Source organism: Roseomonas sp. KE2513 (genome assembly GCF_016107305.1).
Taxonomy (GTDB): Bacteria; Pseudomonadota; Alphaproteobacteria; order Acetobacterales; family Acetobacteraceae; genus Roseomonas.
In genome coordinates this window covers 1-57,193 of record NZ_RCVR01000003.1, presented here as the reverse complement: position 1 = coordinate 57,193, position 57,193 = coordinate 1, and the positions used below count along the sequence as shown (strand labels likewise).

Below are 57,193 nucleotides of genomic sequence, written 5' to 3'. Positions count from 1 at the left end.
CCCCCCGCCTATCTCGGCACCCCCCGCGTGCTGATGGAGGCCGAGATCGGCTTCGGCGACGGCCTCCTCCTCCTCGGCCCGGCCCTCGCCATTCCCGGCAGGCCGGGTCCCCTCGCGCCCGGCCGCCACGTCCTCGAACTCCACGGCGGGCCCGGCCGCGCCCTCTCCGTCAGCGGCGCCAACCCCATCCCGGCCGGCACCCAGCCCTTCGGCGAGCGCGCCCCCATGCCCGGCCGCCGCTTCGAAACCCGCCGCAACATGGAGCGCGGCCCCAGCGCTTGGTTCCCCAACGCCCACCAGGCCGGCGGGCGACCGGGCCATCGATAAGGGACCGCCGGGGCAGGGCAGCTCTGCTGGCCGCAGGAAGAGGAAGAAGGAATTCTTCCTCTCCCCCGACCCCTCACCATCATCTTTTTCTATCTGTTCGCCACATGGGGCAGCCAGTGCGCCTTGGGCCAGTGAGCCGAGGCGACGCCTCCAGGATGGCTCCGCGACAGCCAGACAGGGGTCAGGTGCCAGCAGCTCTTGGCGGGGTCGAGCGGCTGTCTCGGGCTGGAGAGGGCGGCGCCCTCTCCAACGCCCCAGCAACCACCCCTGGTATCAGAGGTTCCCTTTCCCCGACCGCTCCCGCCACTGCGGTCGTCGGGCCGGGTCGGCCCGCAACCAGAGATGGGCATCCCGTATGAAGCGCTGGCCAGGCCCGCCGCGCATCCGCCATGCCACGAGTAGCACTGTGGTCATGCTCACCAGCCACGAAGGAAAGTCGATCCTCATGCTTGGTTCCGTCCCCAGGTCGCCGTTCTCTGGCGGCGTTGGATTACAATACGATACCGAACCATTATTTTAAATAGCGATGATGTGAGCTTTTTTGAACGTGAGCTCGCCCTGGCACCCACTGGCCCCGGGGCGCATCGGATCGGACCCCATGGCCACCTGGTTCACCGCCGACACCCACTTCGGCCACGGCTCCCTGCGCGCCCTCCTGCGCCGCCCCTTCCTGACCACCGCCGCCATGGACGCGGCCCTCGCCGAGGCCTGGAACAGCGCCGTCTCACCGGATGACGAGATCTGGCACCTCGGAGACTTCGCCGTGGGCCACAAGGATCCCGCCGCCCTCCTCGCGGCCCTCAACGGCACGAAGCACCTCGTCGCCGGCAACAACGACCCTCCGGAAATCCGTGCCCTCCCCGGTTGGGCCAGCGTGCGCGACCTCGTGGAACTGGACCTGGACGGCCAGCGCCTCGTCCTCTGCCACTATCCGCTCCGCAGCTGGAACGGGCAGGGCCGCGGCGCCCTGAACCTCCACGGCCACAGCCACGGCCGCCTCAAGCCGCTCACCCGCCAGTTCGACGTCGGTGTGGACCCCCGCGGCTACCGCCCCGTCCGCATCACGGACCTTCGTCCGCCCCGCACCGCCGCATGAACGGCAAGCCTCCCGGCCCCGGCCGCCTCCCCGCCCTGCGGATCATGCTGCCCTTGCTCCGCCCCCACGCCGCCCGCGTCGCCGGCGCCGTGCTCGCCATGGGCACCGCCGCCGGCCTCCTCCTCGTCCTCGGCCAGGGCCTCCGCCACATCGTGGACGACGGCTTCGCCGGAAGGGATGGCGTCTCCAGCCTCGACGGCCACGCGCTCACGGTCCTCGCCCTCGTCGCCCTCCTCGCCGCCAGCACCGCCGCCCGGTTCTATCTCGTCTCCTGGCTCGGGGAGCGCGTGGGCGCCGCGCTCCGCCGCCAGCTCTTCGCCCACGCCCTTCGCCTGCCCCCCTCGCACTACGAGCAGCACCGCACCGGCGACGTGCTCACCCTTCTCACCGCCGATACCGAGATCCTCCGCAACCTCGTCGGCTCCGCCGTTTCCCAATGGCTCCGCGCCCTCGTCACCACCCTCGGCGCGTTGACGATGCTCTTCGTTACCAGCACCCCGCTCGCCCTCCTGGTGATCGCCGTCACCCCGCTGATCGTCATCCCCCTCGTCGTCTTCGGCCGCAAGGAACGCCGCCTCAGCCGTGCCGCCCAGGAGCGCGTGGCGGACCTCGGCGCCCAGGCCGAGGAAACCCTCAACGCCATGGCCACCGTCCAGGCCCATGTGCACGAGCCCGCCGACCTCACCCGCTTCACCGGGCGGGCCGAGGAAAGCGTCACCGCCTCCCTCGCCCGCGTCCGCGTCCGCGCCCGCCTGATCTTCAGCATCATCCTGCTCGGCTTCGGCGCCATCACCCTCAGCCTCTGGGTCGGCGGGCGGGAGGTCCTGGCCGGCCACCTCACCGGCGGCCAGCTCTCCGCTTTCATCTTCTACGCCGTCCTCGTCGCCACCTCCGTCACCTCGCTCTCCGAACTCTGGAGCGAGGTGCAGCGCGCCGGCGGCGCCGCCGAGCGCGTCCACGACTTCCTCGAAACCACCCCCGCCATCCGCCCGCCCGCGAACCCCCGCCCGCTCCCGGCCGCCAGCCCCATCGGCCGCCTCGCCTTCGAGGCCGTCCGCCTCCACTACCCCAGCCGCCCCGACCGCCCGGCGCTGGACGGCGTCACCCTCTCGGTCGAACCTGGCGAGACCGTCGCCCTCGTCGGCCCCTCCGGCGCCGGCAAGACCACCCTCTTCCAACTCGCCCTCCGCTTCCGCGATCCCGACAGCGGCCGCGTCACCCTCGACGGCATCGACCTGCGCGAGGCCGACCCCGCCGCCCTTCGCGCCCGCATCGGCCTCGTCCCGCAAGACCCCGTCATCTTCGGCGCCGACGTCCGCGACAACATCCGCTACGGCCGCCCCGACGCTACCGAGGCCGAGATCCGCGCCGCCGCCGAGGCCGCCGACGCCGCCGGCTTCATCGAGGCCATGCCCGCCGGCTACGGCACCTTCCTCGGCGAGAAAGGCGTCCGCCTCTCCGGCGGCCAGCGACAGCGCATCGCCATCGCCCGCGCCCTCCTCCGCGACCCGCCCCTCCTCCTCCTCGACGAAGCCACCAGCGCGCTGGACGCCGAGAGCGAGGCCGCCGTCCAGGCCGCCCTCGCCCGCCTCTCCCGCGGCCGCGCCGTCCTCGTCATCGCCCACCGCCTCGCCACCGTCCGCCGTGCGGACCGCATCGTCGTCATGGAAGCCGGCCGCATCGTCGCGGAGGGCACCCACGACCGCCTGGTGAGCGAGGACGGCCTCTACGCCCGCTTGGCGCGCCTTCAGTTCGCGGCAGGGTAAGGGCTGGCGCTGGTGACTCCAGGGGAGAGAAGGAATTCTCTCCCCCGGACCCCCACTCATCTTTTTCTATTCCTGTGAAATGCTTTGCGGCCGGTGCGCCTCGGGTCGTCGACCCGAGGCGACTGCACGTCCAAGAAGGGCGCTTAGAAAGAACCGGCTCCGATCACCGCATCCGCGCCAGCCAGATGGGGATCCAAGGGCCTCAGGCCCTTGGCGGGAGAGGTCCGGAGAGGGCGGAGCCCTCTCCGGGCGCCACCAGCGCAACCCCTCACGGCCCCGGCCCACTCCCCTCCACCGGCCCCGGCCAGACCAGCGGCGGCAGCCGCGCCACCGGGATCCGCGCCACCGAGAGCGCCCGTGCTTCCAGGGTCAGCGGCACCTCCAGCACCGGCGGCTCCCCCTCCGCCAGCGGCCGGGCCAGCAGCCCCACCACCCGCCGCGCGAGGGTCGCGTTCCGCGCCGTCACCACGCCCCCCTGCACCAACGCGTCCAGCACCGCCTCCGCCCCAGCCAGCTTCAGCGTGCCCGCGCCCATCGGCTGCAGGGCCTCGTCCAGCGCCAGCGTCGCCGCCACCTGCGCGGTGGCGGGCCCGTATTCCAGCTCCAGCCGGCGCAGCTCCACTGTCCCCCCGGCGTCCCGCCAGGTCGCCGCCCGGTTCGTCGGGTTGCGCCCGCCCGGCAGCGGCCCTGTCACCTCCGCGTCGATCCGCACGGCGCGGATCGCGCTCCCCAGCGGCGTCGCGACGGGCAGCGAGACGTTCTCCACCACCCCTTCCAGGGTAACGGCCGCCTCCCCCTCGATCGCGCTCATCCGGCTGTCGAAGCCGAGCGCGGCGGAGCCCACCTCCATCCCCCCGGCGGGCGTGCCGATCCGCAGCCGCAGCGCCTCGAACTCGCCGCCCCTGGGCACCACGTTTGCCTGAAGCGGCATCCGCGCCGTCAGCCGGTCCGCCGCGAAAGGGATCTCCGCCGCCCCCAGCCGCAGCCGCTGCGGCCCGCCGGCCGAGACCCGCAACTCCCCCCAGCGGTGCATCGCCACCCGCAGCACCACCGCCCGTGCCGACCAGTCGATTCCGCCGGGCACGGTCGCCCCGCCGCCCGAGAGCCGGAACTCCGGCAACCGCAGCGTCGCTGAGAGCGGCCATCCCCCCCGCACCGGCGCCGCGTGCTCGATCCGCCACCCCTGCGCCCGCCGCGCGGCCGCCCAGGCGTCGTAGCCCGCCTGCAGCCGCGCCCCCATGAGGTTCCAGAGAAGCGTATGCGCCAGCGCCAGCAGCAGGATCGACAGCAGCGCGATCCCCGCCACCCGCGCCCGGGTCAGCCGGAACCGCCGGGCGACCCGGGGCCCCTCTCCGGGAGAGACCCCCGCGGTACCCGGCGCCGCGGCCGGGGAAGGGGCGGGAGGGGCAGTCTCTGGCTCGCTCACCCCCCGCATATGCCCCCGCCCACCCCCGCTTGCCCAGCCCGTTCACCGGACTGGACACCCCACCGTCCACTCCATTCTTCACCCCACTGGCCGCCCCAGCCACGCACCCACCAAGCCATCACCCGCTGCACACTCGCCAGCGATCCCCTATGCTGCGCCTCACCGCCATGATCCCATCGCCCGACGCGCCCATCATCCCACCCGACCCCGCCCCGCTGCTCGAGACCGACGGCTCCCTCTACGTCTTCGGCTACGGTTCCCTCATCTGGAAGCCGGGCTTCGAGTTCCTCTCCTCCCACCCGGCGCGGCTGCACGGCTTCCACCGCCGCTTCTGCATCCTCTCCCACCGATACCGCGGCACGCCGGAGGCCCCCGGCCTCGTCCTCGGCCTCGACCGCGGCGGCTCCTGCCGCGGCGTAGCCTTTCGCGTCGCCCTCGAAGCGGCCGCCGCCACCCTCGCCTATCTCGAGGAACGGGAGATGACCGGCGGCGTCTACCAGCGCCGCCTCCTCCCCATCCGCCTGCTCGACCGCCACGAGACCCGCCGCGCCGTCACCTTCGTCGCCGACCGCGGCGCCACCGCCTATTGCGGCGCCCTCGACCCCCTCGCCGCCGCCGTCGCCATCAACCGCGGCCATGGCATCATGGGCCCGAACCGCGACTACCTCCTCAACACCGTCTCCCATCTCCGTGCCCTGGGCGTCCGCGACGCCGGCCTCGACCGGATCGCCGCCCTCCTCTCGCCGGACCGGTCCGGAGAGGACGCTTCCCTCACCGAACCTGCCGAGTGAACGCATAGCGTTCACCCCCCGAGCGCCCCGGGTCCTCGGAACCCCGTCCCTCCCTTGCGGCACCTTCCTCGAACAGGCGGTTGCCTCGGGGTCTCGACCCGGGGTGCGCCCTCCGCCGAATGATTTCAGCCTGAAGGAAAAGATGATGGAGAGGGGCCTGGGTAAGGGCAGATTTCCTTCTGCCTCTCCCCAGGGGATGGCGGCACCAGCCCTCCTCAACCTTGATCCCCTCGTGATTCCAGCCGCTTGCGCCGCCCTGTTCAGGCGCGCGCCTCACCCGGTGCGGCGCGCGGGTGACAGCAAAGCGCGCGCGCGGTTTTCCCACGACTTGTCCACAGGGAAGGGGATTGACCGCCCCTTAATCCCCAGACCGTCCACTTTTTGTTCCGGAATCAGCAGGGATTCCCAGTATTTTGTAGGTAAATCTTTGATTAGTAATAGTATTTACTTATCCACAGACCTTCGGAAAGCCCCGTAACAGCTGACTCCACAAGAGCTTGCCGCCCGGTCTTGCGCCATGGTCGAAACCCGGCCGTCCGCTTATTCCACCAACTTGTCCACAGTCCCCACCAGCTCCGCCGAGGCCGCCGAAACCGCGGCTTCCGCCTGCGTCATCAGCTCCGCGCGCGGCAGGCCCGGCGGGATCGGCGGCAGCACCGCGACGGTCAGCACCCCCGGACGCTTGGTGAAGGCCCGCTTCCCCCAAAAGCGCCCGGAATCGGTCGCCACCGGCACCACCGGCAGCCCCGTCGCCGCCGCCATGGCCGCGAAGCCGGGCTGCCAGGGCTGCACCTCCCCGGGCGCGGACCGCGTGCCCTCGGGGAAGATCACCACCTGGTACCCCGCCTCCGCCGCCGAGCGCGTCGCCCGCACCAGCCGCTTGAGCGAGGAGGCCCCCCCCTCCCGGTCCACGGGAATGGAGTGCACGTGCCGCGCCATCGCCCCCCAGCCGGGGATCCGCAGCAGCTCCTCCTTCATCACATAGGCCGGCCGCGGCAGGAGCGCGTGCCAGACCACCGTGTCGAAAGCCGACTGGTGCTGCGCCGCGACGAGCGCCGCCCCGCCGGTGGGCAGGTTCTCCCGCCCCGTCACCCGCAGCCTGATACCGCAGACCACCCGCAGCAGCCAGAGCGACCCCCGCGCCCAGCCGCGGAGGTAGCGGTGCATAACGTCGGGATGGAAGGCGAGCAGCGGCAGCCCGAACACCACCGTCAGCGCGGTGAAGCCGAAGAACAGCGGGTTGAAGATGGCGGAGCGGATGGCATTCACGGCAGGACACGCCTCGGACGTTCGGCAAGGACGGAAAGGCCGAGCCCCGCCCCCAGCAACTTCAGGTATTCGCGCAGCATCGGCACCGGCCGCGCGACGAAGGGCGGAACCGGATGCGGCCGGAAGGCCGCCTCCGGCATGGCGCGGCGCAGCTCCAGCAGGGCGCGCGGCATGTGGAACCCCGCCGTCACCACCGTGATCTCCCGCATCCCGGCAGCCCTCGCCCAGGCCGCCACCTCCCGCGCATTGCCGCGCGTGCTCGTCGCCTCCCGCCCCAGCGCGGTGCGGTCCGCGACATCGGCGGCCTCCAGCCCGGCCCGCCGCGCCAGGTCCGCCAGCCCCGATTCCGGCCCGACGCCCGAGACGAGCAGCCGCCCGTCCTGCCGCAGGAGCAGCAGTCCCAGCCCCGTCTCCACCCGCTCCGGCCCCCCCGTCAGCACCGCGATCCCGGGGGAGGGCGCCTCCATCCCCGGCGCCCGCATCCAGGCCCGCTCCAGGAACACCGCGAAGCCGCCCGCAAGGCCGAGCAACAGCATCAGCACGGCACCCAGTCCCAGCGCCACAGGCCGCCGCCACCCCCGGCTCCAGCGCCGGCGCCAGCCGCCACCCAATCCGCCGCCGAGCCCGCCACCCAGCGGACCACCCGCCGGATTGCCGATCGGGCCGTTCACCGGGCCGTCCAGCCGGTCCTCCATCCCCGGGCCGCCCTCCGCCGGCCGCAGCATCGCCGCCTCCTGCATCGCCGCGGACCTCACGGCATGTTCCTCAGCCAGCGCCGCACCGTCGCCTGCGCCGTCCCCCAGCCGATCGCCCCTGCCGCCGGTGGCAGCGCCGCCAGCATCCCCCAGGGCACCGCCCCGAAGGCCCCGCCCACCACCTCCTCGCCCGAGAGCGGCAGCGCCAGTCCCGAGAGCGCCGCCAGCGCCGGCACCGCGACCGCCGCGCCCCCCAGCGCCCCCAGCCCCGCCAGCATCGCCACGCGCCGCGCGAAGCGCCCGGCGATCCCGCCATCGGTGGCGCCGAGGTCGTGCAGCACCCCGATCGCTTCCCGCCGCGCCGCCAGCCCCGCCCGCGTCGCGACCGCGACCACCGCCATCGCCACCCCCGCCACCAGCACGAGCACCGCCAGCGCCACCCCTTGCACGGAGCGCGCCATGGCCGAGAGCCGCGCCACCCACATCCCGTGCGCCTCCAGCTCCGCCCCCGGCACCGCCTCCGCCAGCCGCGCCCCCAGCCGCCCCACGCCTTCGGCGGAGCCGCTGGCCAACCGCACCTCGATCACCCCCGGCAGCGCGAGGGAGGGCGCATCCCCCAGCCAGGGGCGCAGCAGCGCCGCCACCCGCTCCGGGCTCACCGTCTCCGCCGAGGCCACGGCGCGGTCCCCCCGCAGCAGCGCCAGCGCCGCCGCCATCCGCTCCCGCCCGGGGTTCGGCACCTGCACCGTCACGGCCGAGGCCGCCCCCGCCTGCCAGCGATCCGCCAGCCGGTCTGCCCCCTGGGCGCCGGCCAGCGCCAGCGCCGCCAGCAGCGCCATCGCCGCCACCAGCCCCGGCAGCAACCGGTCCGAGAGCGCGCGCCGCAGCCCCAGCGGGTCGCGCGAGATGCGCCGGCGCCGCTCAGCCAAGATCCGCCTCCGGCGGGCGCGAGCCCGGCCAGATGCTCCGCACGCGCGCGGAGAACCGCCCGCCCGCGGAAACCGCCGCGCTCGGCGGGGGCCGCCCATCCGCCCGCAGCCGCCCGGCATCCACCGCCATCTCGTCGGGCCCGGTTCCTCCGGGCTCCACCTCGCCTGGCTCAACCGCTTCCGGCCCAACCGCCTCGAGGCCCATCTCTCCAGGACCCGCCTCCGCACCCGCCGGCCCCGCCCCGAAGACCTCCGCGGCCGCCGCAGGCACCCGATGGGGCACCTCCTCCGCCGCCTCCCGGCCCACAACCCCGGAAGGCCCCTCCGGCAAGGCCTCTGCCCAGACCTCCCCCCGCGGATGCGGCCAGGGATCGAGCGAGAGGATCCGCCCCTCGTCCAGCGCCATCACCTGCCCCGGATGCTGCGCGATCAGGTCCCGCGAATGCGTCGCCACCACGACCGTGGAGCCCAGCCGGTTCATCTCCGCCAGCAGCAGCATCAGCCGCCGCGCCTGCCCGGCATCGAGGTTCCCCGTCGGCTCGTCCGCCAGCAGCAGCGCCGGCCGCGTCACCACCGCCCGCGCGATCGCCACCCGCTGCTGCTCCCCGCCCGAGAGCTGGCGCGGCAGCGAATCCTCCCGCCCCTCCAGCCCCACCCAGCGCAGCATCTCCGTCACGTCCGGCCGCAGCCCCGCCTCGGGCCGCCCCGCCAGGCGCAGCGGCAGCGCCACGTTGTCGAAGGCGGTCAGGTAGGGCAGCAGCCGGAACTCCTGGAACACCGCCCCGATCCGCCGCCGCAGCTTCGGCAGGTCCCCCCGCCGCGCCGAGAGCAGCGACACCCCCAGCACCTCCACCTCCCCCCGCGTCGGCCGCAGGGAGAGCTGCATCATCCGCAACAGCGAGGTCTTCCCCGCCCCGGAAGGCCCCGTCAGCCAGGTGAAGGAGCCCTGCGGCAGCGTGAAGGAGAGGTCGCGCAGCGTCTCCCGCTCGCCCGCCGCGCCACGGCGTACGGGATCGGGATAGCGGAGCCCGACCTGGGAAAAGCGCACCATGGCCGCGATGTGCCACGACAGGCGCCGGAACGGTAGCCGCCCCTCCGCGCGGCGTTGCGTTAACCGCGCCGCGGCAACATCCTGCGCCATGCGCGTCGCCTGCCCGGAATGTTCCGCGACCTACGAGCTACCCCCGCCCCTCGCCGCCCGCATCGGCGAGGGCCGCCCCCTGCGCTGCGCCCGCTGCGGCCACACCTGGGCGCCCAGCCCCGAGCCCGACCCCGCCGAACCCGGCCCAGAGCCGGTTCCCGCCGCGACGACGGCCCCGGCCGATCCCGTTCCCCGACCCTCGCCCGCCCCGCCGCCGCCCGAGGCCCCGCCGCCCCTCCCGCCCGGCTTTCCCCCCGACTTCCCCACCAGCTTCCCGGCTGACTTCCCTTGGCCCCTCCCCACCGGCGACGGCCCCGCGCCCCCGGCCGGACCCCCGCGCGCGGCCCTCGCCGCCGCCTGGGCCGCCTCCCTCCTCCTCCTTGCCGCCGCCGCCTGGGCCGCCCTGGCCTGGCGCGCCGAGATCACCGAGGCCTGGCCCCCCGCCGCCCGCGCCTACATCGCCCTCGGCCTCGGCGGCTGAACCCCGGCGCTGGACAGCCCGCCCCCCGCGTGCTCCCTCCGCCCGCATGACCCCCGACAACCCCGGCGGAACCCAGGACGGCGCCCTCGTGCTCCTCTCCGGCGGCCAGGATTCCGCCACCTGCCTCGCCTGGGCGCTCGACCGCTTCCCCCATGTCGAAACCCTCGGCTTCGACTACGGCCAGCGCCACCTCGTCGAGCTCAGCCTTCGCCCGACCCTCCGCGACGGCATCCGCGCCCTCGATCCCGCCTGGGCCGCCCGCCTCGGCGAGGACCACACCCTCTCCCTCGACGCCCTCGGCGCCCTCTCCGACACCGCCCTGACGCGCGAGACCGAGATCGCGATGAGGGCCGACGGCCTGCCCAACACCTTCGTTCCCGGCCGCAACCTCCTCTTCCTCACCCTCGCCGCCGCGCTCGCCTACCGCCGCGGCCTCCGCCACATCGTCGGCGGCATGTGCGAGACCGACTTCTCCGGCTACCCCGACTGCCGCGACGACACGATCAAGGCCCTCCAGGTCGCCATCAACCTCGGCATGAACCGCCGCTTCGTCCTCCACACCCCCCTCATGTGGATCGACAAGGCCGAGACCTGGCGCCTCGCCCAGCGCCTCGGCGGCGACGCCCTCGTCCGCCTCATCGTCGAGCACACCCACACCTGCTACCGCGGCGAGCGCGGCGCGATGCACCCCTGGGGCCACGGCTGCGGCACCTGCCCGGCCTGCGAACTCCGCGCGGCAGGGTGGGAAGGGTTCGTGAAGGCATAGCCGGCCCTCTCCCCCGGACCGGCCGAGGGCAGCGCCCTCGCCCATGCATTTTCCTGGTGTCCGAAGGTGATGCCCCAGGCGGGGAGGGCAGCGCCATTTTCGGAAACAGGCCGTAACCACGGCGGCTCCCCCCCGTTCTAGGCTACTCTTCTCCGGGTAGCCCTCTCGCAGACCGACCACGGTCCAGGCCGCCTCAACGACGAGACACCCCTGGCCGCGATGGGACGATGGAACGGGACAGCGACACCGAGCGCCTTCAGCTCGCCCTTGCCGCCGGCGCCATCATCGGCACCTGGTTCTGGGACCTCCCCAGCGACCGCTTCACAATCGACGAGGGATTTGCCCGTGCCTTCGGCATCGATCCCTCCCTCGGCCGGGCGGGGCTGAGCCTCCGGCAGGTCATCGACACCGTCCACCCCGACGACAAGCCCGGCCTCATCACCGCCATCGACGAAGCGATCGGTCGCGGCGGCCCCTATGCCCACCAGTACCGCGTCCGCCAGGCGGACGGCGAATACCACTGGATCGAGGCCAACGGCCGCGTGGACAAGGCGCCCGACGGCACCCCGCTCCGCTTCCCCGGCGTCCTCCTCGACATCGAGCAGCGCCGCGCCACCGAGGCCGAGCGCGACCGCGCCACCATCCTGCTGCGCAACTTCATCGAGGCCGTCCCCGGCGTCGTCTACGCCAAGGACCGCGAGGGCCGCATGCTCCTCGCCAACCGCGGCACCACCGAGCTGATCGGCAAGCCCCCCGAAGCCTATCTCGGCCGGACCGACGCCGAGTTCCTCGACGACAAGCCGCAGGCCGAGGCGGTCATGGCCAACGACCGCCGGGTCATGGACACCGGAAGCATGACCCAGTTCGAGGAGGAGGTCCGCCTCCCCGACGGCACCCACGCCGTCTGGCTCTCCACCAAGGCCCCGCTGCGCGACGACAGGGACGAGGTCATCGGCCTCATCGGCACCTCCATCGACATCAGCGCCCGCAAGGCCGCCGAGGGAGAGCAGCGGGCCCTCAACGCCCTTCTCGAACGCCGCGTCGCCGAGGCCATGGCCGAGCGCGCGAAGGCCGAGGAAACTCTCCGCCAGTCCCAGAAGATGGAGGCGGTCGGCCAGCTCACCGGCGGCCTCGCGCACGACTTCAACAACCTCCTCACGGGCGTCATGGGCTCGCTCGAACTCGTCAACGCCCGCATCGCCCAGGGCCGCATCAACGACGTCCAGCGCTACGCCGCCTCCGCCCTCGCGGCCGCCCAGCGCGCGGCCGCCCTCACCCACCGCCTCCTCGCCTTCTCCCGGCGACAGACGCTCGACCCCCGGCCCACCAACGTGAACCGCCTCGTCGCCGGCATGGAGGACCTCATCCGCCGCACCATCGGCCCGGCCATCCAGCTCGAGGTCATCGGCGCCGGCGGCATCTGGTCCACCCTCGTGGACCCGCCCCAGCTCGAGAACGCGCTCCTCAACCTCTGCATCAATGCCCGCGACGCCATGCCCGAGGGCGGCCGCCTGACCATCGAGACCGCCAACCGCTGGCTCGACGACAAGGCCGGCCTCGGCCGAGACCTGCCCCGCGGCCAGTATGTCAGCCTCTGCATCTCGGACACCGGCACCGGCATGTCGCCCGAGGTCATCGCCCGCGCCTTCGACCCCTTCTTCACGACCAAGCCCATCGGCAAGGGCACCGGCCTCGGCCTCTCCATGGTCTACGGCTTCGTCCGCCAGTCCGGCGGCACCGCCCGCATCTACGCCGAGGAAGGGGAGGGAACCATGGTCTGCCTCTACCTCCCTCGCCACTGGGAAGGAGAAGCGGCCGAAGACCCTCCCGAGCCCGCCGAGATCCCCCGCGGCACCAAGGGCGAAACCGTCCTCGTCGTGGACGACGAACCCACCGTCCGCATGCTCGTCATCGAAATCCTCGAGGACCTCGGCTACGCCGCCATCGAGGCCTCCGACGGCCGCTCCGGCCTCAGGATCCTGCAGTCGAGCATGCGCATCGACCTGCTCATCTCCGATGTCGGCCTCCCCGGCGGCATGAACGGCCGCCAGATGGCCGATGCCGCCCGCATCGGCCGCCCCGAGCTGAAGGTCCTCTTCATCACCGGCTTCGCCGAGAACGCGGTCGTCGGCCACGGCCAGCTAGACCACGGCATGCACGTCATGACCAAGCCCTTCGCCATGCAGGCCCTCGCCAGCCGCATCCGGGAGATCATCGGGGGAAGCCCCCCGCCCGCGTGAACCCCCGCCGGCGCCGGAGACGCCTCAGCGATGCCGCGTCCACGGCAGCGTCCGGCAGCAGGGCGTCCCCTCCACCGCCCCGCGCTCCGCCAGCCGCCCTGTCAGCTCCCCGAAATCCATGCCGTAGGGCAGGAGGCAGGTCGGCGCGATGAGCATCACCCGGTGCAGGTCCCCGATCCGCCCCAGCAGCCACCCGAGGTGGAGGCTCAAATCGATCCCCGAGCCCACCTTGCACCAGCCGAACCGCACCTGCTCCAGCATCATCAGCAAGGCCCATGAACCCGGCCGCTCCATGGCGGCGTCCGGATCGTGCAGCACCTCCTCCTCCGCCACCGTCGTGCCGGACCGCGCATCCGCCTGGATCACCCGCTGCCCCCTCACCCTCTCCCGCACGAGATCGAACTGCGGCTGTGCAAGGCTCACCGTCACCACCGCATCCGCCCGAACCTGCTCCGCCGCGCAGCGGCCGCGACCGCCCCCACCGTCACGAATCCCGCGAGCAGCGGCAGCAGCTTCTGCGTGAACAGCGGCGGCCCCGCCTTCGCCAAGCCCCAGGACACCGCGAGCAACCCGACCGGCCCGCCCTGGTCGTACAAGGGCAGTGGCCCGAACAGCCCCGAAAAGTCCCGGACGTGCTGGATGGAGACGCACAGCACCACGGAGAGCAGAAGCGACCAGCCCCCGTCCCGCCCTAGCCAATCAATCCTTGAATCTGCTGAGTAATGCCGGCGCACGCAAAATCGAAACGGAACGGTCCACCCACAGTATCTTTGATCGCCATAAGCGAATTCATCGGCTGCACCAGGAAAGAGCGCCCTGGATTCTCTCAACCACAACCTGCTTTCACGAAGCAGTGGCGGCGCTCACCTGGGATAATCTTGAGCCCTTCGGCCGCCAGAGAGGGCTCCGCCTTCTCCGGCCTCACCCGCCAGGAGCCTGGCTGTCGCGGAACCTTCCTGAAGGGACAATCGCCTTGGGGCGGCTATCCGAGGCGCAAAGGCCGAAAAAGCGCCCAAGCCTGAAAAGAAGATGATGGGGAAGGCCCCGGGAGAGGAAGAATTCCTTCTTCCTCTCCCGGGGCCGCCGGCGCCCGCCGCAAAGAAAAAGGGCCGCCCCAACCCGGGACGGCCCTTCCTTATCTAGATCCCGAAGCCAGGGATCACTCGTCCGTGGAGAGGTTCCGCCGGCGGATCGCGGCGCCCAGGATGTCGCCCAGCGAGGCCCCGCTGTCGGACGTCCCGAACTCCTTCACCGCCTCGCGCTCCTCCTCGATCTCCTTGCCCTTGATGGTCAGGGCCAGGCGGCGGGCGGCGCGGTCGATACCGGTCACCTTCGCATCGACCTTCTCGCCGATCGCGAACTTCTCGGGGCGCTGGTCGTTGCGGTCGCGGGCCAGCTCGGCGCGGCGGATGAAGCCCGTCAGGACCTCGTCGACCTTCACCTCGATGCCGTTGGCCTCGACCTTCGTCACGATGCAGGTGACGATCTCGCCCTTGCGCACCTTGTCCAGCACCTCGGCGGCAGGATCCGCCTCGAGCTGCTTGATGCCGAGCGAGATGCGCTCCTTCTCGACGTCGATATCAAGGACCTTGGCCTTGACCATGTCGCCCTTGTTGTAGTTCGCCATCGCCTGCTCGGGGCTGAGGTCCCACGACAGGTCGGACATGTGGACCATGCCGTCGATCTCCGGGGCCAGGCCGACGAAGAGCCCGAACTCGGTGATGTTGCGGATCTCGCCCTCGACGATCGTCCCGGGGGCATGGCTCTCCATGAACACCTCCCACGGGTTGCCCTGCGCCTGCTTGAGGCCGAGCGAGATGCGGCGCTTGGGCTCGTCCACGTCGAGGATGACCACCTCGACTTCCTGGGACGTCGCGACGATCTTGCCCGGATGGACGTTCTTCTTCGTCCAGGACATCTCGGACACGTGCACGAGGCCCTCGACGCCCGGCTCCAGCTCCACGAAGGCGCCGTAGTCGGTGATGTTCGTCACGCGGCCCGAGAACTTGCCCTGCACCGGGTACTTGGCGGCCACGCCCTCCCACGGGTCGGACATCAGCTGCTTCATGCCGAGCGAGATGCGCTGCGTCTCGGAGTTGAAGCGGATGACCTGCACCTTCACCGGCTGCCCGATCGTGAGCGCCTCGGAGGGATGGTTGATGCGGCGCCAGGCGATGTCCGTGACGTGCAGCAGCCCGTCCACGCCGCCCAGGTCCACGAAGGCGCCGTAGTCGGTGATGTTCTTCACCACGCCGTCGAGGATCATGCCCTCCTTCAGGCCCTGGATCAGCTCGGAGCGCTGCTCGGCGCGCGTCTCCTCGAGAACCGCGCGGCGCGACACCACGATGTTCCCGCGGGCGCGGTCCATCTTCAGGATCTGGAACGGCTGGGGCGAGCCCATCAGCGGCCCGACATCGCGCACGGGGCGGATATCGACCTGGCTGCCCGGAAGGAACGCGACCGCGCCGCCGAGATCGACGGTGAAGCCACCCTTCACGCGCCCGAAGATAACGCCGTTCACGCGCACCTGCGCCTGGAACTGCTTCTCGAGGTTCGTCCAGGCCTCCTCGCGCCGCGCCTTCTCGCGCGAGAGCACGATGGAGCCGTCGCGGTCCTCATAGCGCTCGACGAAGAGCTCGATCAGGTCGCCCGGCTTGACCTCGGGCTTCTGGCCCTGGGCCGCGAACTCGCGCAGGGGAACGCGCCCCTCGCTCTTCAGCCCGACATCGACGACCGCGACGTCGTCATCGATGCGGATCACCTTCCCCGTGACGACGGAGCCGGCAAAACCGGTATCGGCGCCCAGCGTCTCGTCGAGAAGGGAGGCAAAATCCTCGCCGCCGGCCATGGGCCGATCGAGGGTGGTGGCAGATGCCATGTAGCGTTGTGTTCCTGGAAGGCGGGGCATGACGCGCCGCCTGGGTCCTGCGCCCCACCCCTCTGCCGCCGCTCGCGGCCGGCTGGATGGCACGTCTTGCCCGGTCGGGCCTGTTCGGGAAACACCCGGGTATGGGTGCGCGACCGGGGGCATCGCCACCAGTCACCGGCCCCATTAAGCGATCCAGCCCCCCGCTTGCAAGGGAAAGCCGCCCTGGAGAGGGCTCCGCCCTCTCCAAACCTCACCCGCCAAGGGCCTGAGGCCCCTGGACCCCATCTGTCCGCCCTTCCTGAAGGGGCAGTCGCCTCGGGTCCACGACCCGAGGCGCACCGGCCGCAAAACAGCCCCACCAGAGAGAAAAAGATGAGTGGGGGTCCGGGGGAGAGAATTCATTCTCTCCCCCGGAGTCACCCGCGCCGCCCCCTCAAACCGAGAGCCGTGCCTGCACCAGCGTCCAGGCCGCCTGGAACGCCGCCTCCGCGTCCAACTCCGTCGTATCCAGCAGCAGCGCGTCCTCCGCTGGCCGCATCGGCGCCACGTCGCGCGCCGCGTCGCGGGCGTCCCGCAGCGCCATCTCCGCCGCCACCTCTTCCAGCGGCACCGTCTCGCCCCGCCCGGCGCGTTCCAGCCACCGCCGCCGCGCCCGCGCCTCGGGGGAGGCCGTGACGAAGAGCTTCACCCGCGCGTCCGGGCAGACCACCGTGCCGATGTCGCGCCCGTCCATCACGCCGCCCTTGCGCGCCGCGAAGTCCCGCTGAAAGTCGAGCAGCGCCGCCCGCACCGCCGGCTGGGCCGCCACCTGGCTCGCCCCCTGGTCCACGTCGGGCCCGCGCAGGTCGCCGCGCTCGAGGTCGGAGGGGTCAAGCCCCCGCGCCGCCGCCTCAGCCGCCGCCGAGTCGGTCGGCAACCCGCCGCCGAGCAGCACCCGCCGCGCCACCGCGCGGTAGAGCAGGCCGGTATCGAGATAGGGCAGCCCCATCTCCCGCGCGAGCCGACGCGCCAGCGTCCCCTTGCCCGCCGCCGCCGGCCCGTCCACCGCGACCACCACGGGATCCACCAGCCCCTCCGGCGCCCCAGCCTCGCTCAAGCCGCACCTCCCTCGAAGGGCGCGATCGCGTCGCCGCCCGCGAGCCCGTTCATCATCCCGACGAAGCCGGGGAAAGAGGTGTCGATGAACCCCGTGTCGTCGACCGAAACCGGCCGCGCCGCCGCCAGCCCCATCACCAGCGCCGACATCGCGATCCGATGGTCCATATGCGTCGCGACGGAACCACCCCCCGGTTCTCCCCCCGGCGCGGGCGCCCCATCGCGCGCGATCACCAGGTCATCCCCCTCCACCGAGGCCGGAACGCCCGAGGCCGCCAGCAGCGCCACCGTCGCCGCCAGCCGGTCGCTCTCCTTCACCCGCAGCTCGCCCAAGCCCCGCAGCCGCGTCGTCCCGCGCGCGAAGGCCGCCGCCACCGCCAGAACCGGATACTCGTCGATCATCGAGGGCGCCCGGCTCCCCGGCACGTCCACCGCCCGCAAGGCGGAATACCGGGCGGTCACGTCCCCCACCCTCTCCCCACCCTCGACCCGCTCGTTCGAGACGGTGAGATCCGCCCCCATTTCCAGCAATGTCGCGAAAAGCCCCGTCCGCAGCGGATTGAGCCCTACCCCCTCCACCGTCACCTCGGAACCCGGCACCAGCAGCGCCGCGACAAGCGGGAACGCCGCCGAGGAGGGGTCCGCCGGCACTGCCACCGGCGCCGCCCGCAGCTCCGGCTGACCCTCCAGCTCGATCACCCGCCGATGCCCCTCGGCCTCCACGCGCACCACCGCCCCGAAGTGCCGCAGCATGTTCTCGGTGTGGTCCCGCGTCGCCTCCGGCTCCACCACCCGCGTGATCCCCCGCGCGCAGAGCCCGGCCAGCAGCACCGCCGACTTCACCTGGGCAGAGGGCACCGGCAGCGTGTAGTCCAACGGCATCGGCTCGGCCGCCCCCTCCACCGCCAGCGGCAGACGCCCGCCCGCGCGCCCCGTGAAGCGCGCCCCGCAGGCCGAGAGCGGCTCCGTCACCCGCCGCATCGGCCGCCCGCGCAGCGAGGCATCGCCCGTCAGCACCGCGAAGACCGGATGCCCTGCCAGCAACCCGCAGATCAGCCGCGCCGCCGTCCCCGAATTGCCCATGTCCAGCACGTCCGCCGGCTCCACCAGCCCGCCGACCCCGCGCCCCGCCACCCGCCAGTGCCCCGGCGCCACCCGCTCCACCTCCGCGCCCAGCGCGCGCATGGCGGCGGCGGTGCGGAGAACGTCCTCCCCCTCCAGCAACCCCGTGATCTCGGTGGAGCCCACCGCCAGCGCCCCGACCATGAGCGCGCGATGGGAAATGGACTTATCGCCCGGTACGGAAACCCGCCCCGCCAACCCCTGCCCCGGCGCCGAGGCCCGCATCGGCGTCGCGCCGGCGGCCGCGCCATGGCCGGCGGAGGGGGAAGGGGGCCTGGGGTCGATCATGTGATCGGGCATGCGCAGCCCTCGCATCCGGAATGGGCCGCCGCGTTTGACACGCCAGGGCCCCCATGGCAATGCGCGCCGCCCTTCACCGAAACCCGGCGCCCCGCCCTCGCGGCGGGCCCATTCGAGGCGTCCCGATGGCCAAAGCCGAACTCGGCCTCAAGCGGACCTGCGTTGCCTGCGGCGCCCGCTTCTACGACCTGGGCCGCAGCCCCGCCGTCTGCCCCAAATGCGGCACCGAGCAGCCCGCCGAGCAGCCCCGCGCCAAGCGCGTCGCCGCCCCCCTGCCGGAGGAGAAGCCGCGCAAGCGCGCCGCCGTGGAGGGCGCCGACGCCGACGACGTCGAGGTCGAGGACACGGAGGCCGATGACGTGGCCGACGCCGAGGACCTCGACGAGGACGAGGACATCGCCGAGGAGATCGGCGTCGAGAGCGACGGCGACGAAGAGACCTGACGCACGCTCCGGGGGGCCACCGCGCCCCCCGGACCCCGCGGCCCTATCCCCCGCGCATCCGGTGCCAGGCCGCAAGCACCGCGTCATAGGGCAACGCCGGCACCTCCCGCAGCCGCCAGCGCAGGTCGCTGAACCCCGGGCCCGACACCGCCGCCCGACCCCCCGCCACCCGCAGGCCGAGCAGCCGCAGCAACAGCGCGCAGCGCCGCAGGTGATAGCCGGACGAAACGGCGTAAACCGGCCCTCGCCTCCCCCGCAGCATCGCCGCCACCGCCCGCGCGGAGGACAGCGTGTCCGTCCCCGTCGGCTCCTCCAGGATCCGCTCCGCCGCGATCCCCCAGTCCCGCAACAACTTCGCCATGACAGCGGATTCCGCCGGCCCGTGCCGCCCCTGGCCGCCCGTCGGCACGAAGACCGCCCCCTCCAGCCTCTCCCCCAACTCCACCGCCGCCGCCACGCGCCGCTGCATCGTCTGGCTCGGCCGCGCATCCGGCCGCACCGCCGCCCCGAAGATCACAATGACAGGCTGCTCATTCATGCAGCGCTCAACCGGCGAAGCGGCGCGAGGTGTCCTCCCGTCCTGGCCTTTTTTGCCCTGCGCCCCCAGAGAGGGCTCCACCCTCTCCGGACCTCACCCGCCAAGGGCCTGAGGCCCCTGTACCCCCATCCGGCTGTCGCGGCACCTTCCTGCTCGTTCCAGTCGCCTCGGGTCGTTGACCCGAGGCGCACCGGCCGCAGAGCATTCTCAAGTCAAAGAAAAAGATGATGGAGAGGGGTCTGGGGAAGGGAAGAATTCCTTCTTCCTCTCCCCAGCACCACCGGCACCGCCCTTGACCCACCGTGTTGATACCAACACATCCTCACGCATGACCCAGCCCGTCCCCTTCGAGACCACCGCCGAGGTCCGGGACGGCTGCCTCTGCCTGCACGCCCAGCGCGCCGCCCGCGCCCTCGCCCGCCGCTTCGACGAGGCGCTGCGCCCCCACGCCATCACCAACCAGCAGTTCTCGCTGCTCATGTCGCTGAACCGCCCCGAGCCGCCCACCATGGCCCCGGTTGCCCAACTCCTCGCCATGGACCGCACCACCCTCACCGCCGCCCTCAAGCCGCTGGAGCGCCGCGGCCTCGTCAGCGTCGAGCCCGACGCCAGCGACCGCCGCAACCGCCGCCTGCGCCTCACCGAGGCGGGCCACGCCCTCCTGCTCGACGCCCTCCCGGCCTGGAGAAGGACCCACGCCGAACTCGAGGCCGCCCAGCCCGGGCTCGACATGCCCGGGCTCCGCGCCTCCCTTCGCGCGATCTCCTGACGCCCACCCCGGCGAACCCGGGGAAGCGGCACCCGCCTCGGTTACCGCCCCGGCGCCGCCAGCGTCACCCGGTTCGTCGGCTCCATCGCCCGCCACAGCGCCGCCATGTCGCGGGCCACCTGCGCGGCCGGCGCGCCCCCCGCCTCCACCGCCCGCGCGATCTCGGCCATCGTCGCCCGCCCATCCACCCGCGAGAGAACCGCCGCGGCCAGGGGCGGCACGGGAAGCACCACCCGCAGCCCGTCGAAGGTGATCGCCAGGCTCCCGCCCCGCGCCCCCTTCGCCCAGCTCGCCCCATCGCCCCCGCGCAGCACCGGCACCGCCAGGGGATCCTCCCAATCCGCCCGCACCGCCGCGTCCTCCCCGCGCGCGAGATAGGCGATGTGGATCCCCATGTTCCCCGCCAGCGCCTCCGCCAGCGCCGCCCGCTCCACCATCCCCATCCCGGCCGTCCGCGCCCGCAGCCGTGGGTCCGGCAGCAGGTAGTCCGGGTCGTAGCGCACCGGCTCCACCAGGGTCGAAATCCGCAGCCCCGCCGCCTCCACCAGCGCCGCCAGGGCCGGCACCGTGAAGGCCACGTCCCGCGGGTTCAGCAACAGGTCGTAGAGCCCGGGATCCCCGCCCCCCTGCGGCAGCGGCAGATGATCCGTAATCCAGGGGTTCTTCCGCAGCCAGGCCGTCTCCGGCAGGTGCCGCATCACCCGCTTCGCCACATCGACCCGCGCCACCGGCGGCTCCTCCACCGGTGCCAGCATCCGCAGCGCGTCCTGCAACATGTAGACCCCGGTCCGCCCGTGGGGCGCATAGACCATGATCCCCATGCCACCCCCCGGCGCCAGCACGCGCGAAAGCCCCCGCAACCCCGCCAGCGGGTCCGGCAGGTGGTGCAGCACCCCGCAGCAATCGACGTAGTCGAACACCCCCATGTCAGGCAGGTCGAGGATCGACCCCTCGACAAACCGGATGTTGGAAAGCCCCCGCGCCGCCGCGCGCGCCTCCGCGACCTTCCGCGCCGCGCCCGAGCGATCCAGCCAGACCACCTCCCCCGGCCGCCCCGCCCAGGCCATCTGCTGCGCCAGCATGATGGCCCCGTCCCCGGTCCCACCCCCGGCCACCAGCGCCCGCATCGGCAACCCCGCCGGCCGCCTGGCCCCGAACACCCAGTGGTCCACCTCCGCCAGATTGGACGGACTCCCCACGATCAACCGCTTCGCCTCGTCCCGCGCATCCCGCGCCGGATAGGGAAGCGCCTCGTACTGAGCGGCTAGCTGGGCATCGGTCTCGTCGGGCATGGCCACGGGAATAGGGCGCCGCGCGCGACCTGCCAAATGCCGGCGCCCTTTGCCCCGGGGAGAGGAAGAAGGAATTCTTCCCTTCCCCGAACCCCTCACCATCATCTTTGTCTTCGATTTTAGGATGCATTGCGGCCGTGCGCGTCGGGTCCATGACCCGAGGCGACTGCACGGGCAGGAATGGCGCCAAAAGAGCACCAGCCCTCGATCACCGCATCCGCGACAGCCCGATGGGGTTGCAAGGGCCTCAGGCCCTTGGCGGGAGAGGTCTGGAGAGGGCAGCGCCCTCTCCAGAGGCCACCATCGCCAACCCTCCCGACGAAGACGACCACGCATGCAGTCCCAGCGGTTGAACAGCGCCCACCAAGGGGACTATCTCCGCCCCCATGATCCGTCCCTTCCTCGCCCTCTCGGCCCTGTTCCTCGCCCTACCGGCCGTCGCCCAGACGCGCAACGCCGCGCCCGCCGCGGCGCCGGCCGAGAAGCCAGCGCAAGGGGCTGCACAGGCGGCCGCCGGCCCGCAGCGCCTCGGCACCTTCGGGGAATGGACCGCCGCCACCCACACCGAGGGCAGCAGCAAGATCTGCTACGCCTTCACCCGCCCGGACGGCAACGCGAACGCCCTTCTCACCGTCACCCACCGCCCCCAGGGCCGCGACCAGGTCGCGCTCCGCCTCGGCCGCGCCTTCCCGCGCAACGCCGAGGTCACGGTCGATGTCGGCGACAAGGACCTCAACTTCTACACCTCCGGTGACAACGCTTTCGCCCGCGACGGCCGCGCGACCGTGAGCGCCTTCCGCGGCGGCCGCGACGCCGTGGCGAAGAGCCCCGCCGCCAACAACCGCAGCACGACCGACACCTTCTCCCTCCAGGGCTTCACCGCCGCCTACGACGCGATCTCGCGCGAGTGCCCGGCCGAAGCCCCCGCCAGGCGCCGCCGTTGAACCACATCGCCACCCCCACCGCCGCTCTCCCCGTCGCCGATCTGACGGAGGCCGAGCGCGCGCGCATCCTCGCCAAGGCCGCGATCTTCGCCCCGCCCGCGCAGGCGGACGCGGAGGGCCGCCGCGACCTCGTCGGCCTCACGCGGGAGGAACTCGCGGCCGAGATGACGGCGATCGGCGAGAAGCCCTTCCGCGCGAAGCAGCTCTGGCACTGGATCTACCACCAGGGCACCCGCGATTTCGCGGCCATGACGAGCATCGCCAAGCCCCTCCAGGCAAAGCTCGCCGAACGCTTCACCATCGGCCGCCCCGAGATCACGACGGAGCAAACCAGCACCGACGCCACCCGCAAGTGGCTCTTCCGCATGCGCGACGGCCAGCAGGTCGAAACCGTCTATATCCCCGACGACGATCGCGGCGCCGTGTGTATCTCCACCCAGGTCGGCTGCACCCTCTCCTGCCGCTTCTGCCACACCGGCACCCAGCGCCTCGTCCGTAATCTCTCCGCCGGCGAGATCGTCGGTCAGTTCATGGCCGCCCGTGACAGCTACGGCGAATGGCCGACCCCCCAGTCCGAAGCCCCGCGCCTGCTCTCCAACATCGTCGTCATGGGCATGGGCGAACCCCTCTACAACTACGAGGCGGTGGCCAAGGCGCTCCGCATCGCCATGGACAACGAGGGCATCGCCCTCTCCCGCCGCCGCATCACCCTCAGCACATCCGGCGTCGTCCCGATGATGGACCGCGCGGGCGCCGAGCTCGGCGTCAACCTCGCCGTCTCCCTCCACGCGGTGACGAACGAACTCCGCGACGAGATCGTGCCGCTGAACCGCAAATACCCGATCGAGGAACTCATCGCCGCCTGCCGTCGCTACCCCGGCGCCAGCAACGCCCGCCGCATCACCTTCGAGTACGTCATGCTCGACGGTGTCAACGACAGCGACGCCGAGGCCCGCGAGCTCATCCGCCTCCTCGAAGGCCTGCCCGCCAAGATCAATCTCATCCCCTTCAACCCCTGGCCCGGCTCCCCCTACGCCACCAGCAAGCGCGCCCGCATCGAGCGCTTCGCCAACATCCTGAATGAGGCCGGCCTCTCATCCCCCGTCCGCCGCCCCCGCGGCCGCGACATCGCCGCCGCCTGCGGCCAGCTCAAGACCGAAAGCGAGCGCGCCCGGAAGACACCTAGCATGGTCTGAACGATTCCGTTCCAATTGTCGAACCATTTAACAGTTTTGAGACGAGCCTGGGGAATTTCAGCGTAAGCCATTGATTATGCTTGCGGCACATCTGTTGCAATAAAGACCTCCACACCGCGCTGCGGACCTTGTTCCGCAGCCGGTGTCCGCCGCAACAGCCGGAAAAAACCCGGCAGGAGGATCCTTTGAAGACACCCGCACGCTTCCTGACCATCGCCGCCACGCTCGCCGCCATGGCCCTCGGTACCCAGGCCCAGGCCGCCATCACCTATGCCGGCAACTTCAGCGGCAACGACTGCCAGGGTGGCGGCTTCGCGAACTGCTACGCCACCACCGCCGGTGTCACCGACGACGCCAGCAGCGGCGGCTCGCCCACCATCTACAAGAGCGACTTCGGTGGCGGTGCAGACTTCGGCCGCTTCGGCAGCATCACCGGCAACGAGTTCAGCATCAGCTACACCTCGGTCGGCAACACGCTGTCCTTCACCTACACCCCCGGCGCGAACGACCCGGAGATCCACTACATCACCATCAAGCAGGCGAACGGCTACGCGCTGTTCTACGACCTGAGCAGCCCGATCACGAGCGGCACCTTCGCCCTCTCGACCTACTTCCCGAACAACCCGGGCTACTCGCACATCACCTTCTACGACACCGGCTCCACGCCCACGCCGCCCGTGACGCCGGTGCCCGAGCCCGCCTCCCTCGCCCTCTTTGGCGCGGGCCTCCTCGGCCTCGGTGCGATCCGCCGCCGCAACAAGGCCTGAACGGCCCCGATTGGGGAGAGGGAGAAGACATTCCCCTCTCCCCAGACCCGTCGAAGCCAGTGCCTCCGGCGCATCGTCTTTTTCCCCGAGCGGCCGCTTCTTCGCGCCTCAGGTCATGAACCCGGGGCGACCGCGTAGGGCAGGAAACATCCAGGCCAGCCAGAAGGGGCGCGGCGAAACCGGGCGGACCTCAAGCGCTTGCCGCGCCGTAGGACCATCATGCGCCGGTAATCGCCCCGTGCCGCCGCCGAATGGCGCTCGGCACCTCCGCCGGCAAGAATCCGGCTATCCTGCGCCGCCTGATGACCAGGACACCCACCGCGGCCTCCCCGATGCCCGAGCTCCCCGACCACGTGCACCTCGTGCGCGACGAGGCGAGCGGGATCGAAGCGGTCCGGGCCCGCTTCGCCGCCCATGCCTACGACGCCCATCGCCACGACGACTGGCTGGTCGGCGTCACGGAGCGCGGGGTGCAGGACTTCCTCTGCCGCGGCGCGCGCCAGCGCAGCACCGCCGGGCGCATCATCCTGATCGAGCCCGACGAGGTCCATGACGGACAGGCCGGCGCGCCCGGCGGCTTCGCCTACCGCATGCTGTACCTGCCCCAGCACTGGTTGCGGAGCGGACTGGCCGATGGGGGCGGCGGCGATCCCGGCTTCGCGACCTGCCTGAACGACGACCCGGCCCTCGGGGCCGCCATCCACGCGGCCAGCGCCGCCCTGTCCCGGCCGGGCGAGCGCCTGGCAACCGACGCCGCGCTGGACGCGGTGCTGCACCGGCTTCGTCCCCATCTCGGCCGTCCGGAACGGAGCATGGCGGCACGCCGCGACGGCCAGGTGGCGCGTCGCGCAAGGGAGGTCCTGCACGACGCCCTCGCGGCGAACCCCGGCGCGGATACCCTGGCGCGGTCGGCAGGCGCCGCGGACCGCTTCCATCTCGCCCGCTCCTTCCGGGCAGCCTACGGCACCTCACCCCACGCCTACCTCATCCAGATCCGCCTCGTGCGGGCGCGCCACCTCCTGGCGGGCGGGGAGCGGCCGGCGGACGTCGCCGCGGCCTGCGGCTTCGCGGATCAGAGCCATCTCGGCCGCCGCTTCCGCCGCGCCTACGGCCTGACCCCCGCCGCCTACCGCGCTTTGTGCACAGGCGTTCCAGACAGAGTGGCCGGAAACGCCTGACATGCCCGCCCGACCCGCGGAGAGGGCAGCATGGTGTTCGATACGAAAGTGGCCATTCTCGTGCTGGACGATCTCGCCGTCTGGCAGAAGCTCAACGTAACCGCGTTCCTGGCCACCGGGATTGCCGCGGCCGCCCCCGAGGCGATGGGGGAGCCCTACGAGGATGCGGCGGGCCGCCCCCATGCCCGCCTGCTGGGCCAGCCCATGCTGATCTTCGCGGCCGGTCCCGAGGTGCTCCAACGCGCCTTCAGGCAAGCCATCGAGCGGAACCTGACCCGCGCCGTCTACGTCCGGGCCATGTTCTCGACCGGACACGACGCGGCGAACCGCGACGCCTTCCGGGCCGAGCCGCCGGACGCGCCGGACCTCGTCGGCCTCTCCCTCCGCGGCCCCAGGAAGGATGTGGACAAAGCCACAAAAGGCGCCGTGCTGCACGCCTAGGCCTCGCTCGGGCCAGGCGCAGCCTCGGATGGTTCGCCTCCCACCAGCCGCCTGCCCAACTGTCCCGCCTGCAAGCGGACCAGCTTCTCCCGACCGAAGTCCATCTCTCAAAGAAGCGCCGAGGGGGTCCGCCTCAGGCCAAGGCCGGTCACCCGAAGCCGACCGCCCCCTCCCCGCCTGACCCCACCCCGCCGGCACCACCACGGCACCGGCCGGGAGGGAACCAACCCCTCACCCCACCCGGCGCCCTCGCCGCAACCCAACCCCGGCAAGCCCCGCCATCCCCACCAGCAGCAGCCCGAGCGAAGCCGGCTCCGGCACCGCCACCGTCGAGGGCACGATCTGCCCGCGGACCTCGCCCCCGGGGAACTGAACCGTGTGAAGGTTGATGTAGGAAAGCCCGCCGAGAAGGTTCGAAAGCTGCGCCGTCAGCGTCGTGTTGTTCCCCTCCGGCGCATCCCACTTCCCGCTGATCGTCCCCCCAACCCCACTGGCGAACGGCGTGACCACCACGTCATTCGGGTTGTTGTCGTTCAGCGGAGCCCCGAAAAACCCCCAGACCACCGGCCCATTCACGCCCGGAGGCCCCGGCGCATGAATATGCCCCGCCACGAGGTTGTCGTTCACATCACCCGTCTGGCTGCCCGTGAAGTCGATGTTATTGACCGTCGCGGTCATCGTCATCGCCGTCTGCGCGTCGTTCAGCACGAAACTGGCCGTCCCGAACGAGGCCGGCCGCGCCGCCCCCGTGCTGAGCGTCGGCACCGCCGGCGGATTCTCCTGCGAATTCGTCAGATTGGCCGTGAGAATGACGGCGGCATGACCACTCCCGGCCCCCAGCAGGGCCAGCGGCAAGGCGGCGAGAAAGGCACGAAGGCGCATGGTCGGTTTTCCTTCCCTGGCAACGTTGCTTGCTCTTCTGCGGCTCTTCCCCGGAACGCCGTGCTGAACCGGCCCATCCCGGACGCTAATGCTTAGCGGCCGATCAGTTCTGTCAGGTGACACAGTCCCGCGACCACGGCGGTCGTCGCCCTCATGGTCGTGGCCTCGGCCGGCCTCCCATGGGCGGGCGTGCCGGGGCTGGTGCGATAGGTGCGGCCGGGAAAAGCCGGCTGATCGGGGGCCGGCGCGGGCGACTCGTGGGAGGCGCCGCCTCCCACACCCTCCGCCGGGGACTTTTGGTCCCCGGACCCCTAAGCAATTAGCTGTATGCACGACTATGCAAAGGTTGCCTTACTGTTGATGCGAGTTATCGAAATTTCCTAACGCCGATTTCGACGTCTCCATCTTGCCAATAAACCTACTTGCCATGAAGCTGGTGAGCATGTGCCACCAGTAGGATGCAATCGTGGAAGCATATACTGAGGCAGAAAAGCGTGCGGTCCAAGCCACGACGCTCAGCGCCTTCCCCTTGAATTTTGATGACGTGCGACGCACCGTTTACGAAATTCTACAAAGATTTCCTGGCAAGTTCTTTTCAGATTATACTCGTCACGACTTCAAGCATGTATCACGCATGCTCGAAAGTCTCTCGTGGCTGATACCAACTAAGACAGCACTGGCTATGTCGCATGCTGAGTGGATGATGCTGGTCTTGTCGATCTATCTGCATGATATTGGGCTCATTATTACAGAAGACGAATTTTTCCATCGCGACAAGTCCAACTTTCCTTCCTTTAAGATGGAAAGTCTCATTGGGGATGGAGCGAATGTGGAGTATGCCGCCAAGATAAAAGCCTTGCCTGAAGTTGAACTAGATCGTTTCCTTTACCAGGAATTTGTCAGAAAAAATCATGGTGCCAGAGCACGAGCTTGGCTTGAAGGTCGCCATGATCAGGGACTTGGATTTGCGCTTGGTATTACAGATGAGCTACAGCGGCTGTTTAGTTCCCTGCCATCAGACGTGCGCACCGATCTTGGAATTTTGTGCGAGAGTCATGGATTGGACGACTTAGAGGATCCGGAAAAGTACAGGCTGAACCATCCATATGGAAACAATCCTCAAGAAAGCGTTAATCTACAATATATAGCAGTAATGCTCAGGACTGCAGATCTGATGCAGATCACGAGTGATAGAGCTCCATCTACATTATTTCGCCTCATAAACCCCTCTGACCCTGTAAGTCAGCGGGAATGGAGCAAGCAGGCAGCCGTTCGATCGGTGCGACCGCAACTTGGGCGCGATAACGACGGCAATGTAAGTGAAACAGCACCGACCTCGATCATTGAAGTGTTCGCCAGATTTAAAGACGCTAACGGCTATTTCGGATTGACATCCTATCTGAGGTATGCCGAGGGGCAACTTCGCTTATCTCATGATGTGGTAGAGCGTGCAAAGCGTCACGTCGTAAAAAGTTATGACTTTCCCTGGAAAACTATCGACATATCTCGTATAGAGGCCGAAGGTTTTCTCAAGGAAACTTTCGGCTTTGAGCTAGATCAACAAAAAATTCTTGATCTACTGACGGGCCACACGTTGTATAATGATAGTACAGTTGCTCTAAGGGAACTTGTGCAAAACGCCATAGACGCAGTGCGCCTTCAAGCGTCGATTTCCGAAACCGATTCTAGAGCTACCGGGAAAATAACTATCACTTGGAACGGCACGGACAATGAGCTTGAGGTGCGCGATAATGGCACTGGAATGACACAAGCAATTGTTACGAATCACCTGCTGAAGGTGGGATCGTCAAGATATCAAGATGGCAAATTCAAAGAAGATTATCCTGCATTTTCCCCCATTAGCCGCTTTGGCATCGGGGTGCTTTCCGCATTCATGATTGCGGACTCTGTTGAAATTGTAACCTGCTCGGACGATGAAGAAGAAGGTAGGCAGATCTCGCTTCGCTCAGTTCATGGTCAATATCTCATAAAGCTTTTGAAAAAACATTCAGATCCGGCTGCGCTTGCGCTAGGTTCCCGCGGAACCGCATTTCGGCTGCGACTACGCGCCACAGCATCAAAGGTTGATGTGCTAGCGACTGTGCGACAATGGATACAATATCCGCGGTGCCAAGTATGCGTAGTAATTGACGACCAGCCACCCGTTCAGGTGGGCTTTGATGATCCAAAGCAAGCTCTAGAAGCACTTCTTGCTTCCGGTGCGATGCGTGGGCGAGTTGGTGATGCTGAAACTAGAGTCGTACAACGTAAAATTGATGGCCTTACCTTAGCGTATGCAGTGACCCACGATGCGTTTTTCCGCAGCTGGGGCTTCGTTGCGGGACTCGAAAAGGAGGAAGCTGAAAGCCTAGCGCATCTTCCGGCAGGCATGTCCATCGAAGGTATTGCAGTCTCCTCCGCCAGCCCGGGCTTCGCGGGCCGTCCGATACTTTCTTGTGCAGATTTAATCGGGCCTGGCGCACCTCGCACAAATGTTGCGCGTTCAGCCATCGAAGAAACACCAGAACTCACCCAATATATCGAAAAAATTTATCAATGTTACTTTAACCAAGTTGCAGATGAAGCGCGTCGCTTGCACGATGAAGAAGCCTACTCCACCACTCGTGCCACGGGCGAAATACCCTTTCTGGCTAGCCCTCTCATGAACCCACAGAGTGGTCGAGTGTTGCGGGAAGATTTGTACCAACAATCTGCCGCTGCCCTCCCCCTTTTCTTGGTGGAAAATGAGCAACATCGGACGGTCGAGTCCCTTAATGATTTGCTAAGTAGAAAGGTTTTTTGGACAACGGATTCTCTGCTAGTTCAGTCAGTCGAGCATCTTATTAGAGAAGCGCATTCGGACCTAACGGCTGAGCCGTTCCTTCGGTCGGCAGAACAGAACTACGGAGGTGCTAACCGATTTCCTAGGGTTTGCAATATGTCTGAAAATATTAGTATTGTGCCAGCTGTTCTTGCGAATTTTGAAATTGGAAGAATATTGGCGGATCCGCGCACTAGGCGTTTGGATCTAGAGTGGACGCGCGCCGGCGAAGAACGCCGCTGGATAACAGCGAACGATGTTTACCGGCAACTGCGAAATACCGCCGTGCGGCAGCTTTATCGCTCTACTCTGGAGCGTACGGATCCTTACGGCTCTTATGGCTTTTCTCGACGCTTTGGAAGCGTTGTTGGACGCAACACTTTTTGTGTTGCTTCTGGCATCGTTGAGGTTGCGGGGCTGGAGCAGTACACATCTTTCGACACGCTTAGTTCATTCTATGTCTTGCCGGATCGGCCGGTAACTAATTTTCTGCACGAATTGTTCACGAGAGACGATGACGAGGAAAAGTTTCGAGGTCTGCTATACGCGGATGTTTTCCGCCAGTTGGTGCGCTTCCGGCCAATAAAGCCGAGAGCTGCCGCAGCTGTTGCTGAACGCACGCTCCGAGATCTTAGCTCTAAAATTTATCCTCGAGAGCTGCCAGACGCCCCGGATTTTATTTCTATGCTTCAAGCGAGCGACGACAATTTAAGCACTTTTAATCCCTTTGCGTGGGGACAAAGGAGTGTGGAAGAATAATGTCATGTGGGATTTTAAGGCAAACCGCACTCGCGAGAAGAATAGGCGCACCTCTCTTATGAAGTGGGACGATTTACCAAGAACACCTGCCGGGATCTTTGATCTTATAGAGGCGAATATCAACGCACACATATCGTGGTATAGGCGAAAGAAACGGCGGGTGCAAATCTACGCACTAGGGATTAGAACGCTCTCCATTGCTCTCTTTTTCGCCGGCACTCTTGCGCCGTTTCTTCCCGCCACAACACTCGGGTACGATTTCAAAACTCTGGGGTATTTTCTCTTCGGCATCAGTGGAGCTCTGATGCTCTTTGATAGAACATTTGGCTTCACCTCATCGTGGTCACGTCTGCTCAAGGCTGCACTACTCTTGGAAGCGAAGCAACTTGAGTACCGACTTCAATGGAGCGCTCATCGCGCTACTTCGGGAAACGCGACCAATGTTGAAAGCGCGGTAAGTCTTGCCACCGCGCAGTCTCGGGAAATACAACAAATTATTGACGTTGAAACGGCAAGTTGGTCTCTCACCACCGATAAAGCATTAGCCGGAATCTCAGAAGCTAGTCGCAGCAGGCCTACGAATTGAAATACCCGATCGTTCTCACCACCAAGTCGCATCTCTTGACATAAGGACTAAATTCCTCTACCCCTCGCCTCCCCAACCGAAGCGCAGGCACCACCCATGTCCCGCCTCACCCCACCCCACCCCCACACCCCCCTCTCCGACGACGCCTGGCTCGCCCTCGCCCCCTACGTCCTCCCCCGCGCTCCCCAGGGCCGCCGCATCCCCGACCTCCGCCACCGCATGAACGCCCTCTTCCACCTCGCCTCCACCAGCGGCGACCCCTGGAAGAGCCTCCCGCCGGAATACGGCAACCCCCAGACCGTCGCCCGCTTCTTCCGCCGCCTCACCCACGCCGGCCTCTGGCACCGCCTGCTCGAAGCCCTCGCCAAAGCCCCCGCCAACCACCCCCTCCGTGCCATCGAGCACGCCATCTGCCGCGCCACCCGCCGCGCGGCCCGCCTCGGCGGCATGCCCTTGCTCCTCCTCATCCGCCGGCTCGGCCTCCGCTCCGCCCTCAACGGCCCGCCCTGGCTCCTCCCCGACCCCCTTTTGTCCGAAACCCTCGCCCGCCTCCCGCTCCCCCGCCTCGAACCCACCGCCGCCAGCATCGAAGCCCTCCGCGCCCACCTGAAATCCCGCGAAGCCCTCTCCAAGGCCGCCCTCGGCCGCCGCCACATGCCCCGTACCGTCCGCTGGGCCTGGCCCTGATGCCCCCCGGCCCCCGCCCAACCCCCAAAAACCCCCGCGCCACACCCCGCCGCGCGAACCGCGCCCCCCCAAACCCCACCTTGCCGCCGCCGCCGCGCTGCGGCACATCCGGGCCACCAACGAACGCCCGCGCCGGGCGCGCACCACGCGCCACCCCGCCGCGCCCGCGTCGAAGCACAAGGCAGGGCCACCCCGCCCGCCCGAACCCCGGAAGGTTCCCCCTGATGTCCGTGAAAGACGTGAAGAAGGTCGTCCTCGCCTACTCCGGCGGCCTCGACACCTCCGTCATCCTCAAGTGGCTCCAAACCACCTACGGCGCCGAGGTCGTCACCTTCACCGCCGACCTCGGCCAGGGCGAGGAACTCGGCCCCGCCCGCGAAAAGGCCCGCCTCCTCGGCATCAAGGAGGAGAACATCCACATGGAAGACCTGCGGGAGGAATTCACCCGCGACTTCGTCTTCCCCATGTTCCGCATGAACGCCCAGTACGAGGGCTGCTACCTCCTCGGCACCTCCATCGCCCGCCCCCTCATCAGCAAGCGCCAGATCGAGATCGCCGAGAAGGTCGGCGCCGACGCCGTCAGCCACGGCGCCACCGGCAAGGGCAACGACCAGGTCCGCTTCGAGATCGCCTACTACGCCCTCAAGCCCGACGTGAAGGTCATCGCCCCCTGGCGCGAGTGGGACCTCACCTCCCGCACCCGCCTCCTCGAATTCGCCGAGGCCCACCAGATCCCCATCGCCAAGGACAAGCGCGGCGAAGCCCCCTTCAGCGTCGACGCCAACCTCCTCCACAGCAGCAGCGAGGGCAAAATCCTCGAGGAGCCCTGGGACGAGCCCCCCGAGCTCGTCTGGCAGCGCACCACCAGCCCCATGGACGCCCCCGACCGCGTCACCGAAATCACCATCGAGTTCGAGCGCGGCGACGCGGTGGCCATCAACAACGAGCGCATGACCCCCGCCACCCTCCTCACGAGGCTCAACGCCCTCGGCAAGGAGAACGGCATCGGCCGCCTCGACCTCGTGGAGAACCGCTTCGTCGGCATGAAGTCCCGCGGCGCCTACGAAACCCCCGGCGGCACCATCCTCCACACCGCCCACCGCGCCATCGAGAGCATCACGCTGGACCGCGAGGCCGCCCACCTCAAGGACAGCCTCATGCCCCGCTACGCCGAGCTCATCTACAACGGCTTCTGGTTCTCCCCCGAGCGCCGCATGCTCCAAGCCATGGCCGACGCCAGCCAGGCCAGCGTCACCGGCGAGGTCCGCCTCAAGCTCTACAAGGGCAACGCCATCGTCACCGGCCGCCGCAGCCCCAACAGCCTCTACAGCATGAAGCACGTCACCTTCGAGGACGACCAGGGCGCCTACGACCAGTTCGACGCGCAAGGGTTCATCAAGCTCAACGCCCTGCGCCTCCGCCTCGGCGCCATGGCCGGCCGGCGTGGCGGCGCCCTCTAGCGCCCCTCAACCCCGCGCGGGGGGCAACCCCCGCGCGCTCACCTTCCGCCCAAACGCACGCAAACCCCTGGCCGCCCCGGCAACCAGCAAGGCCAGCCCAGGCTCACCCGCGAAACCAGCGGCACCGCCCCCGCCGCCAGCCCCTCCACCGGCGGCACGAAATCCCGCCGCAGCGCCAGCACCCGCACCCCCTGCGGCACCGGCCAGAGCCGCATGTCCAGCACGTTGCGAAGCTCCCCCGCCGCGTCCCGGTGCACGACGCTCATGTCGAAGTAGCTCTCGGCCATCCCCGGCACCGGCCCGGCCACCTGCAGCCCCCGCCAGGCCGCCTCCCCCCGCGCGGCCGCCGGCATGATCCGCACCGAGAGCACCAGCAGGATCGCCGCCGAGGCCGCCGGCAGAGCCCATCCGCCCCGCCACCGCACCGCCTGCACCAGCCCCACCCAGGCCAGCAGCGCGAAGCCCGGCATCATCCACTTGAAATAATGGAGGTTGAGGTAGCGCCAGAGCCCCGTCGGCAGCAGGTCCACATAGGCCGTGTAGAAGGCGAGATGCGCGAGCATGGCCGCCGCCAGCACCGCCAGCACCGCCCCCCGCGTCACCGCGAAGGGCAGCAGGATCAGCGCAAGCCCGACCCAGGGGTACCGCGCCATCAGCCCCTGCCCATCCCCCCACCAGGGCTGGGGCGCGACGAGCAGCGTGAAGGCCTTCCACCCGAAGGCGTGGAAGGAGAGCCCGACCTTCCCTGACCACTGCATGTAGGGCGAGGGCCCCGCCCCGTGGACGACGAGGTGCAGCCCGAGCCCCGCCGCCGCGACGACGAGGCCCCCCGCCGCCACCCCGGCCACCGTCCGCCACGGCAGCGCCCGCCGCGCCCAAGCCTCATGCAAGGCCACCCCGGCGAGGATGATGAGCGCGGGCAGCATGTCGCTCGGCCGGAACAGCCCGACGAGGGCCGCCACGGCCCCGATGGCCAGCGGCATCCGGCGCCCCGCCATGTGCCCCGCCGCCAGCATCAGCAGCACCCAGAGCGCCGCGCTAGCCGGGGAGGTATTCCAGGGCACCGTCCAGCAGCGGAGCAGCAGGCTGTCCGCCGCCGCGCTGCCGAGGAAGAGCGCCGCCGCCGTCCAGGCGCCCACCCCGACGCGCCCCGCGAAGCCGAGAAAGGCGAGGCCCGTCACCAGCAGCGCCGCGAGGTTCACGGGAAAGAAGGGATGGTCCGGCAGCCACCGGGCGAAGGGGGCGCCGAGCAGGGCGTAGCCCATCGGGTACCAGTGCCGGGCGGAGAGGAGATCGCCTTCCGCGAAGCCCCTGGCGGAGGCGAGGTAGTGCCCCTGGTCCCACCAGCCCCACCAGCCCTCGGGCGTGTCGTTGCCGGGCATGGCCGGTTCGTCCAGATAGGCGAGCACATAGAGCAGCGTCAGCAGTACGAGCAGGACCGCTGCCGGCACGCGCCGGTCGCGGAGAAGGGCAGGAGGTCGGAGCATGAGCGATGGTTGCCACAGGAGCACCGCGGCCACAGCCCCCGCCCTCTACATTCCCCCAGCCTTCCGCGAGGAGGACCCGGCGGTGTTGCACGGCCTTATCGCGGCCTCGCGCCTCGCGCTGCTGACCAGCAACGGGCCGGATGGCGTGCCGATGGTGACGCCGCTGCCGCTCGTGCTGGACGGCGACTACCTCCTCGGCCATCTCGCGCGCGCCAACCCGCACTGGCGGGCGCTGGCCGCGGTGCCGCGGGCGCTCGCGGTCTTCATGGGGGCCGAGGCCTATGTCTCGCCGGGCTTCTACCCCTCCAAGGCGGAGCACGGGCGGGTGGTGCCCACCTGGAACTACGAGGCGGTAACGGTGGAGGGCGCGGTCGAGGTCTTCGAGGACCCGGCCCGGCTGCTCGACGCCGTCACCCGCCTGACGGGGCGGCACGAGGCGGGACGGGCGGAGCCCTGGGCGGTCTCGGACGCGCCGGCCCCTTTCACCGAGGCGCAGCTGAAAGGGATTGTCGGCATCCGCCTCCTGGCCGAGCGGGTGCTGGGCAAGCGCAAGCTCTCGCAGAACCGCTCGGCACCGGACCGCGAGGGCGTGCGCGAGGGCCTCGCCGCGAGCGCCGACCCGCGCGACCGGGCGGTGGCGGAGGCGATGGGCCGCGGCTGACCCACCGCAGGGCGGGCACGCCGCGGGGCGCGACGGGCACGCCGCGGGGCATGGGCGCCATGCGGGCCCCTGCCTGCCGCGACGCCGGACCCGCGGGTAAGGATGGCCGGACAGGAGGACCCCCATGATCCAGCGACCGAACCGTGCGGGGCTGATCGCGGCGCTGGATACAGACAGCGCCGAGCGGGCCGAGGCTCTCGGCGCGGTGCTGGCGCCGCATGTCGGCCTCCTGAAGCTCGGCCTCGAGTTCTTCGTGGCGCAGGGGCCGGCGGCGGTGGCCCGCGTGGCGCGGCACCGGCCCGTTTTCCTCGACCTCAAGTTCCACGACATTCCGAATACCGTCGCGGGGGCCGTGCGCTCGGCCTGCGCGCTGGAGCCGGCCATGCTGACGATCCATGCGGGCGGCGGGCCGACGATGGTGGCCGCGGCGCGGGAGGCAGCGGAGGGGTTCGGGGCCGGGCGCCCGGCGATCCTGGCGGTGACGGTGCTGACGAGCATGGACGCCTCGGCCCTCGCGGCGACGGGGGTTTCGGGCGGGCCCCCGCAGCAGGTGCTGCGGCTGGCGCGCATGGCGATGGAGAACGGGGCAGACGGGCTCGTCTGCTCCCCGCGCGAGGTCTCCCTCATCCGCGACGCGCTGGGGGAGGGGCCGCTCCTGGTGGTGCCGGGCATCCGCCCCGCCGGCAGCGCGGCCGGCGACCAGTCCCGCATCGCGACGCCCGAGGACGCGGTGGCGGCGGGGGCGGACTGGCTGGTGGTCGGGCGGCCCATCACCGGGTCAGCCGATCCGGCGGCGGCGGCGGAGGCCATCGCGGCCTCGATCAAGGGCTGAGGAGGCGGCCGTGGCGGCGGTGAAGATCTGCGGCCTTTCGGACCGGGCAGGGCTGGACGCGGCCGTCGCGGGCGGGGCCGAGATGATCGGGCTGGTCTTCTTCCCGGCCTCGCCGCGTGCGGTGACGGCGGAGCAGGCGGCGGCGCTGCTGGCGGAGGCGCCGGCGAAGGGTGGGCCGCTGCGCGTGGGGCTCTTCGTCGATGCCTCGGACGAGAGGATCGGCGCGGTGCTGGAGAGCGTGCCGCTCGACCTGCTGCAACTGCACGGGGAGGAGACGCCGGCGCGCTGCGCGGCGCTCCGGGCGCGCTTCGGCCGGCCGGTGATGAAGGCGCTGGGGATCGCGAGCGACGCGGACGTCGCGCTGCTGGACGCCTACGCCCCCGTGGTGGACCGTTTCCTGCTCGACGCGAAGCCCGCGCCGGGGGCGGCGCTGCCCGGCGGGAACGCGGCGGCCTTCGACTGGTCCCTGCTCGCCGGGCGCCAGGTGCCGCGGCCCTGGCTGCTGGCGGGGGGGCTGACGCCGGAGAACGTGGCCGAGGCGGTGCGAGCGACCGGCGCGCCCGGGGTGGATGTTTCCTCGGGGGTCGAGGCGTCGCGCGGGGTGAAGGACCCGGCGCGGATCGCGGCCTTCATCCGGGCGGCGCACGGGGCCGAGGCCGCTGGGCGAGCCAAGGCCGCCGGGCGCGGCGGGTGAGGCCCGCGCATGTCCTGCTGGCCCTGCTGACGACGGCGCTCTGGGGCTTCAACTTCGTCGTCATCGAGCTGGGGCTACGGGCCGGGCTGCCGCCGCTGCTGATGGCGGCGCTGCGCTTCCTGGTGGCGGCGCTGCCGGTGCTGTGGCTGCCGCGGCCGCGGATTTCGGCGGGGCGGCTGGTGGCGATCGGCGTGTTCCTTTTCCTCGGGCAGTTCGCGCTGCTGTTCACGGGGATGGCGGCGGGGATGCCGCCCGGCCTGGCATCGGTGACGCAGCAGTCCCAGGCCTTCCTCACCGCGCTGATCGCGGCGGCGGTGCTGCGGGAGAGGCCCTCGGCGCGGGCGCTGGCGGGCATGGCGGTGGCCTTCTCCGGCCTCGCGCTGATCGGCAGCACGGCGGGCGGTGGAGGGATGACGGGGCTGGGCCTCGCGCTCTGCCTCGCGGGGGCAGCGAGCTGGGCGGTGGGGAACGTGCTTCTGCGGGGCGCGGGAACTTCGCCGGGCGGGCCGGTCGCGCTGATGGCCTGGTTGGGGCTGGTGCCGATCCTGCCGCTTCTCGGGTTGTCGCTGGCGGTCGAAGGGCCGGGGACGGTCGGCCGGGCGCTCGCCCACCTCAACCTCATGGGCATCGCGGCGGTGCTCTACCTCGCGGTGCCGGCGACGCTGGTGGGCTACGGGATCTGGGGCTTCCTCATGGCGCGCTATCCCGCCACGACGGTTGCGCCCTTCGCGCTGCTGGTGCCGATCACCGGCGCCGCCTCCTCGGCGCTGGTGACGGGGGAGAGCTTCGGGGCGGTGCGGCTGGCGGGGATGGGGTTGGTGATCGCGGGGCTGGCGGTGGGGGCGCTGCGTTGGCCTTTGGGTGCGGCCGGGTGGCGCGGACGTGACCGAGCCCCCACCTCGCGCTAAGAGCCCACGCCCCCTTCTTCGGGCCAACCCGTACCGGGAAAGAACCCGCCGTGAACAAGCCACTGCCGACGCCGCTTCCCAACTCCCTCCGCCAGGGGCCCGATCCCCGCGGCCGCTTCGGCGATTTCGGCGGCCGCTTCGTGGCCGAGACGCTGATGCCCAACATCGTGGAGGTGCAGGAGGCCTACGACGCCGCCCGCAAGGACCCCGAGTTCGACAAGGAGTGGCGGCGGCTGCTGAAGGACTATGTGGGCCGGCCCTCGCCGCTCTGGTTCGCGGAGCGGCTGACGAACCATCTCGGCGGCGCGCGCGTCTACCTCAAGCGCGAGGAGCTGAACCACACGGGCGCGCACAAGATCAACGCAGTGCTCGCACAGATCATGCTGGCGAAGCGCATGGGCAAGACGCGGATCATCGCGGAGACCGGCGCGGGGCAGCACGGGGTGGCGACCGCAACCGCCTGCGCGCTGTTCGACCTGCCCTGCACGGTCTTCATGGGCGCGACCGACGTGGAGCGGCAGAAGCCGAACGTGTTCCGCATGAAGCTGCTCGGCGCCGAGGTGAACGCGGTGACCTCCGGCGCGGCGACGCTGAAGGACGCGATGAACGAGGCGCTGCGCTACTGGGTCGCGAACGTGCACGACACCTACTACTGCATCGGCACCGTGGCGGGGCCCGCGCCCTATCCGCAGATGGTGCGCGACTTCCAGTGCGTGATCGGCGAGGAGACGAAGGAGCAGTGCCTGGCGATCGAGGGCCGGCTGCCGGACGTGGTGGTCTGCGCCGTCGGCGGCGGGTCCTCGGCGATGGGGATCTTCCATCCCTTCCTCGACGACGCCGAGGTGAAGCTGGTGGGCGTGGAAGCGGCCGGGCACGGCATCGAGAGCGGGCAGCACGCGGCGGCCATCAACGGCGGGCGCCCCGGCGTGCTGCACGGGAACAAGACCTATCTGCTGCAGGACCGGCACGGGCAGATCACGGAGGCGCACTCCATCTCCGCGGGGCTGGATTATCCGGGCATCGGGCCGGAGCATTCCTGGCTGCACGAGATCGGGCGCGTGGAATACACGGCGGCGTCCGATGACGAGGCGCTCTCGGCCTTCACCCTCCTCTCGAAGCTAGAGGGGATCATCCCCGCGCTGGAGAGCGCGCACGGGCTGGCCGAGGTGATCAAGCGGGCGCCGACCATGGGCAAGGACGAGATCATCGTGCTCAACCTCTCCGGGCGCGGGGACAAGGACATCTTCACGGTGGCGCATCACCTGGGTGAGGCGCTGTGAGCGCGGCGGTGGCCGAGGCGCAGGCGCCGGCGCGGGGCAGGACGGGGCGGATCGCGGCGCGCTTCGCGACGCTGCGGGCGGAGGGGCGCGGGGCCCTGATGCCCTTCCTGGAGGCCTATGACCCCGATCCCGCGACGAGCATGGCGATCCTGCGGGGCATGCCCGGCGCGGGGGCGGACCTGATCGAGATCGGCGTGCCCTTCACCGATCCGGCGGCTGACGGGCCGACCGTGCAGAAGGCGGGGCAGCGGGCTCTCAAGGCGGGCGGCACGCTGGCGGGCGCGCTGGCCATGGTGCGCGACTTCCGCCGCGACGATGACGAGACGCCACTCGTGCTGATGGGCTACCTCAATCCCATCCTCGCCTACGGGCCAGAGCGCTTCTGCTGCGACGCGCGCGAGAGCGGGGTGGACGGGCTGATCGTGGTGGACATGCCGCCCGAGGAGGCGGAGGAGCTGCGGCCCTACGCGCAGGGCCTCGACATGATCCGCCTGGTGGCGCCGACCTCCTTGCAGGGACGGCTGCCGGCCGTGCTCGATGGCGCGGGGGGGTTCATCTACTACGTGGCGATCACCGGGATCACGGGCACGCGCTCGGCCGAGGTGCAGGACCTGGAGAAGGCGATCCCGATCGTGCGGGCGGCGACCGACCTGCCGATCGCGATCGGCTTTGGGGTGCGCACCCCCGCCCAGGCGGCGGATGCGGTGCGGGTGGCGGACGGGGCAGTGGTGGCCTCCTCCCTCATCGAGATCCTGGCGGGGACGCTCGACGAGGCGGGGCGCGCGACGTCGGGTACGGTGCGGGCGGTGCTGGACGGGGTGCGGGCGCTGGCTGAGGGAGTTCGTGGGGCGCGCCAAGGCTGAGTGCGCGTGCTGAGTGCGGGGCCTCCGCGGGCGCAGTAAGGCTTCTGCTCCTCAACTTGTGGTATGGGCTGGCCGTGGCGGTTGTGCTTTTCTTCAGCATGTTCAGCGTTCGCCCTTCCGGCCAGGGTTGCCAGGACGTTCCGCCGCCGGAGGGAAGGGGACGATGCCGTATGGCGGACCCTGCCTTCTTCGCCCAGGGACGGCCATGATCCAGACCTTTCCCCGATCCCCCGAGGATGAGGTCGAGGGCTTCCTCGACGCCTGGGGGGGCGAGGCCATCTCGCCCGCCTATCTGCCGGGAGATGCCTCCGGGCCGCCCATGGCGGTGCGCTTCGCGCTGCTGCATCCCGCCCATGGCGTCGCGCTGATCGACCTCTCGCCGGAGGATCAGCCGGCGGCGGCGGCGCGCTTCCGGGCGGCCTATCGAGCGCGGGGCGCGGGGGCGGTGCCGCCCGTGGTGTATCTCTCCCTCTCCGAGGCGGACCGCTGGCGGCTGACGGTGCTGCTCGACGCCGCCTTCTCCGCCGGGCCTGGGCCGGGCGGCGGCGCGTGGCTGGAGCGGGCGCGCGCCTTGCTGTCGGAGATGCCGGCCGTGCAGGCGCCCGTCGCTGCGGCGCCTGTTGCGGAGATGCCGGTTGCGGAGATGCCGGTTGCGGAGATGCCGGTTGCGGCGGTGCCGGTGGTGGAGGTGCCGGTTGGGAAAGCGCCGGGGAGCGGGATGCCGGAAGCGCCGGCCCCGGTGGCGGAGAGCCGCCTGGCGGCCGACGGGATGGCCGAGATCAGCCTGACGGAAGCGCTGGCGGCACAGCCGGCCGAGATCCGGCTGGCGGAGATGCTGGCCGCGCAGCCGGCGGAGATCCGCCTGGCGGAGGTGCCGGTGGCGGAGACGGCCGGGAACCATCCTCCGGAGGCGACGGTTGAGGAGGCGGTCGGGGCACGGCCGGCGGAGATCCGCTTTCACGAGACGGTGGCCGCGGCGGCGGAGCCGGGTCCGGCCGAGGAGGCGGGGCCCCCTGCGGCGGTGCCCCCGGTCGTCCTGGCGGCCGCGGGGTCGCGGCCGGGAATGGCGCGCTGGGCGCTGCCGCTCGCGGTGCTGCTGCTGGCGGGCGTCGGGGCCGCGGCCTGGACGGGGCATCTTCCGCTGCCGGGCGGATGGGCGGCGCCGCGTGCTCCCTCGACGCCGCCGGTGGCCTCGGTTGGTCCGGATGCCGGAACAGTCGCGCCTGCGCCTGCGCCTGCCCCCGCGCCTCGGGAGGCGCCGGGCCAGCCGGTGACGGCGGCCGCGGCACCCGAGCCCGAGCCGGTCGAGGCCCCGGCGCCCGTGGTGGCCGCCATGGCTCCGGGTCCGGCGACGGAGAATGCCGAGGCCTCGCCGGGCGAGAGGGCGGACGAGCTCGCCGCTTCCGGTCAGCCGTCGGCGGACCCTGTGAAGGAGGCGGAGGGACCGGTGCTGGCCTCGGCGCTGCCGGTGCCGCCGGCCGGTCCGGCGCTGCCCGCGCCGGCGCCCGTGCCCGAGGAGGCGCCCGTCGCTGGTCCGGTGGCGGGACTGGCGGAGCCGCCGTTGCCCGAGCCATCGCTGCTCGGGCTGGCGGCGATGCCTTCGGCCGTTGCGGCGCCGCGCCCGCCGCCCGGGCCGGTGGCGCCGGAGATGCTGGCGGCGCTGGTGCGACGGGGGGATGCGATGATGGCGATCGGGGATGTCTCGGCGGCGCGGCTGCTCTACGAGCGGGCGGCGGCGGCCGGCAGCGGGGCGGCGGCGACGGCGATGGGCCGCAGCTACGACCCTGAGGAGCTGGCGGCCCTGCAGGTGCGGGGCCTGCGCGGCGATCCGGCCATGGCGGCGACCTGGTACCGGCGCGGGGTAGCGTTGGGCGATCCGGAGGCGCGGGGGCTGGTGCACCGCCTGGCCTCGGTCGAGGGGCGCGCGCCTTGAGCGGGGGGCGCGTGACAGGCAGCGCGATAAATCGGGGACGCCGGCTGCTGCTGGCGGGGGCGCTGGCCCTGCCGGCGCTGCGGACGGCCTCGGCCCAGGGCGCGCGCGAGGCGCCGGGCGACATGGGCGCGCGGGCGAATGCCGGGACGATCGGCGTGATCTCGGGCGGGGTGGACGGCACCTATGTGCGGATCGCGGCGGACCTCGCGGCGGTGCTCGACGATGGGGACCGGCTGCGGGTGCTGCCGATTATCGGGCGCGGCTCCGTGCAGAACCTGACTGATATCATGTTCCTGCGCGGCGTCGATGTCGGGATCGTGCAGTCCGACGTGCTCGCCTTCGTGCGCAGCCGGCGGCTGGTGCCGGGCGCGGGGTCGGTGATCCAGTATATCGCGAAGCTCTACGACGAGGAGGTGCATGTCCTTGCCGGCGCCGGGATCGCGCGGGTGGAGGACCTGGCGGGCAAGCGCGTGAACGTGGATGTCGCGGGCAGCGGGACAGCGATGACGGCCTCCCTCATCCTCGAGGGGATGGGGATCGCGGCGACGCTGGTGAACGACCCGCAGGATGTCGCGCTCGAGCGGCTGAAGCGCGGGGAGATCGCGGCGCTGGTCTATGTGACGGGCAAGCCGGCGCGGCTCTTCTCCGGGCTTTCGGCTGATTCGGGGCTGCGCTTCCTGCCCCTGCCGATGACGCCCGCGCTGATGGAGACCTACCTGCCCGCGCAGCTTCTCCGCGCGCAGTATCCGGGGCTGATCACGGGCGAGGAGGCCGTGGACACGCTGGCGGTGGGCGCCGTCATGGCCGTTTATGGCTGGACGCCGGGGACAGAGCGGCACCGCAAGGTCGCCGCCTTCGTCGATGCCTTCACCACGAAGTTCGACCGCTTCCTCGTGCCGCCGCGGCACCCGAAATGGCGCGAGGTGAACCTCCAGGCGCAGGTGCCGGGCTGGGTGCGCTTCGACCCCGCCCAGCCCGCCCCGGCCGCGAGGCCCCGGCGGCGCTACTGATGCGGGGTGGGGTCCTGACGGTCGCGATCCTCCTCCTGCCCCTGTCGGCGGAGGCGCGGCCGGCGCGCTGCACGACGACCGACGACGGCACCTACCCCTGCGACTTCCAGCCGACGGACCGGGCGGGGAGCTTCCGGATCAGCGCGCCGGGCAAGCCGACCTTCCTCCTGAACGTGGAGGAACCGGGGCGGGCCTCGGCCTTCGTGAACCTCGGGCCGCGCAATGTGAGCCTTCCCGGGGTCTATGTCCGGAGCGAGGCGGACCCGGCCTGCTGGGAGAGCGACGCGACGCGGGCGCGGATCTGCATGCGATAGGGCGGGCCGGGGCTGGTGGCGCCGGGGGAGAGAAGGAATTCTCTCCCCCGGACCCCCTCTCATCTTTTTCTATCTGTTGGAGATACTGAGTGGTCGGTGCGCCTCGGGTCGATGACCCGAGGCGACGACACGTTCAGGAAGGCTTCGCGACAGCCAGATGGGGGTCCAGGGACCTCAGGCTCCTGGCGGGAGAGGTCTGGAGAGGGCAGGGCCCTCTCCAGGTCCGCATCACCCGCCCAGAGGAAGCTCGATGGTACAGAGCAGCCCCTCCGCGTCCCGGTGCAGGCGGGTTTCGGCGCCGAGGGCGAAGCGGAGCACTTTCTCGATCAGGGGCCAGCCGCTGGCGGCGGGGGCAGGGTGGTCGCGCCATTCGAGGTGGAGGCGGCGTTCGGGGGTTTCCTCGATCCGCCAGGTGACGGTGGGGTGGTTCGCGCCGGCGGCGAGTTCGTGCAGGGCGAGGGCGAGGGGTTCCGCGGTCCCCGAGCGGAGGGTGACGGGCGGGCCTTGCAGCGTGGTGGCGGCGGCTTCGCCGCGGAGGAGGGTTTCCAGGCCCGTGCCCTCTGGTCCGGCGGCGGCCTGGGCGCGGCCGAGGGCTGCGAGCCGGTCGGTGAAGACGCGGCCGTCCTCGGGCGCGACGAGGGTGCGGGTGGCGATGGCCCGCAGTGTTTCGAGCATGGAGGTGATGCGGGGGCGAAGCAGGTCGGCGGCGGGGCGGGGGTGCGGGTCGGTGCCCGCGTCGCGCTGGACGGAGAACCAGTGCGTCAGCTCCCCCGCGGGACCAAGGACGGGGCCGACGATCCACTCGTTGGTATAGGACGTGCCGTTCTTGCGGTAGTTGATCGTGGCACCGGTGAAGGCGCGCTCGGTCTCGAGCGCGCGGCGCAGGCGGTCGAGTTCGGCGCGGTCGGTGCGGGGACCCTGGAGGATGCGGGGGGAGTGGCCGATCAGCTCGGCGGCGCGGTAGCCGGTGATCGCCTCGAAATGGGCGTTGGCGTAGCGGATGGTGGGGCCGGGCGAGTCGAGCGGGGCGTCGGTGATAAGGGCGGCGAGGCCCGCCAGGTCGAGGGCGGCGCCCAGGATGGCGGCGCTGAGGGCGCCGACGCTGCCGGCGAGGTCCGGGGCGCCGGGCGCGGTCTCAGGAGGCATCGGGGGCGCCCCTCGCGCGGTCCAGCGCCTCGGCCAGGCGCCGGAGCTGGCGGCGGGTGGCGTGCAGGCGGTCGAGCAGGTGGAGGACGACGGGCATGGCGGCGTCGTTCACCTCCAGCTCCTCCTGCAACTCGAGGATGAGGCGGCAGCGAGCGAGGTCGATCTCCTCGAAGACGGGCTGGCCGCTCTCCTGCGCGGGGCGGACCCATCCCTCGGCGATCCAGGCACGGAGGCGGGTTTCCTCCAGGCCGCGGATCTGGATGAGGACGGCGTCGATGCCGGTCATGCGCGCCTCCGCATCTCGGCCCGCGGGTCCTCCCCGGCGGGGGGCGACCAGTCGCGCAGGAGGGCTTCCAGCTTGTCGTCCACGGGGCCGAGGACGAGGCGGAGCGTGACGAGGAGGTCGCCCGCTTGGGTGCCGCCCGCCTCCGCGACGCCGCGGCCGCGCAGGCGCAGGAGGGTGCCGGCCTCGGCCCGGGGCGGGACGGTCAGCATCACCTCGCCGCGCGGGGTGGGCACGGCGATGCGGGCGCCGAGCACGGCCTCCCGGAGGGTGACGGGCACCTCCATCCGCAGGTCGCGGCCGGCGCGCTGGAAGAAGGGATGGGCGCGGACGGTGACCTCGATCAGGGCGTCTCCGTCGGGCGCGCCCTGGATGCCCGGCAGGCCGCGGCCGCGCAGGCGCAGGACCTGGCCGTCCTCGAGGCCCGGCGGGATGCGGACATCGAGGTCGCGTCCGTCGGGCAGGGTGAGGCGCCGGGTGGCGCCGTTCACGGCGTCGAGGAAGTCCACGGAGAGCTGGTAATGCGCGTCCCGGCCACGGCGGGGGCCGCTCTCGCGTTGGCGGAACATGCCGAGGATGTCCTCGAGGTCGTCCGGGTCAAAGCTGGCCGCGCCTGCTGTTCCGCCGCCCATGCCGGCGAAGGGATCGCGCGGGCGGTAGCGCGTGCCCTGCGCGCCCTCGGCCGCGTCGCGGTAGTAGCCGCGGGGCGGGACCTCCTGGCCGGTGCCGTCGATCTCGCCGCGGTCGTAGCGGGCGCGCCGCTCGGGGTCGGAGAGAAGGTCGTTGGCGGCGTTGGCAGCCTTGAACCGCTCCTCCGCGGCCTTGTCGCCGGGGTTCAGGTCGGGGTGGTTCGTCTTGGCGATCTTGCGGAAGGCCTTGCGGATGGTGTCCGTGTCGGCCGTCCGACTCACGCCCAGGATTTCGTAGGGATCGGGGGACGCCATGCGCGGAGATAACGCCGGGAACGGGGCATTGGTCCAGGGGTTGGGAGGATAGGTTTTCAGGGGCTGGCGCTGTGGCCCGGGGAGGCGGAGCCCCGCCCGGGGCCGTAGTACCTGCCGGATCATGCTCTCTCCCCAACGGCCCTTGCGCCGGACGGGCCGACGCGACTACCTCCCGCCGGCCGGTGGGCCGCCAGGGCGGAGGCTGGTCCGCGGGGTTGAAGGCGGGGTCTGGGCAGGGCATGGGGCAGGGATGAACTGGATCTCCGACTGGGCGCTGCCCAAGATACAGACGCTGTTCGGGGCCAAGCGCGACGTGCCCGAGAACCTCTGGATCAAGTGCCCGCATTGCGGGGAGATGGTGTTCCACCAGGATCTCGAGCGGAGCCTGCACGTGTGCCCGAAATGCGGGCACCACATGCGGATCTCGGCGCAGCAGCGGCTGGACTACACGCTCGATCCTGGCTGGGCGCGGATCGAGCTGCCGCGGGCGCCGGCCGACCCGCTCCGTTTCCGTGACCAGCGGCGCTACGGCGACCGGCTGCGGGAGGCGCAGCAGAAGACCGGCATGGACGATGCGATCGCGGTCGCGCACGGGGCGATCGAGGGGCGGCCGGCCGTCGTGGCGGCCTTCGAGTTCTCCTTCATGGGCGGCTCCATGGGCGCGGGCGTGGGCGAGGGGATCGTGACCGCCGCGCGGCTGGCCGTGCTGCAGGACGCGCCGCTGGTGGTCTTCACCGCCTCGGGCGGGGCGCGGATGCAGGAAGGCGCGGTGTCGCTCATGCAGATGCCGCGCACGGTGATCGCGACGCGCATGGTGAAGGAGGCGGGGCTGCCCTTCATCACCGTGCTCTGCGACCCCACCACGGGCGGCGTGACGGCGAGCTTCGCGATGCTGGGCGACGTGCAGATTGCCGAGCCCGGCGCGTTGATCGGCTTTGCGGGCGCGCGGGTGATCGAGCAGACGGTGCGCGAGAAGCTGCCCGAGGGTTTCCAGCGGGCGGAGTACCTGCTGGAGCACGGCATCCTCGACATGGTGGTGCCGCGGGGCGAGATGCGGGGGATGCTGTCCCGGCTGATCGGCTTTCTGCGCCCGCCGGAGCGGTTGGCCGAGGCGGAGGTGGCCGAGGCCGCGGCGCCCGCGCCCGCCCCGGCGGCGGAGTAGCGGCCGGGCTGGCACGCGCCCGGCCGAGAATGGGCCGGGGCTTGGAACGGATGGGCGGCCATGGCCGATAAGGGCAGTGTTCCCGCGACCCCCTGGGGGGCGCCGGCGGGGTTGCAGGTGATGCCCGGGGAGGATGTCCCCGCCGGGCGGTCCGAGTTGATCATCGACCGGCTGCACGGGCTGCACCCGAAGCTGATCGACCTCAGCCTTGGCCGGTTGCAGCGCTGCCTCGATGCGCTGGGCAATCCGGAGCGGCGGCTGCCGCCCGTGGTGCACGTGGCCGGGACGAACGGGAAGGGCAGCACCTGCGCCTTCCTGCGCGCGGTGGCGGAGGCGGCGGGGCAGCGGGTGCACGCCTATACCTCCCCGCACCTGGTGCGCTTCCACGAGCGGATCCGCCTCGCCGGACGTCTGGTGGAGGAGAAGGTACTGGCCGCCGCGCTGGAGGAGGTGGAGGCCGCCAATGCGGGGCTGCCGATCACCGTCTTCGAGATCACGACGGCCGTTGCCTTCCTGCTGTTCAGCCGCGTGCCGGCGGACCTGCTGGTGCTGGAGGTGGGCCTGGGCGGGCGCTTCGACGCGACGAACGTGGTGGAGCGGCCGGCGGCCTGCGCGATCGCCTCGATCTCGATGGACCACACGGATTTCCTGGGCGACACGCTGGCGGCGATCGCGGGGGAGAAGGCGGGGATCATCAAGCCCGGCGTGCCCGTCGCGACGGGGGTGCAGGCGCCTGAGGCGATGGCGGTGCTGGAGGCGGAGGCGGCGCGACTGGGCGCGCCCCTGCTGGCGCGGGGCGCGGCCTGGGATACCGCGTGGCGGGCGGATGGCGGGCTCGACTGGAGTGATGCGGGCGGGGTGCTCGCCTTGCCGCCGCCGGGGCTGCCCGGGCCGCATCAGGCGGACAACGCGGGGATCGCGGTGGCGGCGCTGCGGGCCTGGGGACCTGATTGGCTGACGGAGGCGGCGATCGCCGCGGGTGTCGCGGGCGCGACCTGGCCCGCGCGGTTGCAGCGGCTTCATGGGCGGTTGGCGGCGGCGCTGCCGGCGGGCTGGGAGCTCTGGCTGGATGGCGGGCACAATCCCGGGGCGGGCCTGGCCCTGGCGGGGCAGCTCTCGGCCTGGGGGGACCGGCCGCTGCACCTTGTGGTGGGGATGAAGCGGTCGAAGGCGATTGCGGAGTTCCTGGCGCCGCTGCTGCCGCACGTGGATTCGGTCTGGGCGGTGGCGGAGCCGGGGCAGCACCTGGCGGTTTCGCCGGAGGAGATCGTGGCGGCCTCGGGCGGGGTGGCGCGGGTGGGGCCGCGCGTGGCGGATGCCCTGGCGGCGATGCCCGTGACAGGAGGCGCCGTGCCGGGGCGGGTGCTGGTCTGCGGGAGCCTCTATCTCGCGGGAGAGGTGCTGAAGGACGACGGGACGTTGCCGGAATAGGAGCCGGCCAAGGCCCTGACACGTTCACCGCGTGCCGGGTCTGTCGCGGCGTATCGCGAGTCGGATTAAGGCAGCGCAGCGCGGCGCCTGGTGGTCCGGGAAAGGACGCTGCCCTCTCCGGACCTCACCCGCCAAGGGCCTGAGGCCCTTGGATCTCCATTCGGCTATCGCGGAACCCTCCTGAACATGCCGTCGCCTCGGATCCATGACCCGAGGCGCACCGACCGCCGAGCATTCCCGACCCGAAAAAGAAGATGATGGTGGGGGGTCTGGGGAGAGGAAGAATTCCTTCTTCCTCTCCCCGGAGTCGTCGGCGCCAGCCCTAGTCCGGTTTCGCCCCGGCCGGCTCGGCCGGCGGTGGCGGGGTGGTCTCGCGTGCCGGCGGCTGGGCGGGCGGGGCGGGGGGTGGCGGGGTTGCCTCGCGCGATGGCGGAGGCTCGGCTGGCGGGGCCGGAGGCGGCGGGGTGGCCTCGCGCGGCGGCGGTGGCTCGGCGGGCGGCGCCGGGGGTGGCGGGGTGATTTCGCGCGGCGAGGGTGGAGCGGCCGGGCGCGGCAGAGGTTCGGGGCGGGCGGCGACGGCCGGCATCACGACGATGGAGACGCTGCGGGCGACCGTGTTGGCGGTGGTGCGGCTGAAGCCGGCCACGCGCGCCTCGGAGCGGAGGCGGGTTTCGGGCAGGCCGGCGGCGCGGAGGGCGTCCTTCACCGCGCGGGCGCGGGTGGCGGCGAGCTGGACGCTGGTTTGCTGGCCGCCTTCCCGGTGGGCGTGGCCGAGGATGCAGGCGTTGCGGTCCGGCTCGGCCTTGAGGAGGGCGATGGCGGCGTTGAGGTTGGTGCGGGCGGCTTCCGTCAGGCGGTCGCGGCCGGCGGGGAAGGGGATGTCGAAGACGTCGTCCTCCAGCGCCTCGGCGCCGACGCAGGCGAAGGCGGGCTGGTGGGCGGGCTGGGCCTGGGCGGCGCCAGGAAGGATGGGCTTGGCGAAGGTGAGGAGGAGGGCGACGGCGAGAAGGGGACTCATGCGGCGGCGAGTGCTCCGGCGTCGGTCAGGCGGCTGAGGAGGGCTTCGGCGTCCACGGCGGGGTGGGCGGCGCGAAGGCTGGCCGCGTCCACCTCGCGCCGGGCGAGGAGCCAGTTGGCGGCCTCGGCTTCCGGCGGGGTGAGGGGAAGGGTGGCGGCAGGGGTTTTCAGCACCCAGTCGGCGCCACGGCGGACAGGCTTCACGCCGGGGGCGAGGACGCGGAAGCCGGAGGTGCCGTCGGCGGGCGAGGCTTGATCAGGGCGGTCGGGTTCGAGGCCGCGGGCGGCGAGGAGATTGACGCCGCCCCGGTGGTAGCGGGCTTCCGCGACGTGGCGGGCCAGCACCTGGAGGACCTGCGGGTCGCGCGCGAGTTCGGCCAGGCGCTGGCCGAGCTGGGCGGCGCGGGTGGTGAGGGCGAATTGCGCGGCGGGCGTGCCGTCCTGGCGGGGCAGGGGCTGGCGGAAGGACGGGTCCTGGATCGCGCGCTCGACGAGGAGGTTGGCGAGGTCGAGGCCGATGGGGGCATGCACGCCGTAGGCGACGTGGACGGAGGCGGGGCCCTCGGCGAGGGCGTCATGGTACCAGCCGCGGGGGAGGTAGAGGAGGTCGCCGGCCTTGAGCAGCACCTTCTCCCGCAGGACGCCCTTGGCGCGGTCGTGATGGGCCTGGCCGAGGCTGCGGAAGGCGGGGTGGGGGATCGGGTGCTCGGCGCGGCCAGACCAGATGTTCCAGGTCTTCTCGCCCTCCACCTGCACGGCCCAGACGTCGTGGGTGTCGAAATGCGCGGGGAAGGCCTTGTGGGCCTGGAAGGAGACGTAGACGTTCGCCTGGGCGCGGCCGAGACCGGCCTCCTCCAGCGCTTCCGAGACGCTGGCGAGACCCGGGGTGAGGCTGTCCACGTCGTTGAGGACGAAGGAGGCGCCCTTGGCGGCCCATTCGCGCAGGCGGCGGGCGTCGGGCTGCATGACCGGCGCGTTGTCGCGGCTGGTGGCGCGGAGGCAGTAGGCCTCGGGCGGGACGGGCTGGCCGTCCATCTGCAGCTTGAGGGACTGACCCGTCCAGATGTGGGTCTGGTTCAGCAGCCGGTCGATGACGGACCAGGAGAGGACGCTCGCGAACTTCGATGCTCCGCCGCGCACATGGAGCGGCTGGCGGTCGTGAAACTCCGCGAAGAACCGGGCGGGTTCGATGGGCGCGAGGAGGTCTGCGAGCGTCAGGGCCATGGCACGCGCAGGGTAGGCGGAACGCGGCGGGGCGGCCAGGGGAGAGGGGGCGGGCCGCGGAACGAAGCGGCCTTCCGTGGCGCGGGCGCACTGCTCTCAGCGGCCGCGACTGCGGCTCGCGGGCGGGCGCGATTGCGCCTCGTGGCCGGCTCGCTTGTGCCTCGCAACGGTGGCTTGCGCCGCGCGGCCGGGCGGCCGACCTTCTGGCCGCCAGGAGGAGAGAGCGCATGCCCGACGACCTGAGACCGGCAAGCCAGCCCGGACCGTCCGGCGGGAGCCCGGGCCCGGAGGGGGAGGAGGGAATGCGCGCGGCCCTTCTGGCGGAGGCGGTGGCGGCGCTCGGGCGGATGGCGCCGGGCCTGCCGCCGGCGGCCGCCGAACTGCTGCGCGGCCTCGGCGCGGCGATCCCGCTGGAGGAGTTGGCGGGCCTCGCGCCCGAGGACCTGGCGGCCGAGGCGGCCTCGCTGTTCTCCGTGATCGACGGGCGGCGGCCGGGGACGGCGGCGCTGCGGCTGACGCCGCCGCGGTCTGATGGGCGCGGCGGGGCGGTCGCGGAGATCGCGAGCGAGGACATGCCCTTCCTGGTGGAGAGCGCGCTGGCCGCGCTCACGCGCGGGGGGCGAGGGGTGCGGCGGTTGCTGCACCCGGTTCTCTCGGTGCGGCGGGACCCGGCGGGGCGGGTGCAGGCGATCGGGCCGGCCGAGCCGGGTGGGCCGCCCGGGGGCTGCAACGAGAGCGTCATGCGGATCGAGATCGCGCCCGCCGGCCCCGGCCGGGCGGTGCCGGCGGACTGGCCGGCGGTGGAGGCGCTGCTGCGCCAGGCGCTGGACGAGGTGCGGCTGGCGGTCGGCGACTTCGCGCCGATGCTTGAGCGGCTGGTGACGGCGGAGCTGGAGATCTCGGCCGCGCCGGAGGGCGCGGAGGCGGTTGCTTTCCTGCGCTGGCTGGCCGAGGACAACTTCGTCTTCCTCGGGCACCGGGTGCTGCGGATGCCGCCGGGCGGACCGGTGACGGTGGAGGACGGGCTCGGGCTGCTGCGGGACGAATCGGTGCCGCTCTTCGATGCGCTGCGCGACCTCTCCGCCGTGACGGGGCCGGTGCGGGCGGCGCTGACGCAGCCCGTGGCCCTGGCGGTGGCCAAGGCGAACCTGCGGCTGCTGGTGCACCGGCCGAGCCACGCGGACGTGGTGGCCACGCGCATCTTCGGCGCGGACGGCACCGTGGTGGGGCTGCGGCTGTTCATGGGGTTGTTCGCGGCGACGGCCTATAACCGCAACCCGCGCTCCATCCCCTGGCTGGCGCCGAAGGTGCGGCGGGTGCTGGCGGCCTCGGGCGCGGCGCCGGACAGCCACGACGCGCGGGCCTTCGGGTCGATCCTCGACACCTGGCCGCGGGACGAGCTGTTCCAGGCAGAGGAGGGGGAGATCCTCGCGGGCGCGCGGCGGGCGCTGGACCTCGCGATCCGGCCGCGCCCGGCGCTGGTGCTGCGGCGCGACCCTTTCGGGCGCTTCGTCTCGGCCATCGTGTGGTTCCCGCGAGAGGTCTTCGACACGCGTACGCGCGAGCGGGTGGGGCGGCTGCTGGCTTCAGCCTTCGGCGGGCGGCTCTCGGCCTTTTACATCGCGATCGGCGACACGCCGCTGGCGCGGATTCATTACGTAATCGGCACCGATCCCGGCACGGCCCTCTCGCCCGATCCGGCGGTGCTGGAGCGGGCTGTGGTGCAGGCCGCGCGGCGCTTCCCGGAAGCGCTGGGCGAGGCGCTGGCGGAGGCGGCCGGGGAGGCCGAGGGGGCACGTCTGGCGGCGCGCTGGGCGGAAGCCTTCCCGCCCGCCTACGCGGAGGACATGACGGCGGCGCAGGCGGTGGCGGACCTGCGGCTGGCCGAGACGGCGCTGGCGGCCGGGCGGCCGGTGGCGAGCGCGTCGCGCATTCCCGGCGAGGGGCCGCGGCGTCTGGCGCTGCGGCTGGCCGCACCGGGCGGGCCGCTGCCGCTGGCGGACGCGCTGCCGCTGTTCGAGAGCCTCGATCTGCGGGCGATCGAGGAGCAGCCGTGGCGGCTGTCCCCTGCGGGCGCGGGGCCGGTGGTGCTGCACCTGTTCATGCTGGAAGCGGGGATGGAGGCCGCCGAGGACCGCTTCGACGAGCTGCTGGACGCGCTCTCCGCATTGCTGGAGGGGCGGGCCGAGGTCGATGGCTTCAATCGTCTGGCGCTGCGGGCGGGGATCACCTGGCGGGAGGCCTGGCTGCTGCGGGCGGTGTTCCGCTGGTGCAAGCAGGTGGGCTTCGCCTTCCCGCAGCCGGCGGTGGAGGGGGCGCTGGCGGCGGTGCCGGAGGCGGCGCGGATTCTCGTCGCGCTGTTCAGGGCGCGCTTCGATCCGGACGCGGCGGACCGCGCGGCGGATGAGGCGAAGGCCGTCGCGGAATGGGCGGCGCTGATGGAGGGGATCGCGGATCCGGACACGGACCGCATCCTCTCGCGGCTGCGGGTCGCGCTCGATGCGGTGGTGCGGACGAACTACTTCCAGGGGAAGAGCTACCTCTCGCTGAAAATCGAGAGCGGGCGCGCGGGCGAGATGCCGGACCCGCGGCCCTGGCGGGAGATCTTCGTCTCGGCGACGCATATGGAGGGGTGCCACCTGCGCGCCGGGCCCGTCGCGCGCGGCGGCATTCGCTGGTCCGACCGGCGGGAGGATTTCCGGACGGAGATCCTCGGGCTGATGAAGGCGCAGCGGCTGAAGAACGTGATTATCGTGCCGACGGGCGCGAAGGGCGGCTTCATCCTCAAGGGGAACGTGCCGCCGGCCTCGGACCGCGAGGCCTTCATGGCGGCGGGGATCGCGGCCTACAGGACGCTGATCCGGGCGATGCTGGACGTGACGGACAACTACGGAACGGACGGGTCCGTGGTGCCGCCCGATCGCGTGGTGCGGCGGGATGGGGACGATCCCTACATCGTCGCGGCCGCGGACAAGGGGACGGCGACCTTCTCCGACATCGCGAACGGGTTGTCGGCTGAGTACGGGTTCTGGCTGGGGGATGCCTTCGCCTCCGGCGGATCGGCGGGATACGACCACAAGGAGATGGGGATCACCGCCAAGGGTGCCTGGGTGATGATCGCGCGGCACTTCGCGGAGATGGGGCGCGACATCCAGGCGGAGCCCTTCACCTGCGCGGGCGTGGGCGACATGTCCGGCGACGTGTTCGGCAACGGGCTGCTGATCTCGCGCAAGACGAGGTTGGTCGCGGCCTTCGACCACCGGCACATCTTCATCGACCCCGACCCGGATCCCGAGACCTCCTTCGAGGAGCGGGCGCGGCTCTTCGCGCTGCCGCGTTCCTCCTGGGCGGATTACGACGTGCGGCTGGTGAGCGAGGGCGGGGGCGTGTTCCCGCGCAACGCGCGCTTCATCCCGCTCTCGCCGCAGGCGCGGGCGCTGCTGGGCATCGAGGAGGAGCGGCCGGAGCCCGCCGTCGTGATGCGGGCTATCCTGAGGGCGGAGGTGGATCTTCTCTACTTCGGGGGGATCGGGACCTATGTGAAGGCGGCCGCCGAAAGCCAGGCGGAGGCCGGGGATCGCGCGAACGACGCGCTGCGCATCGATGGCGGGGAGATCCGCGCGCGCGTGGTGGGCGAGGGCGCGAACCTTGCCGTGACGCAGGCAGGAAGGATCGAGGCGGCGCGCAATGGCGTTGCGATCGACACGGACGCGCTGGACAACTCGGCGGGCGTCAGCACCTCCGACCACGAGGTGAACATCAAGATCCTGCTGGCGGAAGCCGAGCGCGGCGGAGCGCTGACGCGGCGGCAGCGCGACGACCTGCTGGAATCGATGACCGACGAGGTGGCCGCGCTGGTGCTGGCGGACAACGCCGCGCAGTTCGGCGCGCTGTCGCTCGAGCGGGCGGCGGGGGCGGAGGCGCTGCCGGCGCAGGCGGCGCTGATGACGCGGCTGGAAGGGGCGGGGTTGCTGGACCGGGCGGTTCTTGGCCTGCCCTCGGCCGCCCGGATGGCGGAGCGGATCGGGGCGGGGGATGCGCTGACGCGGCCGGAGATCGCGGCGCTGCTGCCGGTGGCCAAGCTGTGGCTGACGGATGCGGTGGAGGAGGGCGCGCTGGCGGATGACCCAGCCTTCCTGCCCTTGCTGCGCGGCTATTTCCCGCATCCGCTACAGGAGCACTTTCCGGCGCTGATCGAGGGGCACCGTCTCAGGCGGAACCTTGTCGCGACGATGCTGGCGAATGCGGCGGCCAACCGGCTGGGGCCGGCGGGGGTGTCGCGGCTGGCGGCGGAGGCGGACGGGGCCGCGGTCGCGCGGGCGGCCTGGTTGGCGGACCGGCTCTTCGGGATCGGGGCGGCCGAGGATTCGCTCGACGCTGCGCCGCTGCCGCCCGAGGCGCGGCGCGCGGCGCTGCTGACCTTGCGACGGCTGCATGAGGACGCGGCGCGGGCGCTGCTGGGCGACACGGCGCCGCTGGAGGAAGCCGAGGCGCTGCTGCGGCCGGGGGTGGAGGCGCTGATCGCCGCCGTGCCGGTGCCCCGCGATTCCTTCCTTCCGGAGGGGGCGGCGCGGCTGGTGGCGGGGGCGGGGCCGCTCTCGGCCGCGATCGGGATCGTGCGGCTGGCGGCGGGGGCCGGGGTGGACCCTGAGCGGGCCGCGGCGGCCTGGAACGCGGCGGGGCGCGACTTCGGGCTGGAGGCGCTGCGGTCGGCGGCGGTGGCGGCCCCGGCGCCGGGGGCCTTCGGTCCGCGTGCGAGGGCGGCGCTGCTGGAGGATCTGGGCGCGTTCCAGGCGCGGCTGGCGCGCGCGGCGCTGGCCGGGCAGCCGGTGGCGCCGCCGTTGGAGGCGGTGCGCCTGGCGCGGGAGGCGGCAGGGCTTGGGGAACTCTCGGCGGTTTCGGTCGCGCTGCGCGCGCTGGAGCGGGCGTGAGCGCCCTTCCTGCGGGCCGCCGATGACGCGTCGGGAACTCGCCTGGTCGCTCTACGACTGGGCGAACAGCGCCTTTCCCACGGTGGTGACCACCTTCGTGATCGCGACCTGGTTCGCGCAGGCGGTCGCGCCCGATCCGGTCTCGGGGCAGGCGATGTGGGGGTGGATGCAGACAGTGGCGGGGCTGGGCATCGCCTTCCTCTCGCCGGTGCTGGGGGCAGTGGCGGATGCGGGCGGGCGGCGGCGGCTGATGCTGGCGCTCTGCACCACGGCAACGGCCGTTTTCACGGGGGCGATCTGGTTCGCGCGGCCGGAGGCGGAATGGGCCTTCTACGCGCTGGCTTGCGTGGGGCTGGCGACGGTGGCCTTCGAGGTGGGGACGGTCTTCTACAACGCGATGCTGCCGGACGTGACGGTGCCCGCGCGCATCGGGCGCGTCTCGGGGCTGGCCTGGGGACTGGGCTATGCGGGGGGGCTGTGCTGCCTCGTGCTGTGCCTCTTCGGGCTGATCCGGCCCGATCCGGCGCCCTTCGGGCTGGACAAGGCCTCGGGCGAGACGATCCGGGCAACGGCGGTCTTCGTGGCGGCCTGGATGCTGGTCTTCGGCTGGCCGGTGATCGCGGCGGTGCGGGACGCGCCGGGGGCAAGGCCCGGCTGGGCCGCCGCCGCGCGGGCGGGGCTGCGGGAGTTGCGCGATGTGCTGCGCGGGCTGCCGGCGCGGCCGGACATGCTGCGCTTCCTCGTCGCGCGGCTGTTCTACACGGACGGGCTGAACACCCTGTTTGCCTTTGGGGCGATCTTCGCCGCCGGGGTGCACGGGATGAGCTTCCAGGAGGTGCTGATCTTCGGGATCGCGATGAATGTCTCTGCCGGCATCGGCGCGGCGCTGGGCGGGCTGGTGGAGGACCGCGTGGGGTCGAAGCGGATGGTGCTGCTCTCGCTCGCGGCCCTCGTGGTGATCGGCCTCGCGCTCGTGCTCGTGGAGAGCGCCTCGGCCTTCTGGGCGTTGGCACTGGTGCTGGGGCTGTTCTTCGGGCCGGCGCAGGCGGCATCGCGCACGCTGATGGCGCGGCTGGCGCCGGCGGAGGAGATGGCGGCGCATTTTGGGCTCTTCGCGCTGTCGGGGCGGATCACGGGGTTCCTGGGGCCGTTGGTGCTGGCGACGGTGACGCAGGCGAGCGGCAGCCAGCGGCTGGGCATGGCGACAACGACGGGCTTCATGGCGCTGGGGGCGGTGCTGCTGCTGGGGGTGCGGGAGCGTCGGTAGAGCGCAGGTTTGCCGGTGCTGGTGACTCTGGAGAGGGCTCTGCCCTCTCCAGACCTCGCCCGCCAAGGGCCTGAGGCCCTTGGATCCCCATCTGGCTGTCGCAAATGCGGTGACCGGGGGGCGCTTCTTGTGGTGCCCTTCTTGCGCGTGTCGTCGCCTCGGGTCCACGACCCGAGGCGCACCGGCCGCAGAGCCTTTCAAGCCTGAAGAAAAAGATGATGGTGAGGGGTCCGGGGAGAGGAAGAATTCCTTCTTCCTCTCCCCGGGGTCATCAGCGCCGGCAGGTCAGAACGAAGGCTCCGCCCTATCAGCGGAAGCCTGCCATTCCAATGCTTCCGCATGGGTGTCGCCGAGAGCGAGGACGCGTTCCTTCCCGCCGGGCCAGAGCGTGAGGCGCAGGCTGCCGCGCTCGTCGAAGGTGGGGTCGGCCTCGAAGCGCAGCCAGGCGAAGGGTGAGCGTTCCGTCGCGCCGGCGCCGACGCGTGCCGCATGGGCGGCCAGCCAGGCCACGGCTTCCTCGGGCGCGTATTGGAGGGCGACGGCGTGCATGAGGACGCGCGCCACCCCTTCCTCGCCGTCCTGCGGGTCGAGCGTTTTCTCGGCCCATACCGCGGCGTCGGCGCGCTCGATCCTCGGCGCGTCGGCGGCGGCGAGGTCGATGGCGGCTTCGACGCGGGCGAGCCGGTCGGCCTGGTCGGGCCAGACATAGGCGAGGAGGCGTTCGCGGTCT

Annotated in this window: 51 protein-coding genes (1 of these 51 cut by a window edge); 31 read left to right on the top strand and 20 right to left on the bottom strand. The window is 71.3% G+C overall.

Annotated elements, in window-relative coordinates:
- The 3 genes from D9599_RS04040 to D9599_RS04030 all read left to right on the top strand — a co-directional run.
- Positions 1-327, top strand: the 3' end of a protein-coding gene (locus tag D9599_RS04040; protein WP_198379947.1) for a DUF5666 domain-containing protein. The gene continues 879 nt to the left of window position 1, outside the view; the window shows 327 of its 1,206 coding nt (coding positions 880-1,206); its start codon lies beyond the left edge, outside the window; it ends in the stop codon at positions 325-327.
- A 598-nt stretch (positions 328-925) separates the two neighbouring features.
- Positions 926-1,423, top strand: a complete 498-nt coding sequence (locus D9599_RS04035; protein ID WP_198379946.1) for a metallophosphoesterase family protein — start codon at positions 926-928, stop codon at positions 1,421-1,423.
- Entirely contained in the window at positions 1,420-3,189 is a 1,770-nt protein-coding gene (locus D9599_RS04030) for an ABC transporter transmembrane domain-containing protein (RefSeq protein WP_198379945.1), read from the top strand. Before D9599_RS04035 ends, D9599_RS04030 begins: the two co-directional genes overlap by 4 nt.
- Positions 3,190-3,457: 268 nt before the next feature.
- On the opposite strand, the gene D9599_RS04025 is transcribed toward D9599_RS04030, so the two are convergent.
- On the bottom strand, positions 3,458-4,615 hold the full coding sequence (locus D9599_RS04025; RefSeq protein ID WP_198379944.1) for a DUF2125 domain-containing protein: 1,158 nt from the start codon (positions 4,613-4,615) through the stop codon (positions 3,458-3,460).
- 149 nt (positions 4,616-4,764) lie between these two features.
- Here D9599_RS04025 and D9599_RS04020 point away from each other — a divergent pair, with 149 nt between their 5' ends.
- Positions 4,765-5,406: a gamma-glutamylcyclotransferase gene (locus tag D9599_RS04020; protein ID WP_232480122.1), complete on the top strand. Its 642-nt coding sequence runs from the start codon at positions 4,765-4,767 to the stop codon at positions 5,404-5,406.
- A 540-nt stretch (positions 5,407-5,946) separates the two neighbouring features.
- Here D9599_RS04020 and D9599_RS32110 read toward each other — a convergent pair.
- The 4 genes from D9599_RS32110 to D9599_RS04000 are packed head-to-tail and all read right to left on the bottom strand — an operon-like array spanning position 5,947 to position 9,440.
- Positions 5,947-6,675, bottom strand: coding sequence for a 1-acyl-sn-glycerol-3-phosphate acyltransferase (locus D9599_RS32110; protein WP_198379943.1), 729 nt, complete (start codon positions 6,673-6,675; stop codon positions 5,947-5,949).
- A complete protein-coding gene (locus D9599_RS32205) occupies positions 6,672-7,430 on the bottom strand; it encodes a YdcF family protein (protein ID WP_198379942.1) in 759 nt (252 codons plus the stop codon). The genes D9599_RS32110 and D9599_RS32205 overlap by 4 nt, the downstream gene beginning before the upstream one ends.
- The gene (locus D9599_RS04005) at positions 7,427-8,299 is read right to left on the bottom strand and encodes an ABC transporter permease (protein ID WP_198379941.1); all 873 of its coding nucleotides are present in this window, start codon (positions 8,297-8,299) and stop codon (positions 7,427-7,429) included. The genes D9599_RS32205 and D9599_RS04005 overlap by 4 nt, the downstream gene beginning before the upstream one ends.
- Positions 8,292-9,440, bottom strand: a complete 1,149-nt coding sequence (locus D9599_RS04000) for a cell division ATP-binding protein FtsE (RefSeq protein WP_232480121.1) — start codon at positions 9,438-9,440, stop codon at positions 8,292-8,294. The genes D9599_RS04005 and D9599_RS04000 overlap by 8 nt, the downstream gene beginning before the upstream one ends.
- Here D9599_RS04000 and D9599_RS03995 point away from each other — a divergent pair.
- The 3 genes from D9599_RS03995 (at position 9,439) to D9599_RS03985 (ending at position 12,927) form a co-directional block, all read left to right on the top strand.
- Entirely contained in the window at positions 9,439-9,921 is a 483-nt protein-coding gene (locus tag D9599_RS03995; protein ID WP_198379940.1) for a zinc-ribbon domain-containing protein, read from the top strand. The two genes, D9599_RS04000 and D9599_RS03995, sit on opposite strands and share 2 nt — an antisense overlap.
- A 46-nt stretch (positions 9,922-9,967) precedes the next feature.
- Complete coding sequence (gene queC / locus D9599_RS03990) at positions 9,968-10,687, top strand: 7-cyano-7-deazaguanine synthase QueC (protein WP_198379939.1); 720 nt, start codon at positions 9,968-9,970, stop codon at positions 10,685-10,687.
- 227 nt (positions 10,688-10,914) lie between these two features.
- Positions 10,915-12,927, top strand: coding sequence for a PAS domain-containing protein (locus tag D9599_RS03985; RefSeq protein ID WP_198379938.1), 2,013 nt, complete (start codon positions 10,915-10,917; stop codon positions 12,925-12,927).
- Positions 12,928-12,951: 24 nt separating this feature from the next.
- On the opposite strand, the gene D9599_RS03980 is transcribed toward D9599_RS03985, so the two are convergent.
- The 5 genes from D9599_RS03980 to aroA form a co-directional block, all read right to left on the bottom strand.
- On the bottom strand, positions 12,952-13,356 hold the full coding sequence (locus tag D9599_RS03980; protein ID WP_198379937.1) for a hypothetical protein: 405 nt from the start codon (positions 13,354-13,356) through the stop codon (positions 12,952-12,954).
- A complete protein-coding gene (locus D9599_RS03975; protein ID WP_198379936.1) occupies positions 13,353-13,661 on the bottom strand; it encodes a hypothetical protein in 309 nt (102 codons plus the stop codon). Before D9599_RS03975 ends, D9599_RS03980 begins: the two co-directional genes overlap by 4 nt.
- Positions 13,662-14,086: 425 nt before the next feature.
- The gene (gene rpsA / locus D9599_RS03970) at positions 14,087-15,805 is read right to left on the bottom strand and encodes a 30S ribosomal protein S1 (RefSeq protein WP_198379935.1); all 1,719 of its coding nucleotides are present in this window, start codon (positions 15,803-15,805) and stop codon (positions 14,087-14,089) included.
- 424 nt (positions 15,806-16,229) lie between these two features.
- Positions 16,230-16,865, bottom strand: coding sequence for a d(CMP) kinase (locus D9599_RS03965; protein WP_198380140.1), 636 nt, complete (start codon positions 16,863-16,865; stop codon positions 16,230-16,232).
- A 23-nt stretch (positions 16,866-16,888) separates the two neighbouring features.
- Entirely contained in the window at positions 16,889-18,301 is a 1,413-nt protein-coding gene (gene aroA / locus D9599_RS03960; RefSeq protein WP_375373034.1) for a 3-phosphoshikimate 1-carboxyvinyltransferase, read from the bottom strand.
- Positions 18,302-18,438: 137 nt separating this feature from the next.
- Between aroA and D9599_RS03955 the strand changes: the two genes are divergently transcribed.
- The gene (locus D9599_RS03955) at positions 18,439-18,756 is read left to right on the top strand and encodes a TIGR02300 family protein (RefSeq protein WP_198379934.1); all 318 of its coding nucleotides are present in this window, start codon (positions 18,439-18,441) and stop codon (positions 18,754-18,756) included.
- A gap of 43 nt (positions 18,757-18,799) precedes the next feature.
- Here D9599_RS03955 and D9599_RS03950 read toward each other — a convergent pair whose 3' ends face one another.
- Positions 18,800-19,294, bottom strand: a complete 495-nt coding sequence (locus D9599_RS03950; RefSeq protein ID WP_198379933.1) for a YdcF family protein — start codon at positions 19,292-19,294, stop codon at positions 18,800-18,802.
- A gap of 328 nt (positions 19,295-19,622) precedes the next feature.
- Between D9599_RS03950 and D9599_RS03945 the strand changes: the two genes are divergently transcribed.
- Positions 19,623-20,063, top strand: coding sequence for a MarR family winged helix-turn-helix transcriptional regulator (locus tag D9599_RS03945; RefSeq protein WP_198379932.1), 441 nt, complete (start codon positions 19,623-19,625; stop codon positions 20,061-20,063).
- Positions 20,064-20,104: 41 nt separating this feature from the next.
- Here the strand turns inward: D9599_RS03945 and D9599_RS03940 are convergent, their stop codons facing one another.
- Positions 20,105-21,355 (bottom strand): class I SAM-dependent methyltransferase, encoded by a 1,251-nt coding sequence (locus D9599_RS03940; protein ID WP_198380138.1) that lies wholly within the window; start codon positions 21,353-21,355, stop codon positions 20,105-20,107.
- 386 nt (positions 21,356-21,741) lie between these two features.
- Here D9599_RS03940 and D9599_RS03935 point away from each other — a divergent pair, with 386 nt between their 5' ends.
- The 5 genes from D9599_RS03935 (at position 21,742) to D9599_RS03915 (ending at position 25,881) form a co-directional block, all read left to right on the top strand.
- The gene (locus D9599_RS03935) at positions 21,742-22,299 is read left to right on the top strand and encodes an invasion associated locus B family protein (RefSeq protein WP_198379931.1); all 558 of its coding nucleotides are present in this window, start codon (positions 21,742-21,744) and stop codon (positions 22,297-22,299) included.
- Positions 22,296-23,495: a 23S rRNA (adenine(2503)-C(2))-methyltransferase RlmN gene (gene rlmN / locus D9599_RS03930; RefSeq protein ID WP_198379930.1), complete on the top strand. Its 1,200-nt coding sequence runs from the start codon at positions 22,296-22,298 to the stop codon at positions 23,493-23,495. The genes D9599_RS03935 and rlmN overlap by 4 nt, the downstream gene beginning before the upstream one ends.
- A gap of 185 nt (positions 23,496-23,680) precedes the next feature.
- The gene (locus tag D9599_RS31135; RefSeq protein WP_232480120.1) at positions 23,681-24,262 is read left to right on the top strand and encodes a PEP-CTERM sorting domain-containing protein; all 582 of its coding nucleotides are present in this window, start codon (positions 23,681-23,683) and stop codon (positions 24,260-24,262) included.
- Positions 24,263-24,594: 332 nt separating this feature from the next.
- The gene (locus D9599_RS03920) at positions 24,595-25,440 is read left to right on the top strand and encodes an AraC family transcriptional regulator (RefSeq protein ID WP_198379929.1); all 846 of its coding nucleotides are present in this window, start codon (positions 24,595-24,597) and stop codon (positions 25,438-25,440) included.
- A gap of 30 nt (positions 25,441-25,470) precedes the next feature.
- Complete coding sequence (locus D9599_RS03915; RefSeq protein ID WP_198379928.1) at positions 25,471-25,881, top strand: DUF2000 domain-containing protein; 411 nt, start codon at positions 25,471-25,473, stop codon at positions 25,879-25,881.
- Between the two features lie 231 nt (positions 25,882-26,112).
- On the opposite strand, the gene D9599_RS03910 is transcribed toward D9599_RS03915, so the two are convergent.
- Complete coding sequence (locus D9599_RS03910; protein ID WP_198380137.1) at positions 26,113-26,763, bottom strand: CHRD domain-containing protein; 651 nt, start codon at positions 26,761-26,763, stop codon at positions 26,113-26,115.
- Between the two features lie 466 nt (positions 26,764-27,229).
- Between D9599_RS03910 and D9599_RS03905 the strand changes: the two genes are divergently transcribed.
- The 4 genes from D9599_RS03905 to D9599_RS03890 all read left to right on the top strand — a co-directional run bounded on the left by D9599_RS03905 (position 27,230) and on the right by D9599_RS03890 (position 33,076).
- On the top strand, positions 27,230-30,343 hold the full coding sequence (locus D9599_RS03905) for an ATP-binding protein (RefSeq protein WP_198379927.1): 3,114 nt from the start codon (positions 27,230-27,232) through the stop codon (positions 30,341-30,343).
- Between the two features lie 4 nt (positions 30,344-30,347).
- A complete protein-coding gene (locus tag D9599_RS03900; RefSeq protein WP_309228530.1) occupies positions 30,348-30,929 on the top strand; it encodes an SLATT domain-containing protein in 582 nt (193 codons plus the stop codon).
- A gap of 96 nt (positions 30,930-31,025) precedes the next feature.
- The gene (locus D9599_RS03895) at positions 31,026-31,616 is read left to right on the top strand and encodes a transposase (protein ID WP_198379925.1); all 591 of its coding nucleotides are present in this window, start codon (positions 31,026-31,028) and stop codon (positions 31,614-31,616) included.
- A gap of 224 nt (positions 31,617-31,840) precedes the next feature.
- A complete protein-coding gene (locus D9599_RS03890; RefSeq protein WP_198379924.1) occupies positions 31,841-33,076 on the top strand; it encodes an argininosuccinate synthase in 1,236 nt (411 codons plus the stop codon).
- 38 nt (positions 33,077-33,114) lie between these two features.
- Here the strand turns inward: D9599_RS03890 and D9599_RS03885 are convergent, their stop codons facing one another.
- Complete coding sequence (locus tag D9599_RS03885; RefSeq protein ID WP_198379923.1) at positions 33,115-34,563, bottom strand: hypothetical protein; 1,449 nt, start codon at positions 34,561-34,563, stop codon at positions 33,115-33,117.
- Between D9599_RS03885 and D9599_RS03880 the strand changes: the two genes are divergently transcribed.
- From D9599_RS03880 to D9599_RS03840, 9 genes are all read left to right on the top strand, one after another.
- A complete protein-coding gene (locus D9599_RS03880) occupies positions 34,562-35,224 on the top strand; it encodes an FMN-binding negative transcriptional regulator (RefSeq protein WP_198379922.1) in 663 nt (220 codons plus the stop codon). The genes D9599_RS03885 and D9599_RS03880 overlap by 2 nt on opposite strands.
- A 124-nt stretch (positions 35,225-35,348) precedes the next feature.
- Positions 35,349-36,056, top strand: a complete 708-nt coding sequence (gene pyrF / locus D9599_RS03875; protein WP_198379921.1) for an orotidine-5'-phosphate decarboxylase — start codon at positions 35,349-35,351, stop codon at positions 36,054-36,056.
- A 10-nt stretch (positions 36,057-36,066) separates the two neighbouring features.
- The gene (locus tag D9599_RS03870) at positions 36,067-36,750 is read left to right on the top strand and encodes a phosphoribosylanthranilate isomerase (RefSeq protein ID WP_198379920.1); all 684 of its coding nucleotides are present in this window, start codon (positions 36,067-36,069) and stop codon (positions 36,748-36,750) included.
- A complete protein-coding gene (locus D9599_RS03865; protein ID WP_198379919.1) occupies positions 36,747-37,658 on the top strand; it encodes an EamA family transporter in 912 nt (303 codons plus the stop codon). The genes D9599_RS03870 and D9599_RS03865 overlap by 4 nt, the downstream gene beginning before the upstream one ends.
- A 62-nt stretch (positions 37,659-37,720) precedes the next feature.
- Positions 37,721-38,938, top strand: coding sequence for a tryptophan synthase subunit beta (gene trpB / locus D9599_RS03860; protein WP_198380136.1), 1,218 nt, complete (start codon positions 37,721-37,723; stop codon positions 38,936-38,938).
- On the top strand, positions 38,935-39,801 hold the full coding sequence (gene trpA, locus D9599_RS03855; RefSeq protein ID WP_309228529.1) for a tryptophan synthase subunit alpha: 867 nt from the start codon (positions 38,935-38,937) through the stop codon (positions 39,799-39,801). Before trpB ends, trpA begins: the two co-directional genes overlap by 4 nt.
- Before the next feature lie 205 nt (positions 39,802-40,006).
- On the top strand, positions 40,007-41,734 hold the full coding sequence (locus D9599_RS32105; protein WP_198379918.1) for a hypothetical protein: 1,728 nt from the start codon (positions 40,007-40,009) through the stop codon (positions 41,732-41,734).
- Complete coding sequence (locus tag D9599_RS03845; protein ID WP_232480119.1) at positions 41,731-42,744, top strand: TAXI family TRAP transporter solute-binding subunit; 1,014 nt, start codon at positions 41,731-41,733, stop codon at positions 42,742-42,744. Before D9599_RS32105 ends, D9599_RS03845 begins: the two co-directional genes overlap by 4 nt.
- Complete coding sequence (locus D9599_RS03840; RefSeq protein WP_198379917.1) at positions 42,744-43,058, top strand: hypothetical protein; 315 nt, start codon at positions 42,744-42,746, stop codon at positions 43,056-43,058. The genes D9599_RS03845 and D9599_RS03840 overlap by 1 nt, the downstream gene beginning before the upstream one ends.
- 228 nt (positions 43,059-43,286) lie before the next feature.
- Here the strand turns inward: D9599_RS03840 and D9599_RS03835 are convergent, their stop codons facing one another.
- The 3 genes from D9599_RS03835 to D9599_RS03825 are packed head-to-tail and all read right to left on the bottom strand — an operon-like array spanning position 43,287 to position 45,431.
- The gene (locus D9599_RS03835) at positions 43,287-44,204 is read right to left on the bottom strand and encodes a PAS domain S-box protein (RefSeq protein WP_198379916.1); all 918 of its coding nucleotides are present in this window, start codon (positions 44,202-44,204) and stop codon (positions 43,287-43,289) included.
- Positions 44,194-44,490 (bottom strand): chaperone modulator CbpM, encoded by a 297-nt coding sequence (locus D9599_RS03830; RefSeq protein ID WP_198379915.1) that lies wholly within the window; start codon positions 44,488-44,490, stop codon positions 44,194-44,196. Before D9599_RS03830 ends, D9599_RS03835 begins: the two co-directional genes overlap by 11 nt.
- Entirely contained in the window at positions 44,487-45,431 is a 945-nt protein-coding gene (locus D9599_RS03825; RefSeq protein WP_198379914.1) for a DnaJ C-terminal domain-containing protein, read from the bottom strand. The genes D9599_RS03830 and D9599_RS03825 overlap by 4 nt, the downstream gene beginning before the upstream one ends.
- A 250-nt stretch (positions 45,432-45,681) precedes the next feature.
- On the opposite strand from D9599_RS03825, the gene accD reads away from it, so the two are divergent.
- Both accD and D9599_RS03815 read left to right on the top strand, forming a co-directional pair.
- Positions 45,682-46,593 carry an acetyl-CoA carboxylase, carboxyltransferase subunit beta gene (gene accD / locus D9599_RS03820; RefSeq protein ID WP_043832639.1) on the top strand — a complete coding sequence of 304 codons (912 nt, stop codon included), beginning with the start codon at positions 45,682-45,684 and terminating at the stop codon, positions 46,591-46,593.
- Positions 46,594-46,713: 120 nt separating this feature from the next.
- The gene (locus D9599_RS03815; RefSeq protein WP_198380133.1) at positions 46,714-48,024 is read left to right on the top strand and encodes a folylpolyglutamate synthase/dihydrofolate synthase family protein; all 1,311 of its coding nucleotides are present in this window, start codon (positions 46,714-46,716) and stop codon (positions 48,022-48,024) included.
- 322 nt (positions 48,025-48,346) lie between these two features.
- Here the strand turns inward: D9599_RS03815 and D9599_RS03810 are convergent, their stop codons facing one another.
- Together D9599_RS03810 and D9599_RS03805 are read right to left on the bottom strand one after the other, a co-directional pair.
- Complete coding sequence (locus D9599_RS03810) at positions 48,347-49,042, bottom strand: OmpA family protein (protein ID WP_198379913.1); 696 nt, start codon at positions 49,040-49,042, stop codon at positions 48,347-48,349.
- A complete protein-coding gene (locus D9599_RS03805) occupies positions 49,039-50,265 on the bottom strand; it encodes a cupin domain-containing protein (RefSeq protein WP_198379912.1) in 1,227 nt (408 codons plus the stop codon). Before D9599_RS03805 ends, D9599_RS03810 begins: the two co-directional genes overlap by 4 nt.
- A 227-nt stretch (positions 50,266-50,492) precedes the next feature.
- Here D9599_RS03805 and D9599_RS03800 point away from each other — a divergent pair, with 227 nt between their 5' ends.
- Positions 50,493-55,196 (top strand): NAD-glutamate dehydrogenase domain-containing protein, encoded by a 4,704-nt coding sequence (locus D9599_RS03800; protein ID WP_198379911.1) that lies wholly within the window; start codon positions 50,493-50,495, stop codon positions 55,194-55,196.
- A gap of 22 nt (positions 55,197-55,218) precedes the next feature.
- On the top strand, positions 55,219-56,463 hold the full coding sequence (locus tag D9599_RS03795) for an MFS transporter (RefSeq protein ID WP_198379910.1): 1,245 nt from the start codon (positions 55,219-55,221) through the stop codon (positions 56,461-56,463).
- Between the two features lie 285 nt (positions 56,464-56,748).
- Here D9599_RS03795 and D9599_RS03790 read toward each other — a convergent pair.
- Positions 56,749-57,193 (bottom strand): DUF2332 family protein (locus D9599_RS03790; RefSeq protein ID WP_198379909.1); only part of this gene is annotated, 445 nt, incomplete at its 5' end.

Coding starts and splice junctions, on each gene's coding strand:
- D9599_RS04035 (WP_198379946.1), top strand. CDS start 926: ATGGCCACCTGGTTCACCGCCGACACCCACTTCGGCCACGGCTCCCTG.
- D9599_RS04030 (WP_198379945.1), top strand. CDS start 1,420: ATGAACGGCAAGCCTCCCGGCCCCGGCCGCCTCCCCGCCCTGCGGATC.
- D9599_RS04020 (WP_232480122.1), top strand. CDS start 4,765: ATGCTGCGCCTCACCGCCATGATCCCATCGCCCGACGCGCCCATCATC.
- D9599_RS03995 (WP_198379940.1), top strand. CDS start 9,439: ATGCGCGTCGCCTGCCCGGAATGTTCCGCGACCTACGAGCTACCCCCG.
- D9599_RS04000 (WP_232480121.1), bottom strand. CDS start 9,440: ATGGCGCAGGATGTTGCCGCGGCGCGGTTAACGCAACGCCGCGCGGAG.
- queC (WP_198379939.1), top strand. CDS start 9,968: ATGACCCCCGACAACCCCGGCGGAACCCAGGACGGCGCCCTCGTGCTC.
- D9599_RS03985 (WP_198379938.1), top strand. CDS start 10,915: ATGGAACGGGACAGCGACACCGAGCGCCTTCAGCTCGCCCTTGCCGCC.
- rpsA (WP_198379935.1), bottom strand. CDS start 15,805: ATGGCATCTGCCACCACCCTCGATCGGCCCATGGCCGGCGGCGAGGAT.
- aroA (WP_375373034.1), bottom strand. CDS start 18,301: ATGATCGACCCCAGGCCCCCTTCCCCCTCCGCCGGCCATGGCGCGGCC.
- D9599_RS03955 (WP_198379934.1), top strand. CDS start 18,439: ATGGCCAAAGCCGAACTCGGCCTCAAGCGGACCTGCGTTGCCTGCGGC.
- D9599_RS03950 (WP_198379933.1), bottom strand. CDS start 19,294: ATGAATGAGCAGCCTGTCATTGTGATCTTCGGGGCGGCGGTGCGGCCG.
- D9599_RS03945 (WP_198379932.1), top strand. CDS start 19,623: ATGACCCAGCCCGTCCCCTTCGAGACCACCGCCGAGGTCCGGGACGGC.
- D9599_RS03940 (WP_198380138.1), bottom strand. CDS start 21,355: ATGCCCGACGAGACCGATGCCCAGCTAGCCGCTCAGTACGAGGCGCTT.
- D9599_RS03935 (WP_198379931.1), top strand. CDS start 21,742: ATGATCCGTCCCTTCCTCGCCCTCTCGGCCCTGTTCCTCGCCCTACCG.
- D9599_RS03920 (WP_198379929.1), top strand. CDS start 24,595: ATGCCCGAGCTCCCCGACCACGTGCACCTCGTGCGCGACGAGGCGAGC.
- D9599_RS03915 (WP_198379928.1), top strand. CDS start 25,471: ATGGTGTTCGATACGAAAGTGGCCATTCTCGTGCTGGACGATCTCGCC.
- D9599_RS03910 (WP_198380137.1), bottom strand. CDS start 26,763: ATGCGCCTTCGTGCCTTTCTCGCCGCCTTGCCGCTGGCCCTGCTGGGG.
- D9599_RS03900 (WP_309228530.1), top strand. CDS start 30,348: ATGTGGGATTTTAAGGCAAACCGCACTCGCGAGAAGAATAGGCGCACC.
- D9599_RS03895 (WP_198379925.1), top strand. CDS start 31,026: ATGTCCCGCCTCACCCCACCCCACCCCCACACCCCCCTCTCCGACGAC.
- D9599_RS03890 (WP_198379924.1), top strand. CDS start 31,841: ATGTCCGTGAAAGACGTGAAGAAGGTCGTCCTCGCCTACTCCGGCGGC.
- D9599_RS03880 (WP_198379922.1), top strand. CDS start 34,562: ATGAGCGATGGTTGCCACAGGAGCACCGCGGCCACAGCCCCCGCCCTC.
- D9599_RS03885 (WP_198379923.1), bottom strand. CDS start 34,563: ATGCTCCGACCTCCTGCCCTTCTCCGCGACCGGCGCGTGCCGGCAGCG.
- pyrF (WP_198379921.1), top strand. CDS start 35,349: ATGATCCAGCGACCGAACCGTGCGGGGCTGATCGCGGCGCTGGATACA.
- D9599_RS32105 (WP_198379918.1), top strand. CDS start 40,007: ATGATCCAGACCTTTCCCCGATCCCCCGAGGATGAGGTCGAGGGCTTC.
- D9599_RS03840 (WP_198379917.1), top strand. CDS start 42,744: ATGCGGGGTGGGGTCCTGACGGTCGCGATCCTCCTCCTGCCCCTGTCG.
- D9599_RS03835 (WP_198379916.1), bottom strand. CDS start 44,204: ATGCCTCCTGAGACCGCGCCCGGCGCCCCGGACCTCGCCGGCAGCGTC.
- D9599_RS03830 (WP_198379915.1), bottom strand. CDS start 44,490: ATGACCGGCATCGACGCCGTCCTCATCCAGATCCGCGGCCTGGAGGAA.
- D9599_RS03825 (WP_198379914.1), bottom strand. CDS start 45,431: ATGGCGTCCCCCGATCCCTACGAAATCCTGGGCGTGAGTCGGACGGCC.
- accD (WP_043832639.1), top strand. CDS start 45,682: ATGAACTGGATCTCCGACTGGGCGCTGCCCAAGATACAGACGCTGTTC.
- D9599_RS03815 (WP_198380133.1), top strand. CDS start 46,714: ATGCCCGGGGAGGATGTCCCCGCCGGGCGGTCCGAGTTGATCATCGAC.
- D9599_RS03810 (WP_198379913.1), bottom strand. CDS start 49,042: ATGAGTCCCCTTCTCGCCGTCGCCCTCCTCCTCACCTTCGCCAAGCCC.
- D9599_RS03805 (WP_198379912.1), bottom strand. CDS start 50,265: ATGGCCCTGACGCTCGCAGACCTCCTCGCGCCCATCGAACCCGCCCGG.
- D9599_RS03800 (WP_198379911.1), top strand. CDS start 50,493: ATGCCCGACGACCTGAGACCGGCAAGCCAGCCCGGACCGTCCGGCGGG.
- D9599_RS03795 (WP_198379910.1), top strand. CDS start 55,219: ATGACGCGTCGGGAACTCGCCTGGTCGCTCTACGACTGGGCGAACAGC.